This window comes from Pseudomonas sp. R25(2017) (assembly GCF_002112565.1).
Lineage (GTDB): Bacteria > Pseudomonadota > Gammaproteobacteria > Pseudomonadales > Pseudomonadaceae > Aquipseudomonas > Aquipseudomonas ekonensis.
The window spans coordinates 54,411-110,380 of record NZ_NEHZ01000009.1 but is presented as its reverse complement, the minus strand read 5'-3'; the positions used below and the strand labels follow the sequence as shown (position 1 = coordinate 110,380).

The window sequence follows — 55,970 nt, the reverse complement described above, 5'->3', positions numbered from 1 at the left end:
GGCTTGTCCAGTTCCTGGAGGATGTCGGTGACGGTCGGCAGGCCGAAGGTCTCGTCGGTGAATTTCTTCGGGTCCAGGCGCTTGAGGAACCCGGTGTCGCCGATCAGCGAGCGGATGTCGCGGTCGGTCTCGGCGGCGATGCGCTTGACCAGCGGATAGGCTTCCGGGTGCACGGCCGATGCGTCCAGCGGGTTGTCGCCGTTCATCACGCGCAGGAAGCCGGCGGCCTGTTCGAAGGTTTTCTCGCCCAGGCGCGCGACTTTCTTCAGCGCGGCGCGGGTCTTGAACGCGCCGTGCTCGTCACGGTGGGCGACGATGTTCTGCGCCAGGGTGGCGTTGAGGCCGGAGATCCGCGCCAGCAGGGCCACGGACGCGGTGTTCACGTCCACGCCCACGGCGTTCACGCAGTCCTCGACCACGGCGTCCAGGCTGCGCGCCAGCTTCAGCTGCGACACGTCGTGCTGGTACTGGCCGACGCCGATGGATTTCGGATCGATCTTCACCAGCTCCGCCAGAGGATCCTGCAGGCGGCGGGCGATGGACACCGCGCCGCGGATCGACACGTCCAGATCCGGGAATTCCTTCGCGGCCAGTTCCGAGGCCGAGTACACCGACGCGCCGGCCTCGGACACCATGACCTTGGTCATCTTCATGGCCGGGTATTTCTTGATCAGCTCGATGGCCAGCTTGTCGGTCTCACGGCTGGCGGTGCCGTTGCCGATGGCGATCAGGTCGACCGAGTGCTTGGCACACAGGGCCGCCAGGATGGCCAGGGTCTGGTCCCACTTGTTGTGCGGCACGTGCGGGTAGACCGTGGCGTGATCCAGCAGCTTGCCGGTGGCATCGACCACCGCGACCTTGCAGCCGGTGCGCAGGCCCGGGTCCAGGCCCAGGGTCGCGCGCGGGCCGGCCGGGGCGGCCAGCAGCAGGTCGTGCAGGTTGTGGGCGAATACGTTGATCGCCTCGGTCTCGGCGCCGTCGCGCAGTTCGCCGAGCAGGTCGGTCTCAAGGTGAGTGTAGAGCTTGACCTTCCAGGTCCAGCGCACCACCTCGCCCAGCCATTTGTCCGCGGGGCGGTTCTGGTTCTGGATGCCGACGTGCTGGCCGATCATGCCTTCGCACGGGTGCAGGGTGCCCGGCAGTTCCTCGCCGACCTTCAGGGCCGAGCTGAGGATGCCTTCGTTGCGGCCGCGGAAGATCGCCAGGGCGCGGTGCGACGGCATGCTCTTGAGCGGTTCGTCGTGTTCGAAGTAGTCGCGGAACTTGGCGCCTTCCTCTTCCTTGCCGGCGATCACGCGGGCGCTGATCGTGGCTTCCTGCTTGAGGAAGGATCGCAGTTTCTCCAGCAGGCCCGCGTCTTCGGCGAAGCGTTCCATGAGGATGTACTTGGCGCCCTCCAGGGCGGCCTTGGCGTCGGCCACGCCTTTGTCGGCGTCGATGAAGCGGGCGGCTTCGGCTTCCGGCGCCAGCGACGGGTCGTTGAACAGGCCGTCGGCCAGTTCGCCGAGGCCGGCTTCCAGGGCGATCTGGCCCTTGGTGCGGCGCTTCTGCTTGTACGGCAGGTACAGGTCTTCGAGGCGGGTCTTGGTGTCGGCGAGCTTGATGTCGCGTTCGAGTGCGGGGGTGAGCTTGCCCTGCTCCTGGATGCTGGCGAGGATGCTGACGCGCCGTTCGTCGAGTTCGCGCAGGTAGCGCAGGCGCTCTTCCAGATGACGCAGCTGGGTGTCATCGAGGCTGCCGGTCACTTCTTTCCGGTATCGGGCGATGAAGGGAACGGTAGAGCCTTCATCGAGTAGCGCGACGGCCGCTTCGACCTGTTGCGGGCGTACGCCGAGTTCCTCGGCGATGCGGCTGTTGATGCTGTCCATAAAACCACCTGACAAATTGTGAAAGCAGGTCCGCAGGCGCGAAGGATGAAGGCCCGGAACCTGGTTGTGCGGCCTGGCGCTTGCCGCTGCCTGGGCCAAGGGAGCAGACCATTGACCCGTGAAACCGAACGATTACTGCGGTGGACATGAAAAATAGGGCTTGGCCACCAACGGTAACGATTCAGACGTTGCCTGGCACAAAAGGCCGCGCATTATAACCGGCGTTCTGTCATTCGGGGGCGTCGGGCCGTGTAGGCACAAGCCCCGGTTTTCTGGCAGTGAAGGAAAAATCTGCTAACAATGCACACGGTGCGTATAACGGCAGCTACGCCATAATGCGCGCCGAGCTAAAAGGAGCATCCAATGAGCAGCACTGCACAAACTGCTGAAGGCGAAAAAATTCTCATCGTTGACGACGATCCGGGGCTGAGCAGCCTGCTGGAGCGCTTTTTCGTCAGCAAGGGCTACCGTGCCCGTGCCGTACCGAACACCGAGCAGATGGACCGTCTGCTGTCCCGCGAAGTGTTCAACCTGGTCGTCCTCGACCTGATGCTGCCAGGCGAAGACGGCTTGACCGCATGCCGCCGCCTGCGGGCCGCGAACAATCAGATTCCGATCATCATGCTCACCGCCAAGGGCGACGAGCTGAGCCGCATCAAGGGCCTGGAACTGGGCGCCGACGATTACCTGGCCAAGCCGTTCAACCCCGACGAGCTGATGGCCCGCGTCAAGGCCGTGCTGCGCCGTCAGGCTCCGGCCGTGCCGGGCGCACCGGGCAGCGAAGACGAAAACGTCACCTTCGGCGATTACGTGCTGTCCCTGGCCACCCGCGAACTCAAGCGCGGTGACGAAGTGCACATGCTGACCACCGGCGAATTCGCGGTGCTCAAGGCACTGGTGATGAACGCCCGCCAGCCGCTGACCCGCGACAAGCTGATGAACCTGGCCCGTGGCCGGGAATGGGATGCGCTGGAGCGCTCCATCGACGTGCAGATTTCCCGTCTGCGCCGGATGATCGAACCCGATCCGTCCAAACCGCGCTACATCCAGACCGTCTGGGGCGTGGGCTATGTGTTCGTGCCGGACGGCAACTCCACCAAGTGACCGGTGATCTGCAGTAGCGGGTCTGGCGGATGTTCGCCGGCAGACTCGCCCTCCGCAATGTGCGAGCATGGCTCGCTCCTGCAAGCGTGTAGCGGCTATTCATGAAGACCCCCGTCTGGTTCCCCCAAAGTTTCTTTTCCCGCACCTTGTGGCTGGTGCTCATCGTCGTGCTGTTCTCCAAGGCCCTGACCCTGGTGTACCTGCTGATGAACGAGGACGTGCTGGTGGACCGCCAATACAGCCACGGCGTCGCCCTGACGCTGCGCGCCTATTGGGCGGCCGACGAAGAGAACCGCGCGAAGATCGCCGATGCCGCGACCCTGATCCGGGTGGTGGGCGCCGGGGTGCCGGAAGGCGAGCAGCATTGGCCGTACAGCGAGATCTACCAGCGGCAGATGCAGGCCGAACTCGGCGCCGACACCGAAGTGCGTCTGCGCATGCATTCGCCGCCGGCCTTGTGGGTGCGGGCGCCGAGCCTGGGCGACGGCTGGCTGAAGGTGCCGCTGTACCCGCACCCGTTGCGCGGGCAGAAGATCTGGAACGTGCTCGGCTGGTTCCTGGCCATCGGGCTGCTGTCCACCGCGTCGGCGTGGATCTTCGTCAGCCAGCTCAACCAGCCGCTCAAGCGCCTGGTCTATGCCGCCCGGCAACTCGGCCAGGGCCGCAGCGTGCGGCTGCCGATCAGCGACACCCCCAGCGAGATGACCGAGGTGTACCGCGCCTTCAACCAGATGGCCGAAGACGTGGAGCAGGCGGGCCGCGAGCGCGAACTGATGCTGGCCGGGGTTTCCCATGACCTGCGCACGCCGCTCACCCGGTTGCGGCTGTCGCTGGAACTGATGGGCGACCGCACCGACCTCACCAACGACATGGTGCGCGACATCGAAGACATGGACGCGATCCTCGACCAGTTCCTGGCCTTCATCCGTGACGGACGGGACGAGACGGTGGAGGAGGTGGACCTGAGCGACCTGGTGCGCGAGGTGGCGGCGCCCTACAACCAGAACGAAGAAAAGGTGCGCCTGCGCCTGGAGCCGATCCAGCCGTTCCCGCTGCGCCGGGTGTCGATGAAGCGCCTGCTCAATAACTTGATCGGCAACGCGCTGAACCATGCCGGCAGCGGCGTGGAGGTGGCGGCCTACGTGTCCGGCGACACCAGCGCTCCGTATGTGGTGCTGAGCGTGATGGACCGCGGGGCGGGGATCGACCCGGCGGAGCTGGAGGCGATCTTCAACCCGTTCACCCGCGGCGACCGCGCACGGGGCGGCAAGGGCACCGGGCTGGGCCTGGCGATCGTCAAGCGGATCGCTTCGATGCACGGCGGCAACGTGGAACTGCGCAACCGCTCCGGCGGCGGGCTGGAGGCGCGGGTGCGGTTGCCGTTGGGGTTGATGCTGCCGCGGGATGCGGTCTAGCGGGCCGGATCTTCCGTGGGGCTGAGGGCCTCATCGCGAGCAGGCTCGCTCCCACATTGATCTGGGGCGTTCACAGCCGTCGTGAACGGCGCGGAATCTGTGGGAGCGAGCCTGCCCGCGATGGCGGCCTTGCGGCCGCCCCTTCTGTGAAGGTCAGCCTTTGCCCTTGGTGCGGGTCATGTTCGGCCCGCCGTTCTTCTCGAGGTGTTCGATGATGATCCCGGCCACGTTCTTGCCGGTGGTGGTCTCGATCCCTTCCAGACCGGGCGAGGAGTTCACCTCCATCACCAGCGGCCCGTGATTGGAGCGCAGGATGTCCACGCCGGCCACGGTCAGCCCCATCACCTTGGCGGCCCGCAGGGCGGTCATGCGTTCCTCGGGGGTGATCTTGATCAGGCTGGCGCTGCCGCCGCGGTGCAGGTTGGAGCGGAACTCCCCCGGCTTGGCCTGGCGCTTCATCGCCGCGATCACCTTGTCGCCGACCACGAAGCAGCGGATGTCCGCGCCGCCGGCTTCCTTGATGTATTCCTGCACCATGATGTTCTGCTTCAGGCCCATGAACGCCTCGATCACGGACTCGGCGGCGGTCGCGGTTTCGCACAGCACCACGCCGATGCCCTGGGTGCCTTCCAGCACCTTGATCACCAGGGGGGCGCCGTTGACCATGTCGATCAGGTCGGGAATGTCGTCCGGCGAGTGGGCGAAACCGGTCACCGGTAGGCCGATGCCGCGGCGCGACAGCAGCTGCAGCGAACGCAGCTTGTCCCGCGAACGGGCGATGGCCACCGATTCGTTGAGCGGAAACACCCCCATCATCTCGAACTGACGCAACACCGCGCAGCCGTAGAACGTCACCGACGCGCCGATCCGCGGGATCACCGCGTCGAAGCCTTCCAGCGGCTTGCCGCGGTAGTGGATCTGCGGCTTGTGGCTGGCGATGTTCATGTAGGCGCGCAAGGTGTCGATCACCACCATTTCATGCCCGCGTTCGGTTCCGGCTTCGACCAGACGGCGGGTGGAATACAGACGCGGGTTCCGCGACAGCACAGCGATCTTCATGCAACACCTGTGGAGGAGGTAGATACCGGGAACACCGGCTTGTCTTGTACATACTTGACGCCCGGACTGACCACCAGCTGGCCGTCGATCAGGGCTTTGGAACCGAGCAGCAGGCGATAGCGCATGGACTTGCGGCAGGCGAGGGTGAATTCGACCGGCCAGACCCGGTCGCCCAGGGCCAGGGTGGTGCTGATCACGTAGCGCACCTGGGCCTGGCCGTTGGAGCTCTTGATGGTCTTTCGGGTGACCAGCGGTGCTTCGCAGCGCCGGTGGCGCAGTTGCACCACCGTGCCCAGGTGCGCGGTGAAGCGCACCCACTTCTCGCCGTCGCGCTCGAACGGCTCGATGTCGGTGGCGTGGAGGCTGGAGGTGCTGGCGCCGGTGTCGATCTTCGCCCGCAGGCCCGCCACTCCCAGATCCGGGAGCGCCACCCACTCGCGCAGACCGACGACGGTCAAATGGTCAAATGTCTTCAAAAAAATGCTCAGCCGGTGAGACCGTCCGGCCCGGGGGCCGCAATGGCGGTATTCACGCAGAATAAGGGTTAAAAGGCGACAGATATCTGCGGGCCGGATTGTAATCCGGGACGGCGCCGTTCATGGCACGACAGAAACGGTAGTACAGTTCACCAATATTTCAGAATGAGGAAAATCCATGGCACAAAAAAGCGAAGAGGACGACAAGGTCCGTCTCGACAAATGGCTGTGGGCGGCGCGGTTCTACAAAACCCGTGCGTTGGCCAAGGCGGCCATCGAGAGCGGCAAGGTGCATTGTCGGGGGGAGCGTTGCAAGCCTGGCAAAGAGCCACGCATCGGCGATGAATTCGAGATCCGCACCGGCTTCGATGAACGCACGGTGGTGGTTCAGGCCTTGTCGATCGTGCGCCGCGGCGCGCCCGAGGCGCAGACGCTGTATGCCGAGACCGACGCCAGCGTCGCCAAGCGCGAAGCGGCAGCGGCGATGCGCAAGGCCGGCGCGCTGGGGGTGAGCACCGACGGCAAGCCGAGCAAGAAACAGCGGCGGGATCTGTTCAAGTTTCGTGGGAGCAGCAGCGGCGAATAGCGCCGCTGTTTCGTTGGATTCAGGGCAGGCCCGGTCGAACGCTGTTCGACCAGTGCGGGAGCGAGCCTGCCCGCACCCGAGGCAGTATCAGACGCCGCGCACCACACTCATCCGCGACACCACCGGCAACTTGCCCAGCAGGGCGAAGACCGGCGCCGTCACCTTCAGCCAGAAGTTCGCGGCATGGTGCGCGAACGGCGTGTAGTAGCCCCAGCCCAGCGCCCACACGGCCAGCAGCAGACCGCCGATGTAGTCGTCCTGGCCCCAATGCGCGCCGGCCACCAGCCGCGGCAGCATGAACAGCAGCGCCAGGCCCCAGACCGTCAGGCGCTGGCCGGCGGTGCGGCTGAACACGCCCATGAACAGCGCCCAGATCAGCAGCACCGAAGCGTGGTCACCGGGGAAGCTCTGGCTCGAACGGTCCTTCAGCTCCCAGGTCTTTTCCAGGTGCGGGAAGAAATCGCTGATGTGCACCGCCCCCTCCAGCACCATCGACGGGCTGCTGTGCTGCCAGCCCATGTGGTCGGCGAACTTGGAGAACAGGGCGCGGATGACCACCATCAGCAGCAGGATCGAGAAGAAACCGAAGAAGGCGCGGCGCACGTCGGTGGCCTTGAAGACCCAGTCGCCCTTGATCAGCAGTGTCAGGAGGATCAGGCCGACCACGATGTCGAAAGGGCGCAGACTTGCAATTGCCCAGATGTGGAGCCATATGGGGTTGCTGGCCAATGGCGCGTTGAGTGAGCGGAACAGCCACTCGTCGAAAACCGAACACAGCATCTGGCCCGTAGGCCATAACCAGAAAGCCAGCAGTGCCAACGGCACCGCGTTGCACAGAACCAGCCGGCCGAGGTTCCACCTTGATTGGAACAAACCCGGATTGTTCATAAAATGCCTCCCGTGGCAGAACAGGCGCACCAAAAAGGGTGCCAAGAAGCGCAAATTTTCATCTTTTGTAACCATTTTGTCATCTTATTCAGATACCGAGCCCATGACCGATTTCCCGGATACCGACTACACCCAACGCTTCATCTTCGATGACAGCGACACCCGCGGCGAACTGGTGGCGCTGGAGCGCAGCTACGCCGAAGTCCTCGCCAAGCACCCCTATCCGGAGCCGGTGGCGCAGCTGCTGGGCGAGCTCATGGCGGCCGCCTCGCTGCTGGTGGGCACCCTCAAATTCGACGGTCTGCTGATCCTTCAGGCCCGCTCCGAAGGCCCGGTGCCGCTGCTGATGATCGAGTGCTCCAGCGAGCGCGAGATCCGTGGCCTGGCCCGCTACCACGCCGATCAGATCGCGCCGAACGCGTCCCTGGCCGACCTGATGCCCAACGGCGTGCTGGCCCTGACCGTCGACCCGACCGCCGGCCAGCGCTACCAGGGCATCGTCGACCTCGACGGCGAGACCCTGTCCGACTGCTTCACCAACTACTTCGTCATGTCCCAGCAGGTGGGCACCCGCTTCAAGCTGTACGCCGACGGCCGTCGCGCCCGTGGCCTGCTGCTGCAGCAACTGCCGGCCGACCGCCTGAAGGACGAAGAGGAGCGCGCCGCGAGCTGGCAGCACATCACTGCGCTGGCCAGCACCCTGACCGCCGACGAACTGCTGAGCCTGGACAACGAAACCGTGCTCCATCGCCTCTACCATGAAGAGCAGGTGCGCCTGTTCGATGTGCAGAAACTGCGTTTCCGCTGCAGCTGCTCCCGGGAGCGTTCGGGCAATGCGCTGGTCAGTCTGGGTCTTGAGGATGCGCAGCAATTGGTGGCCGAACACGGCGGCCAGGTCGAGATCGATTGCCAGTTCTGCAACGAGCGCTACCTGTTCGACGCGGCGGACATCGCTCAATTGTTCGCCGGCGCGGGTGTCGAGACACCGTCAGATACCCGGCACTAAAACGGTTCAGCGCAGGTAAATTCACTGCCCGGCGACGGATTAACGCCGTTACGACGGGAGGGCCCTACTCTTTTTGGGCTTTTCTGGCATAATCCGGCGCACTTTTTTCGCGGTAGTAGTGCACGACTTTCTACTACAAAACGTTTGGAGCACACTCGGCCACTGGCCGACGGGGAAACTCATGACGCAAGCCAATAACGCCGTGTACACCGATCTGAGTGTTGATGATCTGGTAAAAGAAGCCCTGAAACGCGGTGAGGGCGAGCTTGCCGATACCGGCGCCCTGGTTGTCCGCACCGGTCACCGCACCGGCCGTTCGCCAGTCGACCGTTTCATCGTTGAAGAGCCTTCCACCCAGGCCGCCATCGCCTGGGGCCCGATCAACCGCAAGTTCCCGGCCGACAAGTTCGACGCGCTGTGGGCCCGGGTCGAAGCCTTCAACAATGCGCAAGAGCACTTCGTTTCCCACGTGCATGTAGGTGCGGCGGCCGAGCACTACCTGGCCGTGAAGATGACCACCCAGACCGCCTGGCAGAACCTGTTCGGCCGTTGCCTGTTCATCAACCCTGCGCAATACAACCCGGCCGGCCGCGACGAGTGGCAAGTGCTCAACGTCGCCAACTTCGAGTGCGTGCCGGAGCGTGACGGCACCAACTCCGACGGTTGCGTGATCATCAACTTCGCCCAGAAGAAAGTGCTGATCGCCGGCATGCGTTACGCCGGTGAAATGAAGAAAGCCATGTTCTCCGTGCAGAACTTCCTGCTGCCGGCCGCCGACGTGCTGCCGATGCACTGCGCCGCCAACATCGGCGAAGAAGGCGACGTGACCCTGTTCTTCGGTCTGTCCGGCACCGGCAAGACCACCCTGTCCGCCGACGAAAGCCGTTACCTGATCGGTGACGACGAACACGGCTGGGGCGAAGGCGTGGTGTTCAACATCGAAGGCGGTTGCTATGCCAAGTGCATCGACCTGTCCGAGAAGAACGAGCCGGTGATCTGGAAAGCCATCAAGCACGGCGCGGTGCTGGAGAACGTCGTCATCGACGACGCCAAGCACGCCGACTACGCCGATGTCAGCCTGACCCAGAACAGCCGCGCAGCCTACCCGCTGGAGCACGTCGCCAAGCGTTCCGAGAAGAACCTGGGCGGCGAGCCGAACGCCGTGATCTTCCTGACCTGCGACCTGACCGGCGTTCTGCCGCCGGTGTCTATCCTGAACAACGAGCAGGCGGCCTACCACTTCCTGTCCGGCTACACCGCTCTGGTGGGATCGACTGAAATGGGTTCGGGCAGCGGCATCAAGTCGACCTTCTCCACCTGCTTCGGCGCACCGTTCTTCCCGCGTCCGGCAGGCGAGTACGCCGAGCTGCTGATCAAGCGCATCAAGGGCTTCAACTCCAAGGTCTACCTGGTCAACACCGGCTGGACCGGCGGTGGCTACGGCGTCGGCAAACGCTTCAACATCCCGACCACCCGTGCGGTGATCGCAGCGATCCAGAGCGGCGCGCTGATCGGTGCCGAAACCGAGCACCTGGACACCATCAACCTGGACGTGCCGCTGGCCGTGCCGGGCGTCGAAACCAACCTGCTCAACCCGCGCAACACCTGGGCTGACAAGGCTGCCTACGACGAAGCCGCCAAAGCGTTGGCCGGTCTGTTCATCGAGAACTTCAAGAAGTTCGAAGTGAGCGACGCGATCAAGGCTGCCGGGCCGAAGCTGTAAGGTCTGGTTCTGCGCATGAAGAAGCCGCCCCTTGGGGCGGCTTTTTTGTGGGCGTCTTCCTTGCCGGATCCTGCCCGCGGCTCGGCGGGCAACGCTGCCCCGCGGGCGGGAAACGACTGTCCGGTGCTATGCACATCAACGGATGTGCCGGTAAGCCTCCACATCCAGCACGCTGGTCGTCAGCCCGCTGCCCGGCGCGTAGATCCCGCCCTTTACCGCCGAGAACCTGACGCCGTTGCTGCCCAGCGAGACATAGCGCTCGCCTTCGTCCAGCTCGGTGAACCAGGTGTAGGAGCATTTCTCCATGAGCTTGTACTTGGCCGCGTCGCGCACCATCGCGTCGCCGTGGCCCTTGAGGGTGGCATCGCTCAGCTTGAGGGGCTTGCTCAACGGGGTGCCCCAGCGTTGCAGGCACACTTCGGCGAAGTGGCGAACCATCAGGCCTGGTTCGGGCAAGGCCTTGGGGCCGCTGACGCCGTCGGCGGACGCGTTGCCGACCAGGGTGGCGTGGCGGCCGGGCATCGGGTAGATGTGGGTGCGGGTGCCGACGGCGGTTTGCGGGATCACGCAACTGAAGCCTTTGGAGCGTTCGTCCCGGGCGTAGAACCCGACATACTCTTGCACGTTGCGGTTGAGCTTGATGCGGTGTTCCTGAAAGTTGCCGATGCCCGGCACCGGATCAATGGCGAAGATGTTCACCGGAATGTGGGCAAGTTGCGCATCGTTGTACATCGCATTGGCCAGCATATGGCAACTGATGCCTCCCCGGCTCCAGCCCACGAGATTGACCTGGGTGGGAATGACGCCGTCCTTGCGGAAGGTCTTGATGATCTGTTCCTGAAGGGCTTGTTGGGTAATGCTGCGTTCGCCGTAGTTGTACTTTCGCCAGAACCAGGATCCTTCGGTCTTCACGTCTTCGATGGGAATGCCGGCCGCCTTGAGGCGGTTGTACTCGGCCTCCGTCAGCCGCTGGCGCTGCCAGGTGCATTTGCCCTTGATGACATTGATCGCATGCTGGACGTTCTCCTCCCAGCCTTTGCCGAACAGCGTGCCGCTGAGCCCGTAGTCCTTGTTCTGCACAAACAGTTCGTCGGCCTGCAGGTTGCCGGTGCCGGGGCCGTCGATCACGATCCACTCGGCGAACTCGCGGCCGGTGTGACGGGAGGCGAGGGAGGACACCAACTCGCCGTCCCAGTAGTTGGCATGGGTCGTGTCGAGCCGGGTCGAGCCTGTGCCGCAGAAGAAAATGGTCAAAGTTGTCATGACGTTGCTCTTGTTTGATGTAAGAGCAAGCAGGCTAGTGGTCACCGTTCTGCGGTTGAAGCGATGGATTATTGCCGGGTTTGTGCCGCCTATTGAGTTAGCCGGTATGCCTTAGTTGCTGTTTTGCGACTTCAAGTAGTTCACAACCGTCTTGCGTCAACAAATAAAGGGCATTGACGATGTTAGGGATGTCTTTGACATCCGCTTGCTTGAAACACATGCAGTAAAGGGTTTCCAGCAGATCGCTGGCGGCGCGGATGCGCTGTTGCGCCGCGTCGAGCAGATCGCCGTGGCGGGCCTCGGTGTCGATGACCAGTGTCGGGCTGTCGTTGTAACTGGTCTTGAGGGGACGATAGCGGTCGGGCATCGGGTTGAACGTGTTCATGGCTCGGAGGTGTCCTGTACGAAGTCACGCTTCAGTTGCGCCGGCCACTATAGGAGTGCGGGTGAAGGTGGGACAAGACAGCCGCAATGGACAGACTTTGTAAGGGTTTTACCGGGGATTGAGGATTTGCCCTACGCGTTTTCACGGCTTTTTCAGGGCGAAACCCTTAGCGGTCAAATTTCCTACCCGATTCTCAGGCGATTCTTGTGAAACCTCTGTATGGTGCGCGCCAGAATCCGTAGGGCGTTTCCGTGCGTCCGATACACGCTTAAAGGGAATTGGGTATGCAGTGGCTAAGAATGGCCTCGATCTTGTTGTTGTGGGTGGGCGCTTGCCGCCCGGGCATCGCTTCCGATGCGGGCAAGGCGCTGGTGCTGACGAATCTGGAGCGCAGCGGCTGGCCGGACGCGCTGACCAGCCAGGCGAACGTCGATACGGCCTCCCGTGCCGAAGTGCTGATGTTCGCCAAGGCCTTGCTGGCCAGCGAGGCGCTGGACGAGCAGGGGCTGAAGCGGCGCCTGGAGGTGCCGCAGGTGCGCCTGGAGTCGATCCGCCGGGTGCGCGACGGCCTGTGGGAAGGCTTGCTGGGCACCTACCGCAACGCCAGCCTGAACTGCGACGGACAAGCGTTTTGCCCGCGGGTGCGCAATGTCGCCGACCTGCGCCAGTTGGCGGCGGCGTTCACCGGCGACATCAGCCCTGCCCATGCGCTGTGGGCCAGCCGCAGCCAAGGCCTGCATGAGCAGACGGTGAACGAGCAACTGCGGGTGGCCTCGCTGCAGCCCTGACGTGCGGCGGGGTCTACGCCGTGCCGGCGGATGCGGGATCCGCGAGCCCGGCCTGGGGCTGGAAGTCCTCGGGGATCGGTACGCAGCCGTTCAGCAGCGGCGGTGCGATGAGCAAGGCGAGGGTCAAGGTCAGTCTGTGCAGCATGAACGATTCCTTTGCGGATGACGTGCGCACATCCGCCGTCATGGCGCGATGCAGGTAAACGCAGGTCAATGGGCGGCCACCCTAGCCTCCGTCCGGCGCGTCGGCGAGCGGCAAAGTGTGTCTTTTGATGCAGGCGCCGATGCCTTCGGCGGGGCTGTATCATTCCGTATCGATTTGCTTTGCGGGCTCCCTCGACTCGCTGCGGTCGTCCGCTAGGCTGTGGTCACGTCAGCGGTCAAGGAGCGACAGCCCATGCACGACACCCTGAAGCGGGTCTTCGGTTATCCACAGTTCCGTCCCGGCCAGGAGGCCACGGTCAGCGCGGTGCTGGCCGGGCGTCCGGCGGCGGCTATCTTCCCCACAGGCTCGGGCAAGTCGCTGTGCTACCAGTTGCCGGCATTGCTGCTGCCGCACCTCACCCTGGTGATTTCTCCGTTGCTGGCGCTGATGCAGGACCAGTTGGCGTTCCTCGCGCGCCACGGCATTGCGGCCGGCAGCATCGACTCGGCGCAAAGCCGTGACGAGGCCAATGCCGTGATGGCCCGTGCCCGCTCCGGCGAGCTGAAGATCCTGATGGTTTCGGTGGAGCGCCTGAAGAACGAGCGCTTTCGCCATTTCCTCCAGCAGGTGCCGATTTCGCTGCTGGTGGTGGACGAGGCCCATTGCATCTCGGAGTGGGGCCACAACTTCCGGCCCGACTACCTCAAGCTGCCGGACTACCAGCGCCAGTTCGGCATTCCACAGGCCCTGTTGCTGACCGCCACGGCGACGCCGCAGGTGATCGCCGACATGCAGGCCAGGTTCGCCATCGCCGCCGGGGATGTGGTGACCACGGGCTTCTACCGGCCCAACCTCGACCTGCGGGTGGAACCGGTTCAGGGGCAGGACAAGCGCCGCCGGCTGGTGGAATGGATGGGCGAACGTGCGGGCCGGCCGGGTATCGTCTACGTCACCCTGCAAAAGACCGCCGAGCAGATCGCCGAGCATCTGGGCCGTCACGGGATTCCCGCCGAGGCCTATCACGCCGGCTTGCCGGGGGATCGGCGGGAGGCGGTGCAGAAGCGCTTCATGGCCGGGCAGACCCACTGCATCGTCGCCACCATCGCGTTCGGCATGGGCATCGACAAGCGGGACATCCGCCACGTGGTGCATTTCGACCTGCCCAAATCCATCGAGAACTACAGCCAGGAAATCGGCCGCGCCGGGCGTGACGGGCAACGTTCGGAGTGCCTGGTGCTTGCCAACCGCGACAGCCTGAACGTGCTGGAGAACTTCGTGTACGGCGACACGCCGGAACAGGACGGCATCCGTTGCGTGCTGGACGAAGTGCTGGCGGCCGGTCACGGTCAGTGGGAGTTCCTGCAGGGCCCGCTGGCGGATCGGAGCAATATCCGTGCGCTGCCGCTCAAGACGCTGTTGGTGCAACTGGAACTGAAGGGGCTGATTGCGCCGCGCTACGCCTATTACGCCGAGTACCGCTTCAAGTACCTGCTGGAGCCGGAGGCGTTGCTGGAGCGTTTCGACGGCGAGCGCCGGGCCTTCGTCGCAGCGCTCATCCAGGCCTCGCCCCGCGCGCGCACCTGGGCCACGGTGGACTTCGACGCCTTGTCCCGACACTACGGCGCCGAGCGGGGCCGGGTGGTGAAGGCGCTGGATCACTTTCAGGAAAAGGGCTGGATCGAGTTGGAAAGCAAGCAGATGACCGAGGTCTACGGCGTGCTGGACAGCGGCTTCGACAGCCAGGCCTTGAGCCGCGAGTTGCATGGGCATTTCTCCCGCCACGAGCGAACCGAAGTGGCGCGGATACACGCCATGCTCGAGCTGTTCGCCTCTGAACGCTGCCTGGGGCGCCGACTGGCCGAACACTTCGGCGACCATGACGCGCCGGTGCAGTGCGGGCACTGTTCGGTATGCAACGGCCAGGTCGCAACGCTCCCCTTGCCGCCGAAGCTGCCGGCGCTTGTGGATAAGTCGTTCGCGGCATTGTGCGGGGCTTTTATCCACAGGCACGGACAGCACACGGGCAACCCACCTTCGGCGCAGCGGCTGACCCGGTTTCTCTGCGGCATCGGCGCGCCGTTGTTCACCAAGCTCAAGGCGCGGACGATCGCCGGCCATGGGGCGCTGGAAGCCTATCCCTATGCCGAGGTGCGCGCCTGGGTGGAGCGGCACCTGTCCGGTGGCTCCGACGCTGCGGTGATCGCAGGTTCCGCATTCACCCATGATCCCTGTGAGAGCCATCCGGCCGGCGAAGGCTTCAGCCCAGGCGCCGCATGGCTGGGTCAAGACGGTGGCGTGGCCGCATCCATCCGCTGAATGTCGATCATCACGGGAACGGGCTTCTAAAACGGCCGTCGGTTGACTAGGGTGAAACCTGTCTTCGGGTCGCCAACAAGAGAACCGCAATGAGCCAGACATCCTTCGAAATCCGCCAGGCTGCCGTGATCGGCGCCGGCACCATGGGCCGCGGCATCGTCATGTGCCTGGCCAATGCCGGCGTGGTGGTGCAGTGGGTCGACAACAATCCGCAGATGCTGGAGCAGGCGCTGGCCGCAGTGGCCGACACCTATGCCCACAACGTGCGCCAGGGGCGCATCGGGCAGGACGAGGCCGACGCCCGTGTCGCCCGCATCACCTCGGCGGCGGACTACATCGCGATCCGCAATGTCGATCTGGTGATCGAAGCGGTGTACGAAAACCTGGAGCTCAAACAGAAGATCTTCCGCGAGCTCGACGGCCTGCTCAAGCCCGGGGCGCTGCTGGCCAGCAACACCTCGGCGCTGGACATCGATGCGATCGCCGCCGCGACGCGGCGGCCGGCCCAGGTGCTGGGCCTGCATTTCTTCAGCCCGGCGCACATCATGAAACTGCTGGAGATCGTGCGCGGCGCGCAGACCTCGCCGGCGGTGCTGGAGGCGGCGCTGGCGCTGGGGGCGCGCATGGGCAAGGTCAGCGTGGTCTCGGGCAATTGCCACGGTTTCATCGGCAACCGCATGCTGCACCCGTATGTGCTTGAAGCCCGCAAGATGCTGCTGGAGGGCGCTTATCCACAACAGGTCGACGCCGCCTTGCAGGGCTTCGGCTTCGCCATGGGCCCGTTTCGCATGTATGACGTGGTCGGCATCGACCTGGAGTGGCGGGCCCGGGAGTTGGCCGGCAAGGGACAGGACGCCCCGGAGATCCAGGTGGACAACCGCTTGTGCGAACTCGGGCGGTTCGGCCAGAAATCCGGCAGCGGCTACTACCGCTATGAGCCGGGCAGCCGGCAGGCCGAGCATGATCCGGAGGTGGACGCGCTGGTGCTGGAGGTCAGCGAACGGCTGGGCTTCCATCGTCGCGTGATCGGGCCTGAGGAGGTTCTGGAGCGGTGCTTGCTGGCGCTGGTCAACGAGGGGGCGAAGATCCTTCAGGAAGGCATTGCCCGCTGCGCCCATGACATCGATCTGGTGTACCTGAACGGCTACGGTTTCCCGGCGGACAAGGGCGGGCCGATGGCCTGGGCGGATTCCCAGGGGCTGGCGGACATCCACCAGCGCTTGCTGGCGTTGGAGACACGGCAGGGGGATCAGTGGAAGCCGGCGCGGTTGATCGGTGAGCTGGCGGCGCAGGGCAAGGGATTCGCCGATGACTGAGACCCCGTCGCGAGCTTGCCGGCGATTGGGAACGGCACGGATTTGACCTTAGACTCACCACCCGACTTCAGGAACTGACACCGATGTCCAACCCGATGCCGCAACGCAGCGACTACCCGCACTTCCAGCCGATCACCACCCGCTGGCACGATAACGACGCTTACGGTCACGTCAACAACGTCACCTATTACAGCTTCTTCGATACGGCGGTGAACACGTACCTGATCCAGGTGGGCGGGTTGGATATCCATGACGGGGAGGTCGTGGGGTTCGTGGTCAGCTCGTCGTGCGACTACTTCGCTTCGATCGCGTTTCCGGACCTGATCGAAGTCGGTCTGCGGGTCGGCAAGCTGGGCAACAGTTCGGTGCAGTACGAACTGGCGGTGTTCAAGGCCGGCGAAAGCGAAGCCTGCGCCGCCGGACAGTTCGTCCATGTGTTCGTCGACCGGGCCAGCAACCGGCCTGCGCCGATTCCGCCGCAACTGCGGCAGGCACTGGAAGGCCTGGTGGTGTGACAGGCAAAAAAAAACGCAGCCTTCAGGCTGCGTTTCTCGGTTCACCGGGCAACGGGGCGCTGAGGCCTCAGTCGCGGTAGTAGCGGTGATGCTTGCGGTGGCCGTAGGCGTGGCCACGGCCAGGGTGATGGTCGCGGTAGTAGCGACGGTCATCGTGACGGCGGTCGTAACGACGGTCGTCGTCATCGCTCTTGTTGCCCATGTAGTTACCCAGCGCGCCGCCGGCGCCGCCGCCTGCCGCTGCGCCGATCAGGCTGCCGGTGGTGCCGCCCATGCTGCGGCCGACCACGTTGCCGCCGGCTGCGCCCAGCGCACCGCCGATGGCGGCTTCGCCGCGGCTGCGTTTGTCTGCGCCGACCGCACTGCCGCCTGCGCCGCCCAGGGCCGCGCCGATGGTGGAGCCGGTGCTGCCGCCCAAGGACTGGCCGACGACCGAACCAAGCACCCCGCCCAATGCGCCGCCCACGCCTGCTTCAGCGGTGCCTCCGGCAGAGGCGACGCCACTGACCAGGCCAAGGGACAACAAGAGAATCGAGGAGAACTTCATAGCGGAGCCTCAAAGGGATGACGGCGCGATCCTGAGGCTGTGGAATAGGCGTGACAATCGAAATCCGACGAGTAGCACGACTTGTGCACAATTCGCTAAGTTATTGTTTTTTGGTTGGAACTTAACCGATTTTCACCGGTCTTTAGCTACTTCGAAAAGGCCGCTTTCATGCAGAAGCGGCCTTTTTTGTGGGCGTTCGAAAATGCGCCGGGGCGAGGGAGCTTGACCCCGAACGGGAGTCCTTCGGACTCCAGCGGGAGCGAGCGCCCTCATCACCATTACGCAGACTTGGACATGATCAGCCCGGTTTCGCTCGCGGCCTCCAGGCGGATCGCGATGAACTTCGAAGTCGGCGTATGGCTGCCGTCGCCGACGCTTTCCAGCGGCACCAGCGGGTTCACTTCCGGATAGTAGGCTGCCGCCTGCCCGGCGGGAATGTCGAACGCCAACAGGGTGAAGCCCTTCACCCGCCGCTCGCGGCCGTCTTCCCACAGCGACACGATGTCGGCCTTCTGGCCCGGCTTGAAGCCCAGGCGGATGATGTCGGCTTCGTTGGCGAACAGCACGTCGCGCTGGCCCTTCACGCCGCGGTAGCGATCGTCGAGGCCATAGATGGTGGTGTTGTACTGATCGTGGGAACGCATCGACTGCAGGATCAGGTCCGGCAGTTGCCCCGTGGCGCGGGTGCGTTCGTGGATCAGATCCTTGGGCAGGGCGTTGGCCTTGAAGTTGGCCCGGCCCGAGGCGGTGTTCCACTTGCGTGCGCCGGCGGTGTTGCCGAGGTAGAAGCCGCCCGGGTGCTTGACCTTCTCGTTGAAGTCCTTGAAGGCCGGAATGGTGTCGGCGATCAGGTCGCGGATGCGCCGGTAGTCGGCCACCAGCCAGTTCCAGTCCACGGGCTTGCTGCCCAGGGTCGCGGCGGCGATGCCGGCGATGATCGACGGTTCCGAACGCATCTGGTTCGACAGCGGCTGCAACTGGCCGTTGGAGGCGTGCACCATGCTGAAGGAGTCTTCCACGGTGACCGCTTGCGGGCCTTCGCCCTGCAGGTCGATGTCGGTGCGGCCCAGGCACGGCAGGATCAGCGCGTCCTTGCCGTGGGCCAGGTGGCTGCGGTTGAGCTTGGTGCTGATCTGCACGGTCAGGTCGCAGTTGCGCAGGGCCTGGAAGGTGCGCGGGCTGTCCGGAGTGGCCTGGGCGAAGTTGCCGCCCAGGCCGATGAACACCTTGGCGCGCCCTTCGGCCATGGCATGGATCGCCTCGACCACGTTGTGGCCGTTGTGGCGTGGCACCTTGAACTGGAAGCGCCGCTCCAGGGCGTCGAGGAACGCCGCCGGCGGACGTTCGTTGATGCCCATGGTGCGGTCGCCCTGCACGTTGCTGTGGCCGCGCACCGGGCACAGGCCGGCGCCGGGCCTGCCGATGTTGCCGCGCAGCAGCATCAGGTTGGCGATTTCCTGGATGGTCGGCACCGAGTGGCGGTGCTGAGTGATGCCCATCGCCCAGCACATGATCACGTTCTTGCCCTTGGCGTACATCCGCGCGGCCCGTTCGATCTCCACCAGGGTCAGGCCCGATTGCGCAACGATCTGTTCCCACGGCGTGTCGTCGACGACGGCCAGGTAATCCAGCACGTTGACGCTGTGTTCATTGAGGAAGCCGTGGTCGAACACGGCGGGGGCACCGGCCTTCTGCGCATCGCGCTCCCATTGCAGCAGGAACTTGGCCATGCCGCGCAGCACCGCCATGTCGCCGCCCAGGGCCGGACGGAAATACGCGGTGTTGGTCGGCTTGTCGCCGTTGGTCAGCATCTCCAGCGGATGCTGCGGGTGCTGGAAGCGTTCCAGGCCACGTTCCTTCAACGGGTTGATGCACACCACCTGGGCGCCGCGCTTGACCGCCTCGCGCAGCGGTTCGAGCATCCGCGGGTGGTTGGTGCCGGGGTTCTGGCCCCAGACGAAAATCGCATCGGCATGCTCGAAGTCGTCGAAGGTCACGGTGCCCTTGCCGACGCCGACACTCTGCGCCAGCGCCACGCCGCTGGCCTCATGGCACATGTTCGAGCAGTCGGGGAAGTTGTTGGTGCCGTAGGCGCGTACGAACAGCTGATAGAGGTACGCCGCTTCGTTGCTGGCCCGGCCCGAGGTGTAGAACTCGGCCTGATCCGGGCTCGACAGGGCTTGCAGGTGCCTGCCGATCAACGCGAAGGCGTCGTCCCAGGCGATGGCCTTGTAGCGGTCGGTCTCGGCGTCGTACACCATCGGCTCGGTCAGGCGGCCCTGGTACTCCAGCCAGTAGTCGCTCTGCTCCAGCAGCGAGGTGACGCTGTGCTTGGCGAAGAACTTCGCGTCCACCCGGCGCTTGGTCGCTTCCCAGTTCACGGCCTTGGCGCCGTTCTCGCAGAACTTCACCATCCCGCTTTCCGGCGAATCGCCCCAGGCGCAGCCGGGGCAGTCGAAGCCGCCGTTCTGGTTGGTCTTGAGCATCATGCGCAGGTTCTTCAGCGCGTTGTCGCTGGTCAGCCAGGCCTGGGCCACGCTGATCAGGGCGCCCCAGCCGCCGGCCGGGCCTTTGTACGGCTTGTAGCGCGGGACGGGTTTCTGGTCGGCTTGATGATGTTGGCTCACAGGTGTTTCTCCCTTTCTGGGCTGTACACCCGCGGCGCGTTCTTCTGCGGCAGGTGGATGAGATTGAGGTTGTGCCGGCGGGCCCACTGCACCGCGAGGCCGGTGGGCGCCGACAGGCTGACGAGGGTCTGGATGCCGGCCCGCAGGACTTTCTGGATCAGTTCTAGGCTGCAGCGGCTGGTGACGATCGCCGCACCGCCGGCTGTGGAAATCTTTTGCCGCACCAGGCCGCCGATCAGCTTGTCGAGGGCGTTGTGCCGGCCGATGTCTTCGCGGCCCAGCAGCAGCTCGCCATTGGCGTTCATGAACACCGCCGCATGCACGGCGCCGCAGTGCTGGCCCAGCGGCTGGAACTCGCTGATGCGCTGGCGCAGGCCGTCGAGCCACTGCGGCGGCGGCAAGGGCGCGCCGGGCAGTTCGGCGAGTTCGGGCAGCGCCTGTTCCACCGCTTCCACGCCGCACAACCCGCAGCCGCTGGTGCCGGCCAGTTGCCGACGCTGTTGCTTGAGGTTCCAGAAAGCGCGGTTGGCGATGGTCACCTGCGCGTACTGCGCCTGGCCTGAGCCGGTCAGTTGCAGGTCATAGATGTCGGCGGCGTCTTCGATGATGCCGCTGCCCAGGCTGAAGCCGACGATGAAGTCTTCCAGGTCGGTCGGGCTCACCAGCATGACGGCCTGGCTGATTCCGTTGTAGGCGATCGCCAAGGCGACTTCCTCGGCCAGGGCGGTGGCGGCCGATTCGTTTTGGGGAAGGTCGCTGTAGCTGTAGGTGCGGCTCGCGGCGGGCGCGCCCGTTTCGACAGCAGGCGCCGCGCAGGCAGGGCGCTTGGCGTTCATGGCATCACCGACGGATTGATCAACGTTAAGCCTAGGCGCGTCAAGTTGTCGCGTCTAATCGCTAGTGTCGATCTTCCGATAGATGCCGTCGATCAAGCGGCCGCTGGCGATTTCCGGTACAGCGCGAAACAGGCCTCGGCCAACGCCGAACGGGGCGCCCCGCGCCGCATGATCAGGCCCAGCGGTGCGAGGGTGCGGGCGTTTTCGATCGGTTGCAGGCGCAGGTGATCGGTGAGGTTTTCCAGGCCGCCGTCCAGCGGCATCACGGCGCAGCACAGGCCGCCGTGCACGGCTTGCAGCAATTGATGGACGGCGTCGGTCTGCAGCAAAGGCTGCGGGGTCAGGCCGCGGCTGTGGAAGTTGTGGTCGATGGACTGGCGAAAGTGCATGCCGCTGGTGAGCATGCCCAGCGGCAGTTCGATCAGCGACTCCCAGCTCAACGGCGCCTCGCCGAAGGTGAAGCAGCGCTGATCGTAGAGCAGGCCCATGCGGGTCTCGCTCAGTTCGAGGGACTCGAAGCGCTCGCTGTCCAGACGGTCCAGGTAGGACACGCCCAGGTCGATGCGGTTGTTGGCCAGGTGTTCGAGTACCTGCTCGGAGCTGAGCGACGACAGCTCGAAGCGCAGGTTCGGGTGCTGCCCGTGCAGCTGGCGCATCAGCGGCACGGCGTCGAAACTCGACAACGGCACGACCCCCAGCCGCAATGTGCCGATCAGGTTGCCGCGGCAGGCCGCCGCTTCGGCCTGCAAGCCGTCGTAGGCCGCCAGCACCGTGCGCGCCCAGGCCAGCACCCGCTCCCCCGGCGCCGTGAAGCCTTCGAAGCGCTGGCCGCGGTTGACCAGCGGCAGGTCCAGCTCTTCTTCGAGGCTGCGCAGGCGCATCGACAGCGTCGGCTGAGTGACGTGGCAACGGGCCGCGGCCTGGCCGAAGTGGCGGGTCTCGTCGAGGGCGATGAGGAATTTCAGCTGCTTGATGTCCATCTTCGCTCCGGGGCGTGGGTTGGGGGTGGGCGATTCTAACGCCTGTGCGGGGGCAGGGTCATTGGTCGGGCCGGAACCGGCTCCGCGCGGGGTGGTCTAGGCTTTGTCGACTGACCCTTGATTCCATGGAGAGAACACGATGAGCATTTTCAGTTTTGTGAAAGAGGCGGGCGAGAAACTGATCGATCTGCTGACGCCGGGCAACGCCAACGCCGGCGATCAGCTGAAGGATCACATCAGCAAGGTCGGCCTGGGCAACCCGAACGTCCAGGCGACCGTGGACGGGGACAAGGTCACGGTCACAGGCGAAGTGGCGAGCCAGGAGGAGAAGGAAAAGATCCTGTTGGCCCTGGGCAACATCGCCGGGGTCGGCAGTGTGGACGACCAGATCACCGTGACCGGGCCGGTCGCGACGGCAGCACGTTTCGTCACGGTGAAGAAGGGCGATACCCTCAGCGCGATCTCCAAGGCCGAATACGGCGACGCCAACAAGTACAACAAGATCTTCGAGGCCAACAAGCCGATGCTGTCGCATCCGGACAAGATCTATCCGGGCCAGGTGCTGCGCATCCCCGAATGACCTTGTGGCGAGGGAGCGTGCTCCCTCGCTGGTTGGGGCCCTAGAGGCCCTCAATCAGATCCCGGTAATCCCCCACCGCCGCAAATTCTGCCGTGTCCTTCGGCCCTTTGCGGCTGTCCGGCTCCTTCACCGCCAGCAGATGCGCCACGCCGAAACCCCGGGCGCTGCGCAGGATCGGCAAGGTGTCGTCGATGAACAGGCTGCGCGCCGGATCGAAGCGCAGATCCGCCTGCAAGGCGTCCCAGAACTGCGGGTTTTCCTTGGGGAAACCGTAGTCATGTGAACTGATGAGCCGCTCGAAGTACGGCGCCAGTTCGATCCGCTCCAGTTTCAGCGACAGCGAATCACGGTGTGCGTTGGTGATCATCACCACCCGCTTGCCGGCCTGCCTGATCGCCGCCAGAAAGGTGTCGGCGTCCGGACGAAGGGCGATGAGGTGGGCGGTCTCCAGCTTCAGTTCGCGCACCGGCAGCTTCAGTTCGGCGCTCCAGAAATCCAGGCAGTACCACTGCAGCCGCCCCGCGTTGCGTTCGAACAGCGGCTGCAGTTCCATCTGCGCCATGGCCAGGCTCATGCCGTGCAGTTCGGCGTAGCGCCGGGGCAGGTGCTCCAGCCAGAAATGGTTGTCGAAGTGCAGGTCCAGCAGCGTGCCGTCCATGTCCAGCAGAACGGTATCGATGTCGGACCACGGTAATGAAGGCATGGCAACGTCTCGGGGGGTAGAAAGATATCCGACGCAAACAATCGGAAAAGCCGCGTTATAGTAGCGCGTTCACCCAAGGAGCTTCGCATGCGCCAGAAACCCACCGTCCTCGCCCGCGAGATTGTCGCCACCAGCCGGCTGTTCTGCGTCGAAGAACTGAAGCTGCGTTTTGCCAACGGCGCGGAGCGCACCTACGAGCGCCTGGTCGGCAAGGGCGCCGGGTACGGTGCCGTGATGATCGTGGCGATGCTGGATGCCGAGCACGCGGTGCTGGTCGAGGAATACTGCGGTGGCACCGACGAATACGAGCTGTCGCTGCCCAAGGGCCTGATCGAGCCCGGCGAGGATGTGCTGGCGGCGGCCGAGCGTGAGCTCAAGGAAGAGGCCGGCTACGGCGCGCGGCAACTGGAGCACCTGACCGAACTGTCGCTGTCTCCGGGCTACATGAGCCAGAAGATTCAGGTGGTGCTGGCCACCGATCTGTACGAAGAGCGCCTGGAAGGCGACGAACCTGAGCCGATGCGCGTGGACAAGGTCAACCTGCGCGAGCTGTCGGCCTTGGCGCAGACTCCGAACTTTTCCGAAGGCCGCGCGCTGGCGGCCCTGTACCTGACCCGTGATCTGCTGACCCAGCGCGGGTTCTTCAAGCCATGAGTGAGAGCCCGATGAATTTTCCCCATCCGATGATGGCGCCGGTGGTTGAACTGGCCTTGCGCGCAGGCCAGGCGATCCTGCCGTTCTGGCGCGCCGGGGTGGCGGTCACCGCCAAGTCCGACGATTCGCCGGTGACCGCTGCCGATCTGGCGGCGCACCACGTGATCGCAGCCGGCCTGGCGGCGTTGGCGCCGGACATTCCGGTGCTGTCCGAAGAGGACGCCGACATCCCGCAGGCCGTGCGCGCCGGGTGGCAGCGCTGGTGGCTGGTGGATCCGCTGGACGGCACCAAGGAGTTCATCAGCGGCAGCGAGGAGTTCACCGTCAACATTGCCCTGGTCGAGAACGGTCGAGTGGAGTTCGGTGTGGTGTCGATGCCGACCAGCGGGCGCTATTACGTCGGCGGCGCCGGGCTCGGCGCCTGGCGCGGCGACACGGGCGGCACGCCGCAGGCGATCCGGGTGCGCGATGTGCCGGGGCCGGGCGAGGCGTTCACCGTGGTCGCCAGCCGCCGTCATTCCAGCCCGGAGCAGGAGCGGCTGCTGAACGGCTTGAGCGCCAGCCTCGGCGAGCTGCAGCTGGCGAACATCGGCAGTTCGCTGAAGTTCTGCCTGCTGGCCGAAGGGGCGGCGGACTGCTACCCGCGCCTGGCGCCGACCTCGCAGTGGGACACGGCGGCGGCGCAAGGCGTGCTGGAAGGCGCCGGCGGCGAGGTGCTGGACCTGAACGGCGTGGCGTTCAGCTACCCGGCCCGGGAGTCGTTGCTCAACGGGTTCTTCCTGGCGTTGCCGGCGAAGGCGGCGTGGCGCTCGAAACTGCTGGAACTGGCCCGCACCTGACGCCTTCAGCGGTGCAGGACGTATTGGCCGGTGAAGGTCACCGCGTCCTCATCGCTCCCGGCGTTGACGACCCGCGTCTGCAGCGTCAGCCGCGCGCGCCCGTAACGCCGGTACATCGCCAGGAATTTCTTCCATACCGCCGCCTCCGGTTCCGGGCAAACGGCGACGGCATCGCCGGTCACCGGCAGGGGATACAGGATCTGCCCTTCCTGAATGACGATGTGGCCGTCGGTGATGCCTTCCTCTTTCAGGCGCAGGTGCAGCCAGCCCCAGCCGGCCAGCACCGCGCCGCAGTACAGGCTGCCGCCGAACATGGTGCTCTTGTGGTTGACGTTGGCCTCCAGCGGCAGGTGCAGGCGCAGTTGCCGTTCGTGCCAGTCGAGCACCTTGAGGCCCATGTCCCGGGTCAGCGGGATGTCGTGGTGGAGGACGGATTCCAGGTAAAGGCTGTCGCGGCTCATGTCCGATCCTCTTGCGGCAACGGGGGTGCGTAGGGGCGAATCATTCGGATTCCTCGGACTGGCCGGCGCCGTCGGCGAAGTTCAGGCCGTGCTTGCGCAGTTTGTCGTGGAGGGTCTTGCGCGGAATGCCCAGGGCTTCGGCGAGGCTGCGCACCGAGCTGTGGGAGCGCGCCAGTTCGGCGGCGATCAGCGATTTCTCGAAGTTCTCCACTTGCTCGCTGAGGCCGGCGCCGACCGTTCCGGCGGTCGCACTGCCCTGGCCGCCGCTTTCGGTGTTGTCCAGCGCCAGTTCCAACCCGAGGGCGAAGCGCTCCGCCGCGTTCTGCAGCTCGCGCACATTGCCCGGCCACGGGTGGCGCAGCAGCAGGGCGCGCTGGGCCGGTTGCAGTTCGTGGGTGGGCAGGCCATGGCGGGCGCTGGCTTCGTCGGCGTAGTGCTGGAACAGCACCAGCACGTCTTCGCCCCGTTCGCGCAGCGGCGGGATGCGCAGCGGGGCGACGTTGAGGCGGTAGTAGAGGTCGGCGCGGAAACGCCCTTGATCGGCAGCCTGGCGCAGATCTTCCTTGGTCGCCGCGATGACGCGGATGTCCAGCGGGATCAATTGATTGCCGCCCAGCCGTTCGACCACCCGCTCCTGCAGCATGCGCAGCAGCTTGACCTGCACGTCCAGGCTCATGCTTTCGATCTCGTCGAGAAACAGCGTGCCGCCGTTGGCGAACTCGAACTTGCCGATCCGGCGCTTCTGCGCGCCGGTGAAGGCGCCGGGCTCATGGCCGAACAGTTCGCTTTCCACCACCGATTCGGCCAGGGCGCCGGCGTTGATCGCCACGAACGGCCCGTTGCGCCGGCTCGACAGGTCATGCAGGGCGCGGGCGACGACTTCCTTGCCGGCGCCGGTCTCTCCGAGGATAAGCACATCGGCCTTGGTCGCCGCCAGGGCGCCGATCTGTTCGCGCAGGCGCAGCATGGGTGCCGAGTGCCCGACCAGCCGCGCGCTCAGTTCGTTGCGGTCGCTGAGCGCCAGGCGCAGGCTGCGGTTGTCCAGCACCAGCCGCCGCAAGGCCAGGGCGCGGCGCACGCTGTCGAGCAGGGCGTCGCTGGCGAAGGGTTTCTCCAGAAAGTCATAGGCGCCGGCGCGCATGGCCTGCACCGCCAGCGGCACGTCGCCGTGGCCGGTGATCAGCAGCACCGGCAGTTCCGGATCCAGGGCGTGCAGTTCGGTCAGCAGTTCCAGGCCGTCCATGCCGGGCATGCGGATGTCGCTGACCACCACGCCCGGCCAGTCTCGCTCCAGTTGCCCGGCCAGGCCGGTGGCCTCTGACAGCGACAGGACTTTCAGGCCGGCCAGGTCCAGGGTCTGGCCGAGGGCCTGGCGCAGGTGCGGATCGTCGTCGATCAGCAGCACCTGGATGCGGTTGTCGATGGTCATGCGCTTCGGTCCTCGGACGGTTGCAGACTGACGCCGGGCGCTCCGGCGCGCAGCCTCAGGGTGATCAGGGCGCCGCCTTGCTTGTGGTTGGCGAACGACAGTTCGCCGCCGAAGGCGCGCATCAGGGTCTCGCAGATCGCCAGCCCCAAACCAAGGCCCTGGGTGCGGGTCTTGGTGGTGTAGAAGGGCTCGCTGGCGCGGCCGAGGGCCTCCATGCAGAAGCCGGGGCCGTTGTCGCGGATGTACAGGTTGACGCCGTCGCCGGTGGATTCGGCACTCAGCCACAGTTTGCGCGGCGGGCCTTTCTCGGTCAGGGCGTCGAGGGCATTGGCCAGCAGGTTGCCGAGCACCTGGCGCAGGCGGGTTTCCCCGGCCTCCACCCACAAGGTGGCGGCGGGCAGGTCGCGGATCAGCTCGACGTCCATGCTCCGCCGGCGCTTGGCCAACAGCGCCAGGGCGTCGTCCAGCGCCGGTTGCAGGGCGACGCTCTCGGGAGCGTGGCGGTCGCGGCGGGCGAAGGCGCGCAGGTGGGCGATGATCGAGGCCATGCGCCCGGTCAGTTCGCTGATCAGTTTGAGGTTGCCGCGGGCGTCGTCGGTGCGCTGATGGTCGAGCAGCACCTCGGCGTTTTCGGCGTAGCTGCGGATCGCCGCCAGCGGCTGGTTGAGCTCGTGGCTGATGCTCGCCGACATGGTGCCCAGCGCCGACAGCTTGCCCGCCTGCACCAGGTCGTCTTGGGCCCGCACCAGTTCCTGCTGGGCGTGCTCGCGCTCCAGCACTTCCTGCTTCAGCCGGCGGTTGAGCCCTTCGAGGTCGCTGGTGCGCTCGGCGACCCGACCCTCCAGCTCACGCCGGGCCTTGCCTTCGAAAGCGATCCGTTCCAGGTAGTGCCGGCGCCGCTGCATCATCAGCCCGAGCAGCAGCATCACCACCAGCAGCGTGGCGCCGCCGATCGCCACCACGGTGCGCACCGGACGGTCGATCAGGGTGCGCGGGGCGAGGATGCTCACGCTCCAGCCGGTTTCGGTGATTTCCCGGGTCTGGGTCAGCCACGCCGTGGGGCTGAGGTTCAACGGGCGCGGATCGCGGGTCGGATAGGGCTGGATTGCGGTGATCGCCGTGCGCTCGCTGTCGCTCAAGGGCCGGGTCGAGCGGAAGCGCCATTCCGGGCGCGACGTGAGGATGACCACGCCGTTGTGGTCGGTCACCAGCAGTTGTTCGGGCGTCTTGCCCCACAGGCTTTCGGTGTGGTCCAGGTCGACCTTGATCACCAGCACGCCGATGGTCTTGTCCCCCGCGCGCACGGCGGCGGCGAAGAAGTAGCCGCGCTTGGCCGAGGTGGTGCCCAGGCCGAAGAAGCGCCCGAGGTGCCCGGCCATGGCTTCGCTGAAGTAGGGCCGGAAGGAGAAATTGCGCCCGACGAAGCTGTCGTGCTTGTCCCAGTTCGACGCGGCCAGGGTCTTGCCGGAGGTGTCCATCAGGTACATGACCTCGGCGCCGGTCTGGGCGGCGATGTTCTTGAGCAGGCGGTTGGCGTTGGCCTGGGTGTCGCCGTCGTCGGGGGCCGCGAGCATGGCGCGCAGGGCCGGCAGGTCGCCGAGGATCTGCGGCAGCACTTCGTAGCGGTGCAGGGTGCCCAGCAGGTTGGCGACGTACAGGTCCAGGGTCTGGCGGTTCTGGCCGGCCAGTTCGCTGCGGTAGTAGCGCTCGGCCAGATGCTCCAGCGGCCACAGCAACGGGGCCAGGCACAGGGCCAGCAGGGCGAGGCTGCGCCAGCGGGGCCGGCGGGGTAGGGTCGGGGTCATGAGCATCGTGCGCCTGTGGGGACAGACGCATTATGCCTAGCCTTGCGGCAGCAGTCTGCGCGCCGCTCGGCGGGGCACAGCGCCGCTGAAGATTCGCACGGCGAATCAGGAAAAGACGTCGGCGTCCTTGAAGGCGGTGCCCGCCTGGTCCTTGGCGGACAACTGAGGCGCCTCGTCCAGCTGCCAGTCGATGGCAAGGTCCGGGTCGTCCCAGCGAATGGTGCGTTCCGCCGAAGGCGTGTAGTAGTCGGTGGTCTTGTAGAGGAATTCGGCGAATTCGCTCAGCACCACGAAACCGTGGGCGAAACCTTCCGGGATCCAGAGCTGGCGGTGGTTGTCGGCGGACAGGCGCACCGCGACCCATTGGCCGAAGTGCGGCGAGCTGCGGCGGATGTCCACGGCGATGTCCAGCACCTCGCCGGCCGTGACGCGCACCAGCTTGCCCTGGGTGTTCTGCAGTTGGTAATGCAGGCCGCGCAGCACGCCTTTCTGCGAGCGGGAATGGTTGTCCTGGACGAACTGCACATCGAGGCCGGTCGCCTCCAGGAACGCCTTGCCGTTGAAGCTCTCGTAAAAGAAGCCGCGCTCGTCGCCAAACACCTTGGGTTCGATGATCAGGACACCGGGCAGGTCGGTGGGGATTACATTCATGGGGATTTTCGGTGGCCAATGTGAATGGTCGGTATTCTTGCGCAAAGTGCCGGCCTGCGCGAGTGTCGAAGCGGATGCAACGGTCAATCGACCTTGCCGACATTCCATCGTTCCGCTCGATGGGGTTGGCCGTCGCTGCTCTCGCTCCGTCCTGCAAGCGGTTCAGGGGGTTGCAGATCGCCCGAAGCAGTGGCGATATAGGCGCCTGACAAAACAATAGGGGTCGCTCCATGTCGTTCGCCACGTTGATTCATCGTGTCAGCCTACCCACCCCGCAGGTCTCTGCGGAGCAGGCCCTGCACCTTCTGAAGGAGCATTACGGGCTGAGCGGCGCGCTGCACCCCTTGGGCAGTCAGCAGGATCTCAACTTCCGGGTCGACAGCGAGCGCGGCCGCTTCGTGCTCAAGGTCTGCCGCGGCGACTATTCGCTGGTGGAACTGCAGGCCCAGCACGCCGGCCTCAAATACCTGGCCGAACATTGCGCCGTGCCGGTGCCCCGGGTGATTGCGGCCCGCAACGGTGAAGACCTGCTGACGCTGACCGTCGGCGGCGAGTCCGTGCATGTGCGGCTGCTGGACTACATCGAAGGCCAGTCCCTGACGGCGCTCGACCATCTGGGCCACGAAGTGGTGGCTGGGTTCGGCCGGCTCTGCGGCGAGATGGATCTGGCCTTGGCCGGGTTCGACCATCCGGGCCTTGAACGCACGTTGCAGTGGGACGCCCGGCACGCCGAGGCCCTGACCGAACATTTATTGCCGGTGATCGCGGACGACCGCCAGCGCGCGCTGATCGCCGACGCGGCGGCCCAGGCCCAACACCGGTTGCGGCCGTTGCTGGCGCGGTTGCCGGTGCAGGCGATCCACATGGACATCACTGACGACAACGTCGTCTGGCAGCGGGACGCCGGGCGCCACTGGCAGTTGCAGGGCGTCATCGATTTCGGCGACCTGGTGCGCACCTGGCGCATCACCGACCTGTCGGTGACCTGTGCGGCGCTGCTGCACCATGCCGAGGGTGATCCGTTCGTGATCCTGCCGGCGGTGCAGGCCTACCACGCGGTCAATCCGCTGCTGCCCGAAGAACTGCAGGCCCTGTGGCCGCTGATCGTGGCCCGGGCGGCGGTGCTGGTGCTCAGCGGCGAACAGCAGGTCAGCATCGACCCCGGCAACGCCTACAGCCGCAACAACCTGGCCCATGAGTGGGAGATTTTCCGGGTCGCCACTTCGGTGCCGTTCGCCCTGATGGAGGCGGCGATCCTGACGGCGGTCGGGCAGACGTTGCCGGCCCTGGGCAGCGAAGGCTTTGCGCCGCTGCTGCCGGGCCTGGTCGGGCGCGAGTTCGCGCTGATCGACCTCGGCGTGCTGAGCCCGCATTTCGAGGCCGGCAATTGGGAGCAGGCCGGCATCGACCAGCGCCTGCTGGATGAAGCCGCCGCTGTGCACGGCTTGGCGGCCAGCCGCTACGGGCAATACCGCTTGTCGCGCACCCGGCCGGACTCTGCCGATGAGCCGGACACCTTCCCGCTGCACGTCGAACTGCGGGTGCCGGAAGGCTCGGCGCTGGAGGCACCGTTTGCCGGTGTGCTCCACCTGGCGGCGGACGGTTCGCTGCGCCTGGACGGTGTGCAGTCGAGCGTGCGCCTGTGGGGGGTGACGACCTCGCTGCACAGCGGCGCGGCGCTGGTCAAAGGCCAGGTGCTGGGAACGGCGGGCGGCGCCCTGACCGTGCAGTTGCTGCGGGACGCGCAACTGGAGGCGCCGCTGTTCTGCACGCCTTCGCGGGCGCCGGCCTGGCAGGCCTTGTGCCCGTCGCCGGCTTCGCTGCTGGGGCTGGCCTGCGACGCCGAGCCGGAGCTGGACGGGAAAACCCTGCTCCAACGCCGCGACGCCAGTTTCGCCCGCACCCAGAAGCATTATTACGTCGACCCGCCGCGCATCGAGCGCGGCTGGCGCAACCACCTGATCGACATGCAGGGCCGTTCCTACCTCGACATGCTCAACAACGTCGCCGTGCTCGGCCACGGCCATCCGCGCATGGCGGAGGCCGCCCGCCGGCAATGGTCGTTGCTCAACACCAACTCGCGGTTCAACTATGCGGCGGTCGCCGAGTTTTCCGAGCGGCTGCTGAAACTGGCGCCGGAGGGCATGGACCGGGTGTTCCTGGTGAACAGCGGCAGCGAGGCCAACGACCTGGCGATCCGTCTGGCGTGGGCCTACAGCGGCGGTCGCGACCTGATCAGCGTGCTGGAGGCCTATCACGGCTGGACGGTGGGTGCGGATTCGGTCTCGACCTCCATCGCCGACAACCCGCGCGCCCTCGAAAGCCGCCCGGACTGGGTGCATCCGGTGACGGCGCCGAACACCTACCGCGGCGAGTTCCGCGGGCCGGATTCGGCGCCGGACTACGTGCGCAGCGTCGAGCATCAATTGGCCCGCCTCGACGAACAGAAACGGCAACTGGCCGGCTTCATCTGCGAACCGGTCTACGGCAACGCCGGGGGCATCTCGCTGCCGCCGGGGTATCTGAAGACCGTCTACGGACTGGTGCGCGCCAGGGGCGGCGTGTGCATCGCCGACGAAGTGCAGGTCGGTTACGGGCGCATGGGCCATTTCTTCTGGGGCTTCGAAGAGCAGGGCGTGGTGCCGGACATCATCACCATGGCCAAGGGCATGGGCAACGGCCAGCCGTTGGGCGCGGTGATCACCCGGCGCGAGATCGCCGAGGCGCTGGAGAATGAAGGCTATTTCTTCTCGTCCGCCGGGGGCAGCCCGGTGAGCTGTCAGATCGGCATGGCGGTGCTGGACGTCCTCGAAGAAGAGGGACTGTGGGAAAACGCCCAGGTGGTCGGCGGGCATTTCAAGGCCCGTCTGCAAGCGCTGGTCGAGAAGTACCCGCTGGCAGGCGCGGTGCACGGTTCCGGCTTCTACCTGGGGCTGGAACTGGTGCGCGACCGCGAGACCCTGGAGCCGGCCACCGAGGAAACCATGCGCCTGTGCGACCGGCTGCGGGAGCTGGGGATCTTCATGCAGCCCACCGGCGACGACCTGAACATCCTCAAGATCAAGCCGCCGATGGTCACCTCGCGCCAGAGCGTGGACTTCTTCGTCGACATGCTGGCGAAGGTGTTCGACGAGGGATTGTGAGTTCCCGTGCCCTGTAGGAGCGAGCCTGCTCGCGATAGCGGACGATCATTCAAGCGCGATGTTGATCGATCCGCCGCCATCGCGAGCAGGCTCGCTCCTACAGGGTTTCAATCCGATTAATATCGATGAAATTTCATAGCCTTAAGTTTCACAGCATTCATTTGGCTTTTAATGCCGATTTTTATCGGTTATAAAGTCGCCAATGCTCCGGCGTAGGTCCGGTGCCCGTGTTTTCTCCCGAAGGTTTCCCGGAGTCCAGACCACCATGACCACACTGAAAAGCACACCCCGCGCCGACGGTTTCCACATGCCGGCCGAATGGGCGCCGCAAACCCAGACCTGGATGATCTGGCCGGAGCGTCCGGACAACTGGCGCCTGGGCGGCAAGCCCGCGCAGGCCGCGCACGCGGCGGTGGCCAAGGCCATCGCCCGTTTCGAGCCGGTGACCGTGGCGGTGTCCGCCGGCCAGTACGAGAACGCCCGCGCCCGCCTCGACGTGCCGAACATCCGCCTGGTCGAGATGTCCAGCGATGACGCCTGGGTGCGCGACAGCGGCCCGACCTTCGTCATCAACGGCAGCGGCGAAGTGCGCGGCGTGAACTGGGACTTCAACGCCTGGGGCGGCTTCGACGGCGGCCTGTACTCGCCGTGGAACCGTGATTCCCAGGTCGGCGGCAAGATCCTCGAGATCGAGCGCAGCCCGCGCTACCGCACCGAAGGCTTCGTCCTGGAGGGCGGTTCGATCCACGTCGACGGCGAAGGCACCGTGATCACCACCGAAGAGTGCCTGCTCAACCGCAACCGCAACCCCCACCTGGGCCGCGAAGAGATCGAAGCGGTGCTCAGCGCCCACCTGTCGGTGGACAAAGTCATCTGGTTGCCGGACGGCCTGTACAACGACGAGACCGACGGCCATGTGGACAACTTCTGCTGCTACGTGCGCCCGGGCGAAGTGCTGCTGGCCTGGACCGACGATCCGCAGGACCCTAACTACCCGCGCTGCCAGGCGGCGATGAAAGTGCTGCAGAGCAGCACCGACGCCAAGGGCCGCCCGTTCACGGTGCACAAGATGCCGATTCCGGGGCCGCTGTACGCGACCGAAGAGGAATGCGCCGGCGTCGATCCGGTGGACGGCACCCAGGAGCGCAACCCGAGCGTGCGCCTGGCCGGTTCCTACGTGAACTTCCTGATCGTCAACGGCGGCATCATCGCGCCGAGCTTCGACGACCCGATGGACGGCCCGGCCAAAGAGATCCTGCAGAACCTGTTCCCGCAGCACGAAGTGGTGATGGTGCCGGGCCGCGAACTGTTACTGGGAGGCGGTAACATTCACTGCCTTACCCAGCAGCAGCCTGCCCCGCACAAAGAGTGAGTGCGGATGTAACAGCTTGAGTTGATTGGAGAATCGCTCAAGCCCGAATCCGGCCTCGTCGCCCAAAGAGAAACCCGCAGCCCGTCAGGACCGCGGGTTTCTTTATGGCCGCCGGTCGGCGATTTTCCGAATTTGGCATAGCTCTTGTATCGCTCATGGCGCACTAGGGAGGGGGGAGAACTTCAACGGTTCTGTCATAAACCTTGGATAACTTAGCCGCTCACGAACGGGGAGAGAGCGCTGAAATGAACGCCGAAGTGAACGTAATCAGCGAGCGGACGTTGCATCCCATGGCTGTAAACACTGAGTCGCTCCAGATTGTCGCGCACTGGTTGAAATCCAATGGAACGCGTCAGATCAGGGAACCTGATCCGCGCCGGATGATGATCGAGCGTTACCCCGCTGGCCTGTTCAGCGAGGCGGAACTGGAAGCGTTGTGGGATGTGATGGAAGGATAAAGAAGAACGACTAAGGACAGGTGAAAGCGCTGCCGGGAGGGCGGCGCTTTTTTTTGCCTGCTGGCGATGGCGGCGGGTCAGCCGGAAATGCCCCGAAGGGCACACCGGCGACCCGATGCTCAGAAGCTGTACGTGCCGGTGACCACCAGGCTGCGCGGCGCGCCCGGCTGGATCTGGAATGCACTGGTGGCCGACGAGTAGTACTCGCGGTCGGTGATGTTGTTCAGCGCGGCGCGCACGTCCCAGTCCTTGTGGCGGTAGCCGGCCAGGGCGTCCCAGCGGCCGTAGCCCGGCAGCACCGTGGTGTTGGCGTTATCGGCGTAGCGCTGGCCGACCAGGGTCAGGCCGGTTTCGGCGTACCAGCCCAGCTCCGGTTTCCAGGTCAGGAACAGGCTGCCGTTGCGCTTGGCCACGTTGTTCACGCGGTTGCCTTCCAGGCCGTTGTTGTCCTTCTCGATGGTCGCGTCCTGCACGCCGACGCCGCCGCGCACGTACCAGTTGCCGGTGATCTTGCCGGTGCCGGTCAGCTCGATCCCGCGCGAGCGCTGCAGGCCGCTGAGCACGGTCAGGGTCGGGTCGTTCGGGTCGGTGGTGCGGCGGTTGTAGAGCTCAAGCTCGTAGACCGCCAGGGTGGTGCTCAGGCGGTCGTCGAGCCAATCGCTCTTGACCCCGATTTCCTTCTGCTTGGTCAGCTCCGGGCTCAGGTCGTTGCCGTTGCCCGACGCGCCCGGTGTGATGCCGATCAGGCCGCCGCCGACCGGCGAGAAGGTCTTGGTCCACGAGGCGTAGAACGAGTGGTTCTGCAAAGGCGTCCAGACCACGCCGAAACGCGGGCTGGTGCTGTGGCTGTCGCGGTCTTCGGAAATGTTGCGCAGCTTGTTGGTGGACTCGATGTCGAAGGTGTCGTAGCGCAGGCCGGCCAGCAGTTGCCATTGATCGTTCAGGCGCAACTGATCCTGCACGTACACGGCGCGGCTTTCGACTTCGGTGTGGCTGCTGCTCGAGACCTGCATGCGCCCGGTGTGGCGCAGGTCGCGGTCAGGGTTGTACAGGTCCAGGCCCGGCACCGGCGAACTGCCGCGCCCGGAAGTGGCGGCGTTGTACAGCGTCGGGTCGCGGCGCTGGCTGCCGGTCTCGAGCCCGGTGAGCAGGCGGTGCTCGAGGCCGAAGGTTTCGAAGCCGCCCTCCAGCTCAAGGTTGTTGTAGATGTTGCGGGTGGTCAGGTCCTGCTGCCAGTGCTGGCGAGTGACCTTGTTGGTCTTCTTGTCGAAGCCGGTGAGGTAGGTGTTGTCGAAGTCGCTGTCGAGCTTGAACACGCCGAGGGTGTGGCGCAGTTGCCAGTCGTCGCTCAGTTCGTAGCTCAGGCGCGAGCGCAAGGATTGCGTCTTGTCGTCGATGAAGTCGTGGTCGTTGCCGTAGGTGGTGTCCCGGCCGACGTCCGCCGGGCGCCCGTTGATGCCCGGGATGCCGCGGTCGGGGGTGCGGTTGTAGCGGCTGTATTCGTACTGCACCAGCCAGTTCAGGTCCGGCGTCAGTTGCCAGCTCATCGACGGGGCGAACAGCTGGCGGTTGCCGCTGACGCCGTCGCGGAAGCTGTTTTCGTCCATGTTGCCCATGTTCAGGCGCAGGCTGATGTTCTCGCTCGGGTCGGTGCTGAGGTCGGCGTACAGGCTGCGCAGGTCCTCGCTGCCGCCCTGGGCCTCGATGGTCGAGCGGCGGCCGGCTTCCGGCGCCTTGCTCACCCGGTTGACGATCCCGCCCTGGCTGCCGCGGCCGTAGAGCACGGCGGCCGGGCCCTTGAGCACTTCGACGCGCTCGATGTTGTGCAGGTCGCGCTTGTACTGGCTGTCGTCGCGGATGCCGTCCAGGTAGAAGTCGTTGCTGGCGTCGAAGCCGCGGATGCGCAGGCTGTCGAACCGGGTGTCGCCGCCGTTGCTGACGTTGGGGATGCCGCTCAGGGCGTCGCCCAGGTCGTTGGTGCCGTAGTCGGCGACGTTGGCGGTCTTGACCGAGTCGATCGCCTGGGGCACGTAGCGCACGGGCGTGGCGGTGCGGGTGGCGGTGCTGCTGACTTTCACGCGCGGGTCGTCGACTTGCGATTCGGCGCTGATCGACGTGGCGGGCAATTCGGTCGCGCAGTAGGCGAAACCGGAGGACAGGACGGCGGAAAGCCCGAGGGTGACGGGCGTGAGACGGAACGGGGCAGGCATTGAAAAGCGCATCCGAAAGGGTGGAGGAATCTGAGCGCGTGAATGGTAATGCTTTGCATTTGCCTCCGTTAATGATTCGTTAATAAGTTCCTTTGATTGATTGTTTCAATTTATTTCGGGATTGATACAAACCCGTTCCGCCCGCCATTCGACCGATTCAGGCAACAGACTGAACGCGATTCCGGCGTTTTTCGACAACCGCTGGAGTACTAATCTGCCGCCATCGATTTTTCCCACCTTTGATGCCGGAGTTTCCGATGATCCTTCACTACATTTACGACCCGCTCTGTGGCTGGTGCTACGGCGCCGAACCCCTGGTTCAGGCCGCGCAGCAGGTGCTGCCGGTGGTGCCCCACGGCGGCGGCATGATGACCGGCGCCAATCGCCAGAATGTTTCGCCGCAACTGCGCAATTACGTCATGCCCCACGACCGGCGCATCGCCGAGTACACCGGCCAGCCGTTCGGCGAGGCGTACTTCGAGGGGCTGCTGCGCGATCACTCGGCGGTCTTCGACTCCGCCCCGCCGATCGCCGCGGTGATGGCCGCCGAACAATTGGACGGGCGCGGCCTGACGTTGCTCGGCCGCCTGCAGACCGCCCATTACGTGGAAGGCCGGCGGATCGCCGATGAAGCCGTGCTGGTGGAGCTGGCGGCCGGGCTGGGTTACGACCCGGCCGCTTTCCGGGCGGCTTTCGCGTCCGCCGATACCGTGCGCCATATAAAGGAAAGCCGCGCACTGCTGGCGACGCTGCACGGCAACGGCTTCCCGACCTTCGCGCTGGAGCAGGACGGGCAGTTCACCCTGTTCGATATCGGCCCGTGGGTGGGCAAGCCGCAGGCCTTCGCCCAATGGCTGGGCGAGTCCCTGCCGAGTGCTGCACCTGCGCAGGCCTTGCCGGTCTGCGGGCTCGACGGCTGCGCTTGAGCGCATCAGGGAATCCCTGATCGCTGTCATTTCCGTGCACGCCGCTATCGCAAAAATTACGTTTTTTAGACGATTTTTGCCTATTTACAGACGATTCTTGAAATTGACACATTGTTCAGGGCACGGCTACGATTCGGCCCAACGCCTGTGGCCAACCGCCATGACTCAAGAACAATAAGAAGGCCCGCTACGGCTTTGCCGTGGGCGGGCCTTTTTGTTCCGGGATGAAAAAAGAGTGCGATAGCGCCGTTTCAGCCGTTCGACACAGCGCGTTTCAACCCGTAATAAGGAAAACAAAATGTTGAACAAGCGGATCAGTCTGATCGCATTGGGGATGTTGAGCGCCACTTCGGCCATGGCTAACGACCAGGCCGAGTCCAAGGGTTTTGTTGAAGACAGCAGCCTCAAAGTGCTGCTGCGCAATGCCTACATCAACCGTGACTACAAAGACGGCAACAAAGACAAGGCCGAGTGGGGCCAAGCGGCCATCGGCACGTTCTCGTCCGGCTTCACCCAAGGCACCATCGGTGTGGGTGTGGACGCCTTCGGTCTGTACGCGCTGCGTCTGGACGGCGGCAAGGGCCGCAGCGGCGCCGGCGGCATCGACTTCTTCAAGCAAGGCGACAGCGGCAACGCGGCCGACGACCTGTCCAAGGGCGGCGCGGCGGTGAAATTCCGTCTGTCCAACACCGTGCTGACCTACGGTGACCAGATGCCGGCCCTGCCGGTGCTGAACTACGACAACTCGCGCCTGCTGCCGGAAAGCTACACCGGCACCCTGATCACCTCCAAGGAGATCAAAGGCCTGGAACTGAACGCCGGCCGTTTCACCGCCGAATCGCGCAAGAGCGCCGAAGGCCGTGACAGCGGCGGCCTGAAGTCGATCAACGTGTTGGGCGGCAGCTACCAGTTCACCGAGCACTTCAAGGGTGCGCTGTACGCTTCCGACGTCGAAGACGTGCTGAAGAAGCAGTACATCAACGCCAACTACGTGCTGCCGATCGACAAGGATCAGTCCCTGACCTTCGACTTCAACGGCTACCGCACCAAGCTGGACGACTCCTACGTCCGCGAAAGCGGCGCGACCGGCGACGACAACAAGATCTGGAGCCTGGCGGCGACCTTCGCCACAGGTCCCCACTCGTTCACCGTGGCGCACCAGCGCTCCACCGGCGACAGCAACCTGGGCTACGCCTACGGCGGCTACCAGAAAGGCCAAGGCCGCGTCGGCGACGGCGGCAACACCATCTACCTGGCCAACTCCTACTGGTCGGACTTCAACGCTGAAGACGAACGCAGCTGGCAGCTGGGCTACGGCCTGGACTTCGGCGCCTTCGGCGTGCCGGGCCTGAGCTACAACTTCGCGTACGTGCGTGGCGACAACATCACCACCTCCACCAGCGAAGGCGGCACCGAGCGCGAAATCTTCAACCAGTTCAAGTACGTGGTGCAGAGCGGCCCGGCCAAGGACCTCAGCGTGAAACTGCGCAGCTCGATCCTGCGCGTGTCGCAGAAGTCCAGCGAGTACAACGTCAGCGGCAACGAAGTGCGTGTGTTCGTGGATTACCCGATCAACATCTTCTGATGATCGCTTAAGCTGCAGGCATGGAAAAAACCCCGACCGGTTCGGGGTTTTTTTTTGGCCTGTTTTTGATGAAAAAGACGAAAAAGACGCTTTTCGACCCCTTCAAACTGCATTTGAAGGTGCTTCAAAAGCCGTTTCAAACAGGGCTTCAAATGCCTGAAATTCTTTCTCATGGACGCAAATTCTCCACCCTCTAGATTAGGGCGTTCAATGCAACGGAGAATTTGGTAATGATCGTTTTGAACAGAGAAGTGGGCGAATCGCTACGGCGCGACAAGTATGTCAACGTCCAGGGTGGTGACTTCAATCTCTACGGTCATTTCGCCGACTTCGTCAGACTGACCAAAAGTTGGGAAAACATGGAACCTGACAGTTATTACGGTCAGGCCGACGCCGGCATGCGCTACCGTCGCTACAGCGACTTCGAATACAACCCCAAGACCCGTGAACTGCGTCAGCTGGAACACCGCGCGTATGTGCAGTCCAAGGCCAACAACAGTTACGTGGGCGGCGTGGTGCGGCACTTCCAGGACTTCTCCGATGAAGTCATCACCTCGCCGGTGATGCGCAGTCTGATCGACACTGATTTCGAGGTGTACAAGAACGTGCTGCCGGAAGAGCTGCACGAGGAAATCTGGCAGTGCCAGATCCACCAGATCCGCATCGAGATCAAGCCCGGCAAGCAACTGGAGATCACGCCGGAAGGCATCCACTGCGACGGCTACCCGTTCAGCGGCGTGCACTTCTGGGGCCGCAACAACGTCGACGGCGCCGAAAGCCGCCTGTACGACATCCATGAGCATCAACTGGCGTCGACCACCTACCAGGAAATCCTCGACACCACGTACTTCCTCGACCGCGACATGCGCCACTACGTGACACCGGCGCGCAACACCCATTCGAGCGCCATGGCTTACCGGCAGATTCTGGCGATTTCCTTCTCGCGGCCCGGGACCGCTTTCGACATTGTTCGCTAATCAGATCACCCCAATCGACGGCGTCGAATGCTCGACGCCGGTGGTGCTGCGACGCGCCACCGCCAAGGATGCGCAGCGCATGGAGCGCTTCTTCCGCCAGTTCGACGAAGTGTCCTTCTGCGAATGGCAGGACGCCAAGTGCCTGCGCGGCGTGCTGATCCAGAAGACCACCACGGCGTACCTGGCCTTCGACGTCGAAGGCGAGATCGTGGGCGCGGTGCTCGGCGGCATGCTCGGCAGCCGCGGCACCATCAACCACCTGGCGGTCAGCCTGCGCTACCGCAGCCAGGGCGTCGGGCAGCGGCTGGTGGAGGCGGCGTCGTCCGACATGAAGCGTGTCGGCGTGCTGCGGATGTTTCTGTTCGTCGACGATGCTAACCTCGCGGGCAAGCGTTTTTGGACGGCCCAGGGTTTTTGCGAACCTCACGGCGAACGGACTTACGAGAGGGATCTATGAATGAAACGTCCGGCAGTGCGCCGCTGATGGCCGACCGTCAGCCGTCGCGCACGTTCGCCGAAGCCAGCCCGGTGGTGGCCGGCTACTTCACGGTGTCGTTCGTGTTCGGGCTGATGGCGGTCAACGCCGGGCTGCCGCTTTGGCTGCCGGTAGCGATGTGCCTGTTCGTGTATGCCGGGGCTTCGCAATTCGCGGCGCTGGCGCTGATCAGCAGCGGGGCGTCGCTGACCACCATCGTGCTGACCACTTTCCTGATCAACGCGCGGCACATGCTGATGTCGGTGTACATGGCCAAGGCCTTGCGCGCGCTGGGCCTGAGCCGCATGGAGCGCTGGTGCTACGCCGGCGGGCTGACCGACGAATCGTTCGCCTTCCACAGCGTGAAGCTGGGCAACGGCGCACCGGTGAACGTGCGTTACCTGATCGGCTTCAACCTGTTCTGCCACACCTCTTGGGTGCTTGGCGGATTGCTCGGGGCGGTCTGCGCGCAGTACGCGGCGCACCTGATCAAGTACCAGCTCGACTACGCCCTGACCGCGATGATGCTCTACGTGCTGGTCTCGCTGTGCAACACCCGGAAAAAACTCGTCGCCGCCCTGGCCGCCGTGCTGTGCATGGGCGCACTGAGCTTGGTGGGCACTTCGCCGTTCAACGTTTTCATCGCCACGTTTGTGGGTTGCGGGGTGGGTGTATGCCTGACCAAACGTTCCTGATGCTGGTGGTGGCGCTGATGATGGCCGTGACCTTCCTGCCGCGGGCCCTGCCGCTGCAGGTCAACACCGAGCACTGGCCGCCCTTCGTGGCGCGTGCGCTGGAGTACCTGCCGGTGGCGATCGTCGCTGCGATCAGCCTGACTCCCTTGTTGATCAAGGATCAGCGCATACAGCTCGACCGCCCGGAATTCTATGCCGCGATTCCGACGTTGTTATGTGCGTATTTCAGCAAAAACCTCTTTCTCAGTGTGGCGGTTGGGACGGCTGCGTACATTGCGCTCGGCTCGTTCATGTAGCGGCAGATCGACCACCTCGTTCAGCGCCTGGCCGGACAGGTCCGGGTTGTTCACCGCCAGGCGCACTTCGAGGAAATCCTCGAACCCGGGGAAAATCGTCAGGCCGTTCTTCTGCGCGGCCTCGCGCGAGACCATGCCGACGCCGTCCATCTGGGTGATCAGCGACAGGGTCAGGGTTTCGCTGCATGAATAGACCATGCGCTGGCCGTTCTCGTGATTGCCCAGCCCCGCGTCGAGAAAACGCAAGAAGCTGTGGGAATACGGACAATCTTCTGCGGGACGCACCTGAAACTTGTTGCCCAGCAACGTCAGCGGATCGTTCTCCTGCCCGCAATGGGCACCGACCACCTGCACCTGCACGTCCGGCAGGACAAGGCTCGGCAGGCCCGGCCGCTGCGGGCCGATCAGCACCGCCAGGTCGAAGTCCTCGTTCTTCAGCTTGCTGAGGTTTTCCATCGACTCGGCGTAGCTGAATTCCATCTGGTAATCGGGAAACACCTCGATCAGGCGTCCGATCATCCGCCGGTTGAAGTCCGGCGCCAGCGTGGTGTTCAGCGCCACCTTCAGGGTGCGCTGGCCCGGCGCCTTCAGCGTTTCGACTTTCTCTTCCATCTGGCGCGTGGCGATCAGCACCCGGTCCATGTAAGGCGTGAGCTCGGTGCCCTGCGGCGTCAGCGTCAGCCCTTTGTTGGATCGGCGAAACAAGCGGAAACCGAACTGTTCTTCGACCTTGTTCAACTGCGCGGCCAACGCCTGCACGGTCAGGCACGAATGCTCGGCTGCGGCCGACAACGAGCCGGTCTGCACGATGCGCATGAGGTTGCGTAAGGTTCTGCTATCCATGGGTAATGCCCTCTGATGTGGGCTGGGTATTGTTGTGTACGTTTCCGCCGGTCCGGCGCCATCTGCCGGCTATATTCCTGTACCTGAGCATAGTTGTCGCGCAATTAGTAGCGAATTGATGCCCCCGCCGATGGCTGGAGGCTGACAGAGGATCGGGGTTTTTGATGACGTGGGGGTGATTGGGGTCAAAAAAAACGGTGTTTGGATCCGAGACCCGTTTGGCTATTCATTACACCACCTCACAAATGAAGTACCCCACCCCTACTTTTTCCCCTCCCGCCGCACGCCTAAATTGAGCTCCAACACCTGACCCCATCCCGAGGCCAGGTCACTGGGAGAGTCGTCATGCCATTCGTCAGCGTCCGCATCACCCGCGACGGCGTCACCGCCGAACAGAAGGCCCAGGTGATCGCCGAAATCACGGAAACCCTGGAACGCGTCCTCAACAAACGCCCGGATCTGACCCACATCGTGATCGAGGAAGTCGACACCGATAACTGGGGCTACGCCGGCATCACCACCACCGAGTACCGCCGACAGCTGGCGGAACGGGGCCAGTCATGACCCCGACCGTGACCATCGATTTCGTCTCCGACGTGGTGTGCCCCTGGTGCGCCCTCGGGGCGACGGCGCTGGAGCAGGCCATCGCCAACCTGGCTGGCGAAGTCTCGGTGGAGCTGACCTACAAGCCCTTCGAACTGAACCCGGACATGCCCGCCGAAGGCGAACCGGCGGAGCAGCACCTGATGCGCAAGTACAGGCGCAGCGCTGCCGACATCGCCGCCGGCAAACGGATGCAGATCGAACGCGGCCAGGCCATCGGCTTCGAGTTCGACCTGGAGAAGCGCACGCACTTCTACAACACCTTCGACGCCCATCGCCTGCTGATGTGGGCGGCGCAGGAGGGGCGGCAGATCGCGCTGAAGAAGATCCTGCTGCGCGCCTACTTCCGTGACGGCGCCAATCCGAGCGACCGGCCGACCCTTGTGCAACTGGCCGCCGAAGCGGGACTGGATGCGGCCCGGGCCCGCAAGGTGCTGGCCAACGACGAGTTCGCCAGCGAAGTGCGCCAGCTCGAAACGTTCTACCGGCAACACGGCATCAACTCGGTGCCGGCACTGATTCTGAACGGCACGCACTTGGTGTCCGGTTCGCAATCGGTCGAGTACTACGAACAGATGCTTAAACAACTGGCCAAGGCCTGATTGAACACCGTCTTTATCATTGAGGAATCCATCATGAGCAGCTCGAAAAAAACCGTCGTCATCACCGGTGCATCCCAAGGTCTGGGCGAAGGCATGGTCAAGGCCTTCCGCGAACTGGGCTACAACATCGTCGCCACCTCGCGCTCGATCAAACCGTCGAACGACCCGCAGATCCTGACCATCGCCGGCGACATCGGCGACCCCGCCACCGCCCAGCGCGTGATCAGCGAAGGCGTGGCCCGCTTCGGCCGCATCGACACCCTGGTCAACAACGCCGGCATCTTCGTCGCCAAACCGTTCACCGCCTACACCCCGCAAGACTACGCGGCGGTGCTGTCGGTCAACCTCAACGGCTTCTTCTACATCACCCAACTGGCCATCGCCGAAATGGAAAAACAGGGCAAGGGCCACGTGGTCAACATCACCACCAGCCTCGTCGACCACGCCATCGACGGCGTCCCTTCGGTCCTCGCCTCACTGACCAAGGGCGGCCTCAACGCCGCGACCAAATCCCTGGCCATCGAATACGCCAAACGCGGGATCCGCGTGAACGCCGTATCGCCAGGCATCATCAAGACCCCGATGCACGGCGAAGAAACCCACGCGGCGCTGGGCAGCCTGCACCCGGTCGGGCACATGGGCGAAATCGAGGACATCGCGCAGGCGGTGGTCTACCTCGAAAACGCGGGGTTCGTCACCGGCGAGATTCTGCATGTGGATGGGGGGCAGAGCGCCGGGCACTGAGTGCGGTTGAAACACAAAGCCCTCGCAGAGATGCGAGGGCTTTTTTATGGACGCGGTTCAGGGTTTTGGCTTGGGCGAATCCAGGACTTTCACTGCGTCATCGATCAACGCCTTGCTCAACTCCTGCAAATACTGCGAAGCGCAGGAACGTAGGTCAGGATCACGCGCGGCGGAGGTGTCCGCAATCAGCAATCGGGATATGTGGAGAAGCTGCGAGGCGTGGGAGAGGGCGGTAGTGACCGGGACGCCGGCGTTGGTGCGGAACAGCGCGTGGTTCGAGTGGAAGGAAAAGTGGGTGAGGCCGAGGGTTTTCAGGTCTTGAGAGTGGGTCATTGGGCTTCACCTACCGTTCGCTGGGCGGTGGAGAGGGATGACCGGTGTGTGGAGCTTGGACGGATCGATGGCATTCATTTGTGAAACTCCCTGTATCAAATGAGGGCTGCCTATTTCGTTCTCAGGCGAAAAGGGTGGCAGCTATGCGCAGGCTGAGAAACCGGAGATACAGGAACCCGGCAGACCCCGAAGGTCTCCCACGCACAGCCGCCATTGCACGGAAATACGGGCACAAAAAAGCGCCGGCAAACGTGGGTTGGGGGCGCTGGTGCGCCTGTATCTTACGCGGGTTCTCAGGCCCGGTCGCTGGGTTGGTGGCGACGGGGTTGACGGTAGCTTGGGGGTGGAGGGAGTGCAATCGTGGCTAAATGGTGGTGGGGTGATGTCTTGGGGGATAGATCTCTCAGGTTGGGTCGCGGAGTAATTGAAGGAGAAGGTCGGGAATGACGGGTGAATTGGAGCGGTTTCAGCAAGACCTGTTGGATTCTGTGCGTGAGATGAAGGCGGCGAGGGATGCATGTGTCATTGAGGTGCCGCTTACGGCGGTCGCTGGGGCATGGGAAGGTGGGCTTATCGCAGAGCGCGGTTGCCAAACTGATCGGAGTGAGTTTGCGGATATTTCAGGATCGGGAGCAGGGCCGTAATAGCCTACTGGTGCAGCACAGATTTTGCTGCGTGTCGCTAGTCAGCACCCCGAAGCATTGCGGGATTTGCAGCCATCCTGAGATGAACTCGTCTATGAACTGTTCCGATTAGAGACTGGCGATCCGGTTGCCGATGACTGGAGGTTGGGACGAAATGTGACACTGCATCTCTGCAGGGGCTTCGGCACCAGGAGTCGAAGATATACATATGCACTTGTTTTATAGTAATTTAATTTTTGGCGTTGGGTTATGTATATCTAAAACTATCCTTTAGCTTTAATTCTATCTTAAATGGACGCAGGCAGGGTCAAATTAATATCTATTGCCCTCGAGGCGCGGCAGAATGTTGTGCTTGAGTAAATGGGGCACCTCTCAAACTATGCTAAGCAGCAGTAAACGACTCAGGTATAGTTGCTTAAAAGCCTCTATCGGCAAGGTAAGCGTAGCTCTTGAGTTTGTATAGTTGAGCGAATTGTTATGGGCATACTCGAACTTTGCCTAGTAAATTCACGTTTACCACAATTTCGAACTCACATTCCTGGTTAGAGTAGAAAATAGCTGTCCTGGGAACTTTGGACTGCAGTACTACGCGGTCTTGGAGGTAAAACCATGGTTGATTTTGATAGTGGAAATAAGCAAATTGTTCAGCTACATCCTTAGAGGTAGACCAAGATTGGCCATATTTCTGGATTATGTGTTCGTTCATGCTGCACCCTCGGTAAATTTCAATAGTTTCCTCAAGGTTTGCGATGTCGTTAGGCTTTAGCTCTGTGGTTAAAAGTACTCTTGGGTACCATGCTTCGTTCTCTTGTCTAGTGAAGAGTTGGAGAAGCCCTCCGTACGCAAATCCAGAAAATGCATGCCGAATTGGGTCGATGAGTGCGTAAGCATGTTCATTGTCAAACAGGTGCTCGTAATTTAAAAAGATTCTCTGGATTTCCTCTTCGGCATCCTCTTTGTTTAAAGAGATAAAGAAGTTCTCGATCATTGTATAAACGTCGCGCACCTGGCTGTCGCAATCTAAACTATTGATCTTCTCTGTCAAATCTTGGATGTCTATACACATTTCATTTGTCAGAAATTGATGCGCTTCTTGGCTGAGTGGCACAGGATCACCTTTAGACATAATAATTAAGCTAACAAGTAGCCAAAGGCATGGCTGCAGGCTAACCGATTGGCTAAGTTAGAGGGTTTGGGGCGAATCCTTAGGGGGCAATGGCGCAAAACATGCGGGCTAGATAAAAGGTTACTATTACGGCGCTGCTTAATAAGATGCCGATAGTGAAGGACACTAAGAGAACCCAGAACAATATCCATGTAGCTTTGCCATACCCTGAGGCGTCTGTGCCAAATAGTGTTAGCGGTTCATTATTCGTCTTGCGCAACTTTTGAGCTGTAAGACGGAAGTCAAGCAGTCGTGTTACCACGGCTGCAGAGCCAGAAGTAGAAGCAACAAGCAGCGATAGGATGGCGAGTAGAAATAGTAAAGCGAGTATTCCTGTGGGTTTAAATGAAGCATCACGCAGAAGAGAAAAGAGAAAGCCTAGGCCTCCCACGGATAGGCCAGAAAACAAGGCGAGGGCAGTAGAGAGCTGGCTGATAGTTTGTCCTTGCCACCTTACGAAGCGTTCATTGCCCAATTGTGGTACCTCCTGAATACTAAAAGTTAAGTTTCCAATCTTGCAGAAAGCTAAGTTTTCCGGGAGCGATGATGCTGGTTATGTTTTTCTAAATGATTCTGAACTGGGTACGCCCGAAAGCATTTTTTTCATAAAACTCCTTGGTGGAAACTAATAGCACATGATCATTTTCTTTGATTTTGAATGGCATGTGCTCAAGGAATGAGTAGCGCTCGATAAGTAACTTAAAATTCCAGTAGGTGTCGGAGCTGTTTGCACAATAGCAGTTAATGGCTAGGAGTTGGGTTACGTCATAGCTGAGAAATGATCTTACAATATTGCTGTACATTTTCTCACTTGGTGCAAGCTTGCATTTGGATATTGTGTCTTGACTGAATTCTGAGCCAATATTTCCGTCAGGCACGTTTGTGGCAATGAATTTTAGGACTTGATATAAGACTCTAAAATAGTGACCGCAAATACCATTGTGTTTTTCTAGCGAATTTTTCGCGTCTTGCAGATTTGAGTTCTTTTCCGAAAATACGGAAAGTCTTACCATGTCTAAGTCTGATCGGCTGTCTGTATACTTTCCAGTTGGTGTAGATATTTTTTCGAGAGCTTTGTTGTGTTGGTCGAGTAACGAAAAGAAAGTGTTTTCAAACTGCTGTTTTGCTTGTGTGTCGGATTGTTTGTTTAGCGCTGCTTCGGTCTTTTCTTGCGCAGATGCGGATCGCTCAAGCTCGATTCTGGTTGACTCAAGCTCTTTGCTTTGTAATACGATTGTTAATAAAAGCGCAATCAGACTTAAAAAGCCAAATATGGGATTTAATGTCCCGCCGAGGAAGTCTCCAAATGTCCCCCAGTCTGAATTTTCATTGCTGAACCCGTTGTTGAATTCCATAAAATACAAGGCGAGCACAACGCCGAAGAGGCCTGTTGCAATCCCCAGTATCCAAGCTATCCATTTGACTAAAGCTCGAGGGGTTATACTCTCAAGCTTTTCTTCTAGTTTCAATTTGTTGCGCCTCCTTGTGCAGTGTAGCATATGGTTAACGGGCAGGCTTTAACCTGTACCAGTGAGCGAGTGATGCGACTTGAACGAATTATCGCTAATGCTAAAAGCACATTAAATCTATTCAACTCCTGCAAGCTCTGTTGCAATTGCAATTTTCTGGAAAAAGGGGGGCGGATTTATTTAATTGTGCATCAACCAGCACCGGAAAATAAATCTGTCCCCATTTCTTGCTTTTCTTGTCCAGGAATAAAGAATCTGATCTCTGTGGTTTAGCTATTTTCAATGTCATCAATCAAACCAACGCTCAGACCATCGTCCCCTGTAGAGCTGTAATGCGCAACAATAAACGCTTTATACCGATTTACGAAAGTTTCGGGTACATCATTGTCAACAAGAATTATCTGGCACGGTACTTCTTTTTTCTCCGCCTTCATAGCAATCTCGAGAATATGCTCATACATATTTTGGTATTTCAGTGGGTCAGATATTCCTTCTTGTTCATCAGCTGTATGGCTTGTCTGCGCGACATACTTGTCTTTGGTTGTTTTTCCAAGATATTTACCAACAGTATCAATCATCAGAAACCTTGGGTGATTGATTTCAGAATCGATGGAGTACTCAAGTAGTGAAAGCATAAACCCCACAGATGCAATGGTTCGCAATCCCCCGGATGTGATGTCAATGTAGTCCCGATCCCTGATTACAGGAGCGAAGCTTTTTGAACTGATACTAATTCCTTCTCGCCTTTTGATATTGACAGTATTAAGATATTTTTTCAGGTAGTCGCTGAGCTTGTTTAAAACCTCAGCAATGCTGGGTGCTGATAGTTTAAGCTCTGCAAGTCTCTCCTGAAGTTGCTTAATTGCTAGTAGCGAATGAGTATACGCGTCGTGGATTTTTTGCTGCTGATTTCGGATGCGGATGTTTCCGATTTGCTGATTTTTTTCTTGCTTGCTAGACGCAATTTGCGTGATTAATGTATCTCGTTGAGTAAGAAATGGTGTAATCATTTCTTTAGCTTCGGTGTCTATCATCTCACGCGCACGGTCAAGGTCATCTCTATATGCTGCCTGCTCCTGAGATAGCTCTCTGCACTTCTGCGCGAGTTCATCTATCAGCGCCTGAATGCTTTTCTTCTTTTTCTGAAGTGAATTGTGTTCATCCGTTAAAGAATCTATTTCAGTAAGATTGAAATGCTCGCTTACAGTAGAAGGTGTTAAAGGTGTATCGCATACTGGGCATGGATTGACTGTTATCGCGGTCTCACCAATTCTAGTTTGCGCAATAATAATGCTATTGATTTTCGCGATATCATTCTCGTAGTCATTTTTTAATCTCGAATACTTTTCGATTTGCTCGCGAGTTTTAAAGATTTCCTGAGATGCTCTTTTTTCGTTCAACGCAAGCTCGTTGAATATTGATTTCAATTCGCTATGATGTTGCGAATTGGAGGTCATAGTCGTATTGACTACTTCGAGTTCTTTTTCGAGTACGGTTATTGTTTGTTCAATTTCTGTGATGGCGTCGTCTATCGAGTCACGGCTTTCATAATCTGTTTCCCTCAGAAATTCAGAGACGGAATTGTATTTCTGAAGTAGGCTGTTACTTTCTTTTGTTCGCTCAGATATTTGAACCTCAATTTCGGTGATGCTTGAGTCGAGTACGTTGAATATGTATTTTAGTACTTCTCGATTGCTTGTTGCTTTAACCCAGTTGTTGCTCAGGTCTAAGAAGCTTTTACTGCCCACGTCATCTTGATTGACGTACACATACTTAAATAGACTCCGAAAACCTAGTCGTTTAACATCCGAATTTGCTTTGGAAGGTGAGACTTTGATTTTGACCTTTGGGAAACCTAAACTATCCAGAAGGAAATCTGAGAAGAAACCGTCAGGCGCGTTCGAGTCTACAAAGGTTGGGCAGTATTTTTTAGGGAAAAATTCACTGCATTTACTGAAAATACATGGATATACTTCTATGTATTCAGATGAGTCGTATATATTTCTTTTGATTGTGTATTGTATATTGTTTATTTCTAGCTCTAATGCTGCAAAGCTGACTGAAGATTTAACTTCATCTGCCAGCTCTATCTTGCTTGCTCCAAGTAGATAGCTAATGAACTCCAGGATGCTGGATTTCCCTGTGTCGGAATCACCATATATGATGTTCACACCCGGGAAAAAAGGTATAGTGTAAGTTTTGCGATGGCCAACAAGGTTTAAGCTGTTGATGCTAATGTTTGGTTTCACTTTCAAATCCTTTTGAATGTAGCATTCAAATAAGAGTTTAGCTTGCTATTGGTCTGGGACTGCAGGGCCGATAGGCTCGCTATTACTTCCGCTGCTGCTGAGAAATAATGTGATGTGGTAGTTTGGGTACTTGTAGCATTTAAGGTCTTGAGTGGGTTCGTGTGTTCTTGTGTTTCCAAACCCTTTGCGAATGCCTTCCCTTGTTCACTTAGTAAGTACTTTATGGAGTCCTGGCTTTTAGCTTTCTCACAAATTAACATTCCGCGGGCAGCAAGCTCTTTGATGAGATATTTTAACTTCCCTCGATCAAAAAGAATATCGACGTTTGTCGATAGGCTTTCAATCGTAAAGGTATATTGCGTATTGATTGGTGTAAATTTTTTGTCTGCAAGTTTTAGTATGATATTTATTTTTGATGGATTTTTTACTAAATAAAGAAAAATTTGAATTTTTTCAAAATCTAAGACTGCATTTTTTTTTGAATTCATGCCTAGCTTTTCTATGATTAGCGCAGTTAAGGAAAGATTAAGGCTAAAGTCATCATCGATTGAGATGTAAGGAAGTGAAGTATTCAATACTAAACTCCTTTCTTGTCGAGCAAGGTGTCAAGCTTGGTTTTTGATGACCAAACGACAGTGGTATCTCCCTTGTTCGCTAATTGATGTATCATTCCTTTTTTATGCACACTATCTAAATCGGTAAGCAGCGACTTTAGATATCCGTTATCTTCGCTCATGATCTTCGAATGCACGCTAGACACAAATTGGTCTGCTGTTGTCGCATTAGCAATGTGGTACTCGTATTCTTGCTGATAGACTTCTCTCACTTTGCTATAAAGCACCTCGAGAAGTTTTTTGTCGTGGTCGCTGGTAAATATCTTGCGTGCTTCCTCAGCGTTGAAGAAGTAGCCCTTTGCATGGCCGGTAATCGCTTCATGCACTTCCGCAATTACCATTTTTAGAACGAAAAAGTGATCATCATACTGGTTGTTGTCTTCGAATTTGTGTATTAACAGTGGTTCTTTATACAGTGAATGAAATTCCGTTATGTATTTTATGACCGCTTTATATACTGTTTCGTTTTGGCTTTTTGGTTTGCAGATGCTAAAGTGATCTTCGTCAACTGCAATAGAATCTTTTTTCTGGCTTTCGATAGCGAGAGCACTTTTCTTGTCAACCACTAAATCATGTGCTGCGTAGATGTATTTTGCGGGAGGCGGGTTCGTTGCGTTCAGCCAATCTCTGCTGAACTGGTCTACGGCATCGCTTAGTACACTTAGATCTTTCAGTTGAACGTTAGAGGAGATCAACGATCCGATATTTGCTATTTTTGCCCCTGAATGGGGTACGGCAAGAGATATGAAGCCTTTTACAGAGGTTGCTTGGGTTTCTTTTAGGTGTCCAAGTATGCAAGCTTTTGATATAAGCCCGCCCATGCTGTGAGCGATAATTATTACTCGACTATAATCGCTTAGGTTTACTTCAAATTCAGTGCGAAGTAGCTCGGCAAGCTCAGTGATCGGTAAGTTTTTTCTGAGTTTATTTAAGGAGCCAAAAACTCTTGAGAAAAAGCTTTTTGAAACGCCATATGTAGTTGTGAATGTGGTGAAGTAATTAAAGCACGCAATGTCGTAATGTTCAGCGAGCTGAGGCTCAGAGGCTAACAAACTAGGGAAAGATGTATTTTCATCATGAGACCATGTTTCAATTCCCCCCTTCAGTCCGTGTACAAACAGGATAACATTGGGTTTGTTTTCCCTTCTGACCCAATCAATCATGCTCATTTCAAAATTCCTTATTACCTGTTGTTAGAGGTATGGGGATAGCGGTAAACCCTCACTCGCTCGGTTTGGCGAATCACCCCACGATTCCATTTGCTCCAAGGTCAAAGCCACCGGGTCTCTAGCTGTCTCGCCAAGGATGAGTACTCAAGGCTAACTATGTTGCTTGAGATTCCAAAAGTAGGAGCTCGTTGGAGTTTAAAAGCATAATGCCATCACTGCAGCGACGCAGCTACAGGCTTTAACAGCAGCACCATCGCTACAGCACCCCACGTCATCCAGCCAAGAATGCTGAGTGTAATCAGGGATCAAGACCCCTGCGAGCTGTGGGGATGTTCTCTAACGCGGAACTGGCGGCTCCTTACGTCTGGGAGCGAGGGCATCTCATGATCTGGCCTCCTTAACACCGTTACCGGTGGGCGGGTGGAGCTAGCACTGGCTGACGAAACCAGCGCCTGAAGATCCTGAGCCGGGTGAAAGCAGCAATGAGATGACAGGGGCATGCCTGACTGTCAGTCAGGTGCAGTCCATTCCCTGGTCTGCGTCACCATCATCTACATGGTTGTTACTGGTGACATCGGCGTTTGTCACGCCAATTGTCACGAGGGGGCATGCCGCAAATCCATGTGCGAACAGGGCCGCAGCAGTGGTAGAAGTGCCCGTCTCTTTACAGAAGAAAGAGATGGGCACAGGCTGGCGCAAGATTTGGCCAAGCGGATAGGTTGCTTACGGTGTATCTGGCGCACTTGCGCGATATGTGTAATAGCATCCATCACATTGAGAAAAGGTGACAGATGTGTTTGCTAGTGCCGCAACTCTAGAGCGGACATGAGAGCAAGGGGCATAGACAGTCAACACAACAACCATCCACAACAGAAGATTTTTCCAACCCCCAAAAACAACAAAGCCCCTGCATCTCTGCAGGGGCTTCACTGTGTATGGTGCCGGCACCAGGAATCGAACCCGGGACCTACTGATTACAAGTCAGTTGCTCTACCAACTGAGCTATACCGGCGTGTGGGCGACGATTATAGCGGTTGGGCGGGTTCTGTAAACCCCTGAATTCTGACTATTTTTGCGCGGGCGGCGGATCAGGCTCGGCGCAGGAGGTTGCGCAGTTTTTGTACAGTGCGCCAGGTGCGGCTGTTCTGCAGGGTGTGCAGTTGGGCTTCGGCGTGTTCGGCGCGTTGCAGGGCGGTTTCCAGGTCGGTGTTGAGCGGGTGGGCGAGTTTGTGGCCCTTGCAGAGGCGGAAGCCGTCGAGGTTGCAGGGCGGGAGGTCGAAGGCGGGTTTGAGGGGCAGGTGTTCGTTGGCCAGGAAGTAGCTGTTGAGGCCGTCGAACAGCACGTTCTGGTAGCCCGCGCCGGTCACCAGGTGTTCCCAGGTGTGGTCGCGTTCCCATGGGGTTTCGATGAGGATGATCATCGGGCGGAAGCGGGTGAAGTCCATGCCGCGCAGGACGGTTTCTTCGTGGCCTTCGACGTCGATCTTCAGAAAGTGGATCGGCCGGTCGGCGGCGTGTTCTTCGCAGATCGACGTCAGGGTGCGGGCGTTGACGGTGAGTGTCCGCACGTCCATGCCGAGGTCTTTGCGCGCCTGGGCGACGGCGGGGTCGGCGGTGGAGAGGCCGGTGTCGGGGATGCTGTAGAAGGTCAGTTCGCCCGGCTGGTCGGTGGCCACGCATTGCAGGTTGATGTCTCGCGGGCGGTGTTGGCGCAGGGCGTCGTAGTAGTCCTGCACCGGCTCGACGTTGATGCCTTGCCAGCCGTGGTCGTAGAAGGATTTGGTGACGGAATCCTGGATCGGGTCATTGGCGCCGACGTCGATGTAGAAGCCGGTTTCGCAATGCTTGAGGGCCCGCCACAGGCGAACGTCTTCGAAATTCTCGGCGTAGGAAATGAACGTCAAAGTCGATTCCTTTCTGTCAGGTTTTTCTTATTGGTCTGTGCGTCACCGGAACGGAGTGACCTTGTATAGCAAGGGTGCCCGGCCGGTGCAATTGCCTGTGCCGGGCGTCCGGGATTCGGCGGTTATGTCCTTTTGATTGGGGGCTTATGCACAACACGGCAGAGGGGGCGTGCGTTCAGGCAGGGTTTTGTGGACGGGTTCTCATTTGGGCCGCAAATCCCTGTTTTACAGGTTTTTTATTCATGTGAACAAAAAATGACCAGTGCTGTTTCGCCCCTGAAACAGGCGTGGATATTGGATCCACGGCCAATCCATCAACAGAGTTATCCACAGGCTGTGTGACGTCAGGTGCGTTCGGCCAGCAGCAGGAAGTTGCGGGGCGTAAGCGGGGTGTCGCAGAAGGTGCCGAGGCGCACGGTGTAACCCTGCTCGCTGAGGAAAAGTGCCCGGTCCAAATTCAGCCAAAGCTCCAGCGGCCGTCGGAACAATCCGCGCAGCAGTTCCAGGTTGCGAACTTCGGCCAACCGCTGCCATCCCGCCGCTTCCAGGGCCGGCCAGTCCGGCTCGCCGCTTGTGGATAACTCTTTGAGCGTGGCCAGGTCGCGGCAGTAGTCGGCGAAGGGTTTGTCCAGCCAGGCGCTGGGCAGGGACGGGGTGGGCAGGTATTCATCGACGCCGCGCAGCTGCCGTTGCCACAGGTCGAACCCCAGGCGCCGGGCCATGGAGGTGTCGCGCTGACGGCGGACGCGTGCGCCAGCGGTGACGGTTTCGCTCATGGGCAGCGACAGGTCTTCCAGCGACAGTTGCAGGACGGATCGCTGGCCCGTTGTGGACAACGCCTGATACTCGGTCAGACGGATCCGGTTGTAGCAGCACGGCGCAATGGCCATGTGTTTGCAGCCGGCGGCGCTGGCCAGTTGCATCAGTCGCACATGCAGATCGCCGCAGGCGTGCAGGGCGACCGGGGTGTGGCGGGCGTCGAGGACGGTTGCGGCGTTGGCGGCCAGCACGTCCTGTTCGACGTGCAAGGCGTGCAGATGATGACGCTGGCTCAGTGCCTGGCCGCTGGCGACCAACGAAGGGTCGTATTCCACGCAGGTGAGTTGTTGCTCGGCCCCCAGCAGGCGCCTTCCCAAATGCCCTTTGCCGGCACACCAGTCCAGCCAATGCACGGGCCTGGAGGCAAACGACAGGCGACTGGCGAACGCCTCGATCTGCTGCCACTTGCGCCCCGGCACATCGACGTTGAGCCGATGGCCCGCCGCCTCCAGCGCATGCCCCGGCAATTCGCCCACCGCGCTCAGCTCAAGCGACAGCGCGGCCAGGGAGGCGAACGGCTCCGGCGCATTCAGCAGGTCGGCAGGGTGGTTGTGGGCGTTTTCCGCATCTTCGAGCGAGCGGCCGCGTAGCCAAGTGGCCAGCTCCGGGTGGGACGTTTCCCAAGGAAGGTGCAGATGGGTGAACGGGCGGGGTTTCCACAGCGCTTGATGGGCGGTGAGAAAGGCATCCAGTGCCGTGAACCGGGCGAGGAGGGCCTCGCCCGTCAGCACGTGGGCAGCGTCAGCGCCCTTGGCAGGCATCGACGCGCAGCCAGCGTTCCAGCAGCTTGAAGCCGCGAACCAGCACGTAGGCCATGACCAGGTAGAACACGCCGGCGGCGAAGAAGATCTCTACCGGCAGGTAGGTGCGGGCGATGATCGTGCGGGCCATGCCGGTGAGTTCCAGCAGGGTCACGGTGCTGGCCAGGGCGCTGGCCTTGAGCATCAGGATCACTTCGTTGCTGTAGGCCGGCAGGCCGATGCGCGCGGCGCGCGGCAGGATGATGTAGAACAGCGCCTTGGGCTTGGACATGCCCAGGGCCCGCGCCGCCTCGATCTCGCCCGGCGGGATCGCCTGGATCGCGCCGCGCAGGATCTCGGCGATGTACGCGGCGGTGTGAAGGGTCATGGTGGCGGTGGCGCACCAGAACGGATCGCGCAGGTACGGCCACATCGAGCTGTTGCGGATCACGTCGAACTGCGCCAGGCCGTAGTAGACCAGGAACAGCTGAACCAGCAGCGGCGTGCCGCGGAAAAAGAAGATGTAGGCGTAGGGCAAAGCGCGCACGTACCACAGCTTCGACGAGCGGGCGATGCCCAGCGGAATCGCCAGCAGCAGCCCGGCGATCACGGCGATGGCCACCAGCTCCAGGGTCAGGGTCGCGCCCTGGGCCAGTTTCGGCAGCCACTTGATGATGACGTCCCAGTTCATTGAGCGCTCCTCGCGAAGCCGCGTGCGGCGCGTTTTTCCAGGAAATGCATGCCGATCATCGCCAGCACCGTCAGGCCCAGGTACATGAAGGCGGCCACCATGTAGAAGGTGAACGGCTGTTTGGAGACGGTCACGCCGATCTGCGCGTGACGCATGATTTCTTCCAGGCCGATCACCGACACCAGCGCGGTGTCCTTCATCAGGATCATGAACAGGTTGCCCAGGCCCGGCAGGGCGATGCGCCACATCTGCGGCATGATCAGCTTGGTGAAGATCCGC

53 protein-coding genes, 1 tRNA gene and 2 pseudogenes (2 of these 56 cut by a window edge) are annotated in these 55,970 nt (G+C 61.5%); 26 read left to right on the top strand and 30 right to left on the bottom strand.

All coding sequences use genetic code 11. The features are described from left to right. Positions 1-1,868: the 5' portion of a Tex family protein gene (locus CAG31_RS13865; protein ID WP_085581970.1), read on the bottom strand. The gene continues 457 nt to the left of window position 1, outside the view; the window shows 1,868 of its 2,325 coding nt (coding positions 1-1,868); the start codon lies at positions 1,866-1,868; its stop codon lies beyond the left edge, outside the window. Between the two features lie 363 nt (positions 1,869-2,231). On the opposite strand from CAG31_RS13865, the gene ompR reads away from it, so the two are divergent. Then, entirely contained in the window at positions 2,232-2,972 is a 741-nt protein-coding gene (ompR, locus tag CAG31_RS13860; protein ID WP_085581968.1) for a two-component system response regulator OmpR, read from the top strand. 101 nt (positions 2,973-3,073) lie between these two features. After that, on the top strand, positions 3,074-4,387 hold the full coding sequence (locus CAG31_RS13855) for an ATP-binding protein (protein ID WP_085581966.1): 1,314 nt from the start codon (positions 3,074-3,076) through the stop codon (positions 4,385-4,387). A 153-nt stretch (positions 4,388-4,540) separates the two neighbouring features. Here CAG31_RS13855 and rimK read toward each other — a convergent pair whose 3' ends face one another. Together rimK and CAG31_RS13845 are read right to left on the bottom strand one after the other, a co-directional pair. After that, positions 4,541-5,446, bottom strand: a complete 906-nt coding sequence (rimK, locus tag CAG31_RS13850) for a 30S ribosomal protein S6--L-glutamate ligase (RefSeq protein WP_065257794.1) — start codon at positions 5,444-5,446, stop codon at positions 4,541-4,543. Further along, positions 5,443-5,889 carry an ATP-dependent zinc protease gene (locus CAG31_RS13845; RefSeq protein ID WP_170930020.1) on the bottom strand — a complete coding sequence of 149 codons (447 nt, stop codon included), beginning with the start codon at positions 5,887-5,889 and terminating at the stop codon, positions 5,443-5,445. The genes rimK and CAG31_RS13845 overlap by 4 nt, the downstream gene beginning before the upstream one ends. Before the next feature lie 211 nt (positions 5,890-6,100). Between CAG31_RS13845 and CAG31_RS13840 the strand changes: the two genes are divergently transcribed. Further along, positions 6,101-6,508 (top strand): RNA-binding S4 domain-containing protein, encoded by a 408-nt coding sequence (locus CAG31_RS13840; protein ID WP_085581962.1) that lies wholly within the window; start codon positions 6,101-6,103, stop codon positions 6,506-6,508. 87 nt (positions 6,509-6,595) lie between these two features. On the opposite strand, the gene CAG31_RS13835 is transcribed toward CAG31_RS13840, so the two are convergent. Then, the gene (locus CAG31_RS13835; protein ID WP_085581960.1) at positions 6,596-7,396 is read right to left on the bottom strand and encodes a phosphatase PAP2 family protein; all 801 of its coding nucleotides are present in this window, start codon (positions 7,394-7,396) and stop codon (positions 6,596-6,598) included. 103 nt (positions 7,397-7,499) lie between these two features. Between CAG31_RS13835 and hslO the strand changes: the two genes are divergently transcribed. Next, positions 7,500-8,402 (top strand): Hsp33 family molecular chaperone HslO, encoded by a 903-nt coding sequence (gene hslO, locus CAG31_RS13830; RefSeq protein ID WP_085581958.1) that lies wholly within the window; start codon positions 7,500-7,502, stop codon positions 8,400-8,402. 181 nt (positions 8,403-8,583) lie between these two features. After that, positions 8,584-10,125, top strand: a complete 1,542-nt coding sequence (locus CAG31_RS13825) for a phosphoenolpyruvate carboxykinase (protein WP_085581956.1) — start codon at positions 8,584-8,586, stop codon at positions 10,123-10,125. Between the two features lie 135 nt (positions 10,126-10,260). On the opposite strand, the gene CAG31_RS13820 is transcribed toward CAG31_RS13825, so the two are convergent. Together CAG31_RS13820 and CAG31_RS13815 are read right to left on the bottom strand one after the other, a co-directional pair. Continuing rightward, the gene (locus CAG31_RS13820) at positions 10,261-11,388 is read right to left on the bottom strand and encodes a hypothetical protein (protein ID WP_085581954.1); all 1,128 of its coding nucleotides are present in this window, start codon (positions 11,386-11,388) and stop codon (positions 10,261-10,263) included. Positions 11,389-11,485: 97 nt separating this feature from the next. Next, positions 11,486-11,773, bottom strand: coding sequence for a hypothetical protein (locus CAG31_RS13815; RefSeq protein WP_170930018.1), 288 nt, complete (start codon positions 11,771-11,773; stop codon positions 11,486-11,488). A 284-nt stretch (positions 11,774-12,057) separates the two neighbouring features. Here CAG31_RS13815 and CAG31_RS13810 point away from each other — a divergent pair, with 284 nt between their 5' ends. Then, on the top strand, positions 12,058-12,561 hold the full coding sequence (locus CAG31_RS13810; RefSeq protein WP_085581952.1) for a polysaccharide deacetylase: 504 nt from the start codon (positions 12,058-12,060) through the stop codon (positions 12,559-12,561). A gap of 13 nt (positions 12,562-12,574) precedes the next feature. Here CAG31_RS13810 and CAG31_RS28690 read toward each other — a convergent pair whose 3' ends face one another. Further along, positions 12,575-12,706, bottom strand: a complete 132-nt coding sequence (locus CAG31_RS28690; protein ID WP_256575526.1) for a hypothetical protein — start codon at positions 12,704-12,706, stop codon at positions 12,575-12,577. 252 nt (positions 12,707-12,958) lie between these two features. On the opposite strand from CAG31_RS28690, the pseudogene CAG31_RS13805 reads away from it, so the two are divergent. The 3 genes and pseudogenes from CAG31_RS13805 to CAG31_RS13795 all read left to right on the top strand — a co-directional run. Next, positions 12,959-14,881: pseudogene (locus tag CAG31_RS13805) on the top strand (ATP-dependent DNA helicase RecQ); the annotation flags it as partial. A 230-nt stretch (positions 14,882-15,111) separates the two neighbouring features. Beyond that, positions 15,112-16,338 carry a 3-hydroxyacyl-CoA dehydrogenase gene (locus tag CAG31_RS13800; RefSeq protein ID WP_085581948.1) on the top strand — a complete coding sequence of 409 codons (1,227 nt, stop codon included), beginning with the start codon at positions 15,112-15,114 and terminating at the stop codon, positions 16,336-16,338. Positions 16,339-16,421: 83 nt separating this feature from the next. Then, the gene (locus tag CAG31_RS13795; protein WP_085581946.1) at positions 16,422-16,853 is read left to right on the top strand and encodes a thioesterase family protein; all 432 of its coding nucleotides are present in this window, start codon (positions 16,422-16,424) and stop codon (positions 16,851-16,853) included. Positions 16,854-16,920: 67 nt separating this feature from the next. On the opposite strand, the gene CAG31_RS13790 is transcribed toward CAG31_RS13795, so the two are convergent. The 4 genes from CAG31_RS13790 to CAG31_RS13775 form a co-directional block, all read right to left on the bottom strand. Then, positions 16,921-17,400 carry a YMGG-like glycine zipper-containing protein gene (locus CAG31_RS13790; RefSeq protein ID WP_085581944.1) on the bottom strand — a complete coding sequence of 160 codons (480 nt, stop codon included), beginning with the start codon at positions 17,398-17,400 and terminating at the stop codon, positions 16,921-16,923. Positions 17,401-17,678: 278 nt separating this feature from the next. Beyond that, positions 17,679-20,027: an FdhF/YdeP family oxidoreductase gene (locus CAG31_RS13785; protein WP_085581941.1), complete on the bottom strand. Its 2,349-nt coding sequence runs from the start codon at positions 20,025-20,027 to the stop codon at positions 17,679-17,681. After that, positions 20,024-20,863 carry a formate dehydrogenase accessory sulfurtransferase FdhD gene (gene fdhD / locus CAG31_RS13780; protein ID WP_085581939.1) on the bottom strand — a complete coding sequence of 280 codons (840 nt, stop codon included), beginning with the start codon at positions 20,861-20,863 and terminating at the stop codon, positions 20,024-20,026. Before fdhD ends, CAG31_RS13785 begins: the two co-directional genes overlap by 4 nt. A 92-nt stretch (positions 20,864-20,955) precedes the next feature. Next, on the bottom strand, positions 20,956-21,843 hold the full coding sequence (locus tag CAG31_RS13775) for a LysR family transcriptional regulator (protein ID WP_085581937.1): 888 nt from the start codon (positions 21,841-21,843) through the stop codon (positions 20,956-20,958). 139 nt (positions 21,844-21,982) lie between these two features. Here CAG31_RS13775 and lysM point away from each other — a divergent pair, with 139 nt between their 5' ends. Then, on the top strand, positions 21,983-22,423 hold the full coding sequence (gene lysM / locus CAG31_RS13770) for a peptidoglycan-binding protein LysM (protein WP_085581934.1): 441 nt from the start codon (positions 21,983-21,985) through the stop codon (positions 22,421-22,423). A 40-nt stretch (positions 22,424-22,463) separates the two neighbouring features. Here the strand turns inward: lysM and yrfG are convergent, their stop codons facing one another. Then, the gene (gene yrfG, locus CAG31_RS13765) at positions 22,464-23,126 is read right to left on the bottom strand and encodes a GMP/IMP nucleotidase (RefSeq protein WP_085581932.1); all 663 of its coding nucleotides are present in this window, start codon (positions 23,124-23,126) and stop codon (positions 22,464-22,466) included. Between the two features lie 87 nt (positions 23,127-23,213). Here yrfG and nudE point away from each other — a divergent pair, with 87 nt between their 5' ends. Both nudE and cysQ read left to right on the top strand, forming a co-directional pair. Beyond that, positions 23,214-23,780 (top strand): ADP compounds hydrolase NudE, encoded by a 567-nt coding sequence (gene nudE, locus CAG31_RS13760; RefSeq protein ID WP_085581930.1) that lies wholly within the window; start codon positions 23,214-23,216, stop codon positions 23,778-23,780. 11 nt (positions 23,781-23,791) lie between these two features. After that, entirely contained in the window at positions 23,792-24,619 is an 828-nt protein-coding gene (gene cysQ / locus CAG31_RS13755; RefSeq protein WP_085581928.1) for a 3'(2'),5'-bisphosphate nucleotidase CysQ, read from the top strand. A gap of 5 nt (positions 24,620-24,624) precedes the next feature. Here the strand turns inward: cysQ and CAG31_RS13750 are convergent, their stop codons facing one another. From CAG31_RS13750 to rfbC, 4 genes are all read right to left on the bottom strand, one after another. After that, positions 24,625-25,080 carry a YiiD C-terminal domain-containing protein gene (locus CAG31_RS13750; RefSeq protein ID WP_085581926.1) on the bottom strand — a complete coding sequence of 152 codons (456 nt, stop codon included), beginning with the start codon at positions 25,078-25,080 and terminating at the stop codon, positions 24,625-24,627. Between the two features lie 40 nt (positions 25,081-25,120). Beyond that, complete coding sequence (locus tag CAG31_RS13745; protein ID WP_085581924.1) at positions 25,121-26,509, bottom strand: sigma-54 dependent transcriptional regulator; 1,389 nt, start codon at positions 26,507-26,509, stop codon at positions 25,121-25,123. Beyond that, entirely contained in the window at positions 26,506-28,314 is a 1,809-nt protein-coding gene (locus CAG31_RS13740; RefSeq protein ID WP_085581922.1) for an ATP-binding protein, read from the bottom strand. The genes CAG31_RS13745 and CAG31_RS13740 overlap by 4 nt, the downstream gene beginning before the upstream one ends. A 105-nt stretch (positions 28,315-28,419) precedes the next feature. Then, positions 28,420-28,965, bottom strand: a complete 546-nt coding sequence (gene rfbC, locus CAG31_RS13735) for a dTDP-4-dehydrorhamnose 3,5-epimerase (RefSeq protein ID WP_085581920.1) — start codon at positions 28,963-28,965, stop codon at positions 28,420-28,422. A 230-nt stretch (positions 28,966-29,195) separates the two neighbouring features. Between rfbC and CAG31_RS13730 the strand changes: the two genes are divergently transcribed. The 3 genes from CAG31_RS13730 (at position 29,196) to CAG31_RS13720 (ending at position 33,938) form a co-directional block, all read left to right on the top strand. After that, entirely contained in the window at positions 29,196-32,108 is a 2,913-nt protein-coding gene (locus CAG31_RS13730) for an aminotransferase (RefSeq protein ID WP_085581918.1), read from the top strand. A gap of 265 nt (positions 32,109-32,373) precedes the next feature. Further along, positions 32,374-33,480, top strand: coding sequence for an agmatine deiminase (aguA, locus tag CAG31_RS13725; RefSeq protein ID WP_085581916.1), 1,107 nt, complete (start codon positions 32,374-32,376; stop codon positions 33,478-33,480). 245 nt (positions 33,481-33,725) lie between these two features. Further along, positions 33,726-33,938: a hypothetical protein gene (locus tag CAG31_RS13720; RefSeq protein ID WP_085581914.1), complete on the top strand. Its 213-nt coding sequence runs from the start codon at positions 33,726-33,728 to the stop codon at positions 33,936-33,938. Positions 33,939-34,057: 119 nt separating this feature from the next. Here CAG31_RS13720 and CAG31_RS13715 read toward each other — a convergent pair whose 3' ends face one another. Beyond that, a complete protein-coding gene (locus tag CAG31_RS13715) occupies positions 34,058-36,148 on the bottom strand; it encodes a TonB-dependent siderophore receptor (RefSeq protein ID WP_085581912.1) in 2,091 nt (696 codons plus the stop codon). A 257-nt stretch (positions 36,149-36,405) separates the two neighbouring features. On the opposite strand from CAG31_RS13715, the gene CAG31_RS13710 reads away from it, so the two are divergent. From CAG31_RS13710 to CAG31_RS13685, 7 genes are all read left to right on the top strand, one after another. Then, positions 36,406-37,074 (top strand): DsbA family protein, encoded by a 669-nt coding sequence (locus CAG31_RS13710; protein ID WP_085581910.1) that lies wholly within the window; start codon positions 36,406-36,408, stop codon positions 37,072-37,074. A 298-nt stretch (positions 37,075-37,372) separates the two neighbouring features. Next, positions 37,373-38,659 (top strand): OprD family porin, encoded by a 1,287-nt coding sequence (locus CAG31_RS13705; protein WP_085581908.1) that lies wholly within the window; start codon positions 37,373-37,375, stop codon positions 38,657-38,659. 20 nt (positions 38,660-38,679) lie between these two features. Further along, positions 38,680-38,856, top strand: coding sequence for a hypothetical protein (locus CAG31_RS28580; RefSeq protein ID WP_176243866.1), 177 nt, complete (start codon positions 38,680-38,682; stop codon positions 38,854-38,856). A 33-nt stretch (positions 38,857-38,889) separates the two neighbouring features. Next, a complete protein-coding gene (locus CAG31_RS13700; RefSeq protein ID WP_085581906.1) occupies positions 38,890-39,636 on the top strand; it encodes a 2OG-Fe dioxygenase family protein in 747 nt (248 codons plus the stop codon). Between the two features lie 79 nt (positions 39,637-39,715). Beyond that, the gene (locus tag CAG31_RS13695; RefSeq protein WP_085582221.1) at positions 39,716-40,093 is read left to right on the top strand and encodes a GNAT family N-acetyltransferase; all 378 of its coding nucleotides are present in this window, start codon (positions 39,716-39,718) and stop codon (positions 40,091-40,093) included. Continuing rightward, positions 40,090-40,806, top strand: a complete 717-nt coding sequence (locus CAG31_RS13690) for an AzlC family ABC transporter permease (protein ID WP_085581903.1) — start codon at positions 40,090-40,092, stop codon at positions 40,804-40,806. Before CAG31_RS13695 ends, CAG31_RS13690 begins: the two co-directional genes overlap by 4 nt. Further along, complete coding sequence (locus CAG31_RS13685; RefSeq protein WP_085581901.1) at positions 40,785-41,102, top strand: AzlD domain-containing protein; 318 nt, start codon at positions 40,785-40,787, stop codon at positions 41,100-41,102. The genes CAG31_RS13690 and CAG31_RS13685 overlap by 22 nt, the downstream gene beginning before the upstream one ends. Here CAG31_RS13685 and CAG31_RS13680 read toward each other — a convergent pair. Then, entirely contained in the window at positions 41,019-41,945 is a 927-nt protein-coding gene (locus tag CAG31_RS13680; protein WP_085581899.1) for a LysR family transcriptional regulator, read from the bottom strand. The genes CAG31_RS13685 and CAG31_RS13680 overlap by 84 nt on opposite strands. Before the next feature lie 345 nt (positions 41,946-42,290). Here CAG31_RS13680 and CAG31_RS13675 point away from each other — a divergent pair, with 345 nt between their 5' ends. The 3 genes from CAG31_RS13675 to CAG31_RS13665 are packed head-to-tail and all read left to right on the top strand — an operon-like array spanning position 42,291 to position 43,894. After that, positions 42,291-42,509 (top strand): 4-oxalocrotonate tautomerase family protein, encoded by a 219-nt coding sequence (locus tag CAG31_RS13675; RefSeq protein WP_085581897.1) that lies wholly within the window; start codon positions 42,291-42,293, stop codon positions 42,507-42,509. After that, positions 42,506-43,150 (top strand): DsbA family oxidoreductase, encoded by a 645-nt coding sequence (locus tag CAG31_RS13670; protein ID WP_085581895.1) that lies wholly within the window; start codon positions 42,506-42,508, stop codon positions 43,148-43,150. The genes CAG31_RS13675 and CAG31_RS13670 overlap by 4 nt, the downstream gene beginning before the upstream one ends. A gap of 33 nt (positions 43,151-43,183) precedes the next feature. Beyond that, positions 43,184-43,894, top strand: coding sequence for an SDR family NAD(P)-dependent oxidoreductase (locus CAG31_RS13665; RefSeq protein WP_085581893.1), 711 nt, complete (start codon positions 43,184-43,186; stop codon positions 43,892-43,894). Positions 43,895-43,951: 57 nt separating this feature from the next. On the opposite strand, the gene CAG31_RS13660 is transcribed toward CAG31_RS13665, so the two are convergent. Continuing rightward, on the bottom strand, positions 43,952-44,227 hold the full coding sequence (locus CAG31_RS13660; RefSeq protein WP_085581891.1) for a DUF3077 domain-containing protein: 276 nt from the start codon (positions 44,225-44,227) through the stop codon (positions 43,952-43,954). A gap of 443 nt (positions 44,228-44,670) precedes the next feature. Here CAG31_RS13660 and CAG31_RS28685 point away from each other — a divergent pair. After that, positions 44,671-44,952, top strand: a pseudogene (locus tag CAG31_RS28685) (helix-turn-helix domain-containing protein). A 394-nt stretch (positions 44,953-45,346) separates the two neighbouring features. Here the strand turns inward: CAG31_RS28685 and CAG31_RS13650 are convergent. The 11 genes from CAG31_RS13650 to CAG31_RS13605 form a co-directional block, all read right to left on the bottom strand. Beyond that, positions 45,347-45,979, bottom strand: coding sequence for a hypothetical protein (locus CAG31_RS13650; RefSeq protein WP_139831353.1), 633 nt, complete (start codon positions 45,977-45,979; stop codon positions 45,347-45,349). Positions 45,980-46,076: 97 nt separating this feature from the next. Then, positions 46,077-46,511: a hypothetical protein gene (locus CAG31_RS28180; RefSeq protein WP_139831354.1), complete on the bottom strand. Its 435-nt coding sequence runs from the start codon at positions 46,509-46,511 to the stop codon at positions 46,077-46,079. 88 nt (positions 46,512-46,599) lie between these two features. Next, positions 46,600-47,505, bottom strand: a complete 906-nt coding sequence (locus CAG31_RS13645) for a putative phage abortive infection protein (RefSeq protein WP_139831355.1) — start codon at positions 47,503-47,505, stop codon at positions 46,600-46,602. 269 nt (positions 47,506-47,774) lie between these two features. Next, positions 47,775-49,754, bottom strand: a complete 1,980-nt coding sequence (locus CAG31_RS13640) for an AAA family ATPase (RefSeq protein WP_085581885.1) — start codon at positions 49,752-49,754, stop codon at positions 47,775-47,777. A 2-nt stretch (positions 49,755-49,756) separates the two neighbouring features. Then, entirely contained in the window at positions 49,757-50,329 is a 573-nt protein-coding gene (locus CAG31_RS13635) for an ABC-three component system middle component 4 (RefSeq protein ID WP_218189824.1), read from the bottom strand. Between the two features lie 2 nt (positions 50,330-50,331). Continuing rightward, positions 50,332-51,537: an ABC-three component system protein gene (locus CAG31_RS13630; RefSeq protein WP_085581883.1), complete on the bottom strand. Its 1,206-nt coding sequence runs from the start codon at positions 51,535-51,537 to the stop codon at positions 50,332-50,334. A gap of 936 nt (positions 51,538-52,473) precedes the next feature. Next, positions 52,474-52,549, bottom strand: a tRNA-Thr gene (locus CAG31_RS13625). Positions 52,550-52,625: 76 nt separating this feature from the next. Further along, positions 52,626-53,441 carry an FkbM family methyltransferase gene (locus CAG31_RS13620; RefSeq protein ID WP_085581880.1) on the bottom strand — a complete coding sequence of 272 codons (816 nt, stop codon included), beginning with the start codon at positions 53,439-53,441 and terminating at the stop codon, positions 52,626-52,628. Positions 53,442-53,785: 344 nt separating this feature from the next. Continuing rightward, entirely contained in the window at positions 53,786-55,021 is a 1,236-nt protein-coding gene (locus CAG31_RS13615; RefSeq protein ID WP_085581878.1) for a methyltransferase, read from the bottom strand. Beyond that, the gene (locus CAG31_RS13610) at positions 55,002-55,691 is read right to left on the bottom strand and encodes an ABC transporter permease (protein WP_085581876.1); all 690 of its coding nucleotides are present in this window, start codon (positions 55,689-55,691) and stop codon (positions 55,002-55,004) included. The genes CAG31_RS13615 and CAG31_RS13610 overlap by 20 nt, the downstream gene beginning before the upstream one ends. Continuing rightward, on the bottom strand, positions 55,688-55,970 hold the 3' end of the coding sequence (locus CAG31_RS13605; protein WP_085581874.1) for an ABC transporter permease. It continues 413 nt past the right edge of the window; only the last 283 of its 696 coding nucleotides appear in the window; its start codon lies beyond the right edge, outside the window; the stop codon is at positions 55,688-55,690. The genes CAG31_RS13610 and CAG31_RS13605 overlap by 4 nt, the downstream gene beginning before the upstream one ends.

Excerpts from the sequence above, each read along its gene's own strand:
- CAG31_RS13820 (WP_085581954.1), bottom strand. The coding sequence starts at position 11,388 with ATGACAACTTTGACCATTTTCTTCTGCGGCACAGGCTCGACCCGGCTC.
- CAG31_RS28580 (WP_176243866.1), top strand. The coding sequence starts at position 38,680 with ATGGAAAAAACCCCGACCGGTTCGGGGTTTTTTTTTGGCCTGTTTTTG.
- CAG31_RS13705 (WP_085581908.1), top strand. The coding sequence starts at position 37,373 with ATGTTGAACAAGCGGATCAGTCTGATCGCATTGGGGATGTTGAGCGCC.
- CAG31_RS13610 (WP_085581876.1), bottom strand. The coding sequence starts at position 55,691 with ATGAACTGGGACGTCATCATCAAGTGGCTGCCGAAACTGGCCCAGGGC.
- CAG31_RS13615 (WP_085581878.1), bottom strand. The coding sequence starts at position 55,021 with ATGCCTGCCAAGGGCGCTGACGCTGCCCACGTGCTGACGGGCGAGGCC.
- CAG31_RS13800 (WP_085581948.1), top strand. The coding sequence starts at position 15,112 with ATGAGCCAGACATCCTTCGAAATCCGCCAGGCTGCCGTGATCGGCGCC.
- CAG31_RS13835 (WP_085581960.1), bottom strand. The coding sequence starts at position 7,396 with ATGAACAATCCGGGTTTGTTCCAATCAAGGTGGAACCTCGGCCGGCTG.
- CAG31_RS13690 (WP_085581903.1), top strand. The coding sequence starts at position 40,090 with ATGAATGAAACGTCCGGCAGTGCGCCGCTGATGGCCGACCGTCAGCCG.
- CAG31_RS13795 (WP_085581946.1), top strand. The coding sequence starts at position 16,422 with ATGTCCAACCCGATGCCGCAACGCAGCGACTACCCGCACTTCCAGCCG.
- CAG31_RS13660 (WP_085581891.1), bottom strand. The coding sequence starts at position 44,227 with ATGACCCACTCTCAAGACCTGAAAACCCTCGGCCTCACCCACTTTTCC.
- CAG31_RS13840 (WP_085581962.1), top strand. The coding sequence starts at position 6,101 with ATGGCACAAAAAAGCGAAGAGGACGACAAGGTCCGTCTCGACAAATGG.
- CAG31_RS13665 (WP_085581893.1), top strand. The coding sequence starts at position 43,184 with ATGAGCAGCTCGAAAAAAACCGTCGTCATCACCGGTGCATCCCAAGGT.
- CAG31_RS13715 (WP_085581912.1), bottom strand. The coding sequence starts at position 36,148 with ATGCCTGCCCCGTTCCGTCTCACGCCCGTCACCCTCGGGCTTTCCGCC.
- CAG31_RS13825 (WP_085581956.1), top strand. The coding sequence starts at position 8,584 with ATGACGCAAGCCAATAACGCCGTGTACACCGATCTGAGTGTTGATGAT.
- cysQ (WP_085581928.1), top strand. The coding sequence starts at position 23,792 with ATGAATTTTCCCCATCCGATGATGGCGCCGGTGGTTGAACTGGCCTTG.
- CAG31_RS13700 (WP_085581906.1), top strand. The coding sequence starts at position 38,890 with ATGATCGTTTTGAACAGAGAAGTGGGCGAATCGCTACGGCGCGACAAG.
- CAG31_RS13720 (WP_085581914.1), top strand. The coding sequence starts at position 33,726 with ATGAACGCCGAAGTGAACGTAATCAGCGAGCGGACGTTGCATCCCATG.
- aguA (WP_085581916.1), top strand. The coding sequence starts at position 32,374 with ATGACCACACTGAAAAGCACACCCCGCGCCGACGGTTTCCACATGCCG.
- CAG31_RS13710 (WP_085581910.1), top strand. The coding sequence starts at position 36,406 with ATGATCCTTCACTACATTTACGACCCGCTCTGTGGCTGGTGCTACGGC.
- CAG31_RS13670 (WP_085581895.1), top strand. The coding sequence starts at position 42,506 with ATGACCCCGACCGTGACCATCGATTTCGTCTCCGACGTGGTGTGCCCC.
- CAG31_RS13750 (WP_085581926.1), bottom strand. The coding sequence starts at position 25,080 with ATGAGCCGCGACAGCCTTTACCTGGAATCCGTCCTCCACCACGACATC.
- ompR (WP_085581968.1), top strand. The coding sequence starts at position 2,232 with ATGAGCAGCACTGCACAAACTGCTGAAGGCGAAAAAATTCTCATCGTT.
- CAG31_RS13675 (WP_085581897.1), top strand. The coding sequence starts at position 42,291 with ATGCCATTCGTCAGCGTCCGCATCACCCGCGACGGCGTCACCGCCGAA.
- CAG31_RS13730 (WP_085581918.1), top strand. The coding sequence starts at position 29,196 with ATGTCGTTCGCCACGTTGATTCATCGTGTCAGCCTACCCACCCCGCAG.
- CAG31_RS13775 (WP_085581937.1), bottom strand. The coding sequence starts at position 21,843 with ATGGACATCAAGCAGCTGAAATTCCTCATCGCCCTCGACGAGACCCGC.
- CAG31_RS13815 (WP_170930018.1), bottom strand. The coding sequence starts at position 11,773 with ATGAACACGTTCAACCCGATGCCCGACCGCTATCGTCCCCTCAAGACC.
- fdhD (WP_085581939.1), bottom strand. The coding sequence starts at position 20,863 with ATGAACGCCAAGCGCCCTGCCTGCGCGGCGCCTGCTGTCGAAACGGGC.
- nudE (WP_085581930.1), top strand. The coding sequence starts at position 23,214 with ATGCGCCAGAAACCCACCGTCCTCGCCCGCGAGATTGTCGCCACCAGC.
- CAG31_RS13630 (WP_085581883.1), bottom strand. The coding sequence starts at position 51,537 with ATGAGCATGATTGATTGGGTCAGAAGGGAAAACAAACCCAATGTTATC.
- rfbC (WP_085581920.1), bottom strand. The coding sequence starts at position 28,965 with ATGAATGTAATCCCCACCGACCTGCCCGGTGTCCTGATCATCGAACCC.
- CAG31_RS13855 (WP_085581966.1), top strand. The coding sequence starts at position 3,074 with ATGAAGACCCCCGTCTGGTTCCCCCAAAGTTTCTTTTCCCGCACCTTG.
- rimK (WP_065257794.1), bottom strand. The coding sequence starts at position 5,446 with ATGAAGATCGCTGTGCTGTCGCGGAACCCGCGTCTGTATTCCACCCGC.
- lysM (WP_085581934.1), top strand. The coding sequence starts at position 21,983 with ATGAGCATTTTCAGTTTTGTGAAAGAGGCGGGCGAGAAACTGATCGAT.
- CAG31_RS13745 (WP_085581924.1), bottom strand. The coding sequence starts at position 26,509 with ATGACCATCGACAACCGCATCCAGGTGCTGCTGATCGACGACGATCCG.
- CAG31_RS13680 (WP_085581899.1), bottom strand. The coding sequence starts at position 41,945 with ATGGATAGCAGAACCTTACGCAACCTCATGCGCATCGTGCAGACCGGC.
- CAG31_RS13790 (WP_085581944.1), bottom strand. The coding sequence starts at position 17,400 with ATGAAGTTCTCCTCGATTCTCTTGTTGTCCCTTGGCCTGGTCAGTGGC.
- CAG31_RS13740 (WP_085581922.1), bottom strand. The coding sequence starts at position 28,314 with ATGACCCCGACCCTACCCCGCCGGCCCCGCTGGCGCAGCCTCGCCCTG.
- CAG31_RS28690 (WP_256575526.1), bottom strand. The coding sequence starts at position 12,706 with ATGCTGCACAGACTGACCTTGACCCTCGCCTTGCTCATCGCACCGCCG.
- CAG31_RS13695 (WP_085582221.1), top strand. The coding sequence starts at position 39,716 with ATGGAGCGCTTCTTCCGCCAGTTCGACGAAGTGTCCTTCTGCGAATGG.
- CAG31_RS13810 (WP_085581952.1), top strand. The coding sequence starts at position 12,058 with ATGCAGTGGCTAAGAATGGCCTCGATCTTGTTGTTGTGGGTGGGCGCT.
- yrfG (WP_085581932.1), bottom strand. The coding sequence starts at position 23,126 with ATGCCTTCATTACCGTGGTCCGACATCGATACCGTTCTGCTGGACATG.
- hslO (WP_085581958.1), top strand. The coding sequence starts at position 7,500 with ATGACCGATTTCCCGGATACCGACTACACCCAACGCTTCATCTTCGAT.
- CAG31_RS13685 (WP_085581901.1), top strand. The coding sequence starts at position 40,785 with ATGCCTGACCAAACGTTCCTGATGCTGGTGGTGGCGCTGATGATGGCC.